Annotated in this window: 53 protein-coding genes and 1 pseudogene; 25 read left to right on the top strand and 29 right to left on the bottom strand. The window is 60.2% G+C overall.

Annotation, left to right across the window (positions count from 1 at the left end; all coding sequences use genetic code 11):
* Positions 1–230 precede the first annotated feature (230 nt).
* A complete protein-coding gene (gene tynA / locus ABLV54_RS06425) occupies positions 231–2498 on the top strand; it encodes a primary-amine oxidase (RefSeq protein WP_050534147.1) in 2268 nt (755 codons plus the stop codon).
* A 2-nt stretch (positions 2499–2500) separates the two neighbouring features.
* Here tynA and ABLV54_RS06420 read toward each other — a convergent pair whose 3' ends face one another.
* The 7 genes from ABLV54_RS06420 to ABLV54_RS06390 form a co-directional block, all read right to left on the bottom strand.
* Complete coding sequence (locus ABLV54_RS06420; protein WP_072096688.1) at positions 2501–3484, bottom strand: zinc-dependent alcohol dehydrogenase family protein; 984 nt, start codon at positions 3482–3484, stop codon at positions 2501–2503.
* Between the two features lie 22 nt (positions 3485–3506).
* Complete coding sequence (locus ABLV54_RS06415; RefSeq protein WP_023289446.1) at positions 3507–4325, bottom strand: phytanoyl-CoA dioxygenase family protein; 819 nt, start codon at positions 4323–4325, stop codon at positions 3507–3509.
* A 24-nt stretch (positions 4326–4349) separates the two neighbouring features.
* On the bottom strand, positions 4350–5519 hold the full coding sequence (gene argE / locus ABLV54_RS06410; protein ID WP_050534145.1) for an acetylornithine deacetylase: 1170 nt from the start codon (positions 5517–5519) through the stop codon (positions 4350–4352).
* Positions 5512–6186 carry a DUF1028 domain-containing protein gene (locus ABLV54_RS06405; RefSeq protein WP_050534144.1) on the bottom strand — a complete coding sequence of 225 codons (675 nt, stop codon included), beginning with the start codon at positions 6184–6186 and terminating at the stop codon, positions 5512–5514. The genes argE and ABLV54_RS06405 overlap by 8 nt, the downstream gene beginning before the upstream one ends.
* Positions 6183–6617, bottom strand: a complete 435-nt coding sequence (locus ABLV54_RS06400) for a RidA family protein (RefSeq protein WP_004190423.1) — start codon at positions 6615–6617, stop codon at positions 6183–6185. The genes ABLV54_RS06405 and ABLV54_RS06400 overlap by 4 nt, the downstream gene beginning before the upstream one ends.
* A 26-nt stretch (positions 6618–6643) precedes the next feature.
* Positions 6644–7900 carry an NAD(P)/FAD-dependent oxidoreductase gene (locus ABLV54_RS06395; RefSeq protein WP_050534143.1) on the bottom strand — a complete coding sequence of 419 codons (1257 nt, stop codon included), beginning with the start codon at positions 7898–7900 and terminating at the stop codon, positions 6644–6646.
* 170 nt (positions 7901–8070) lie between these two features.
* On the bottom strand, positions 8071–8985 hold the full coding sequence (locus tag ABLV54_RS06390; RefSeq protein WP_004204026.1) for a LysR substrate-binding domain-containing protein: 915 nt from the start codon (positions 8983–8985) through the stop codon (positions 8071–8073).
* Positions 8986–9473: 488 nt separating this feature from the next.
* Here ABLV54_RS06390 and ABLV54_RS06385 point away from each other — a divergent pair, with 488 nt between their 5' ends.
* Genes ABLV54_RS06385 through ABLV54_RS06370 form a run of 4 tightly spaced genes read left to right on the top strand, consistent with a single transcriptional unit; the run spans position 9474 to position 13484 of the window.
* A complete protein-coding gene (locus ABLV54_RS06385; protein ID WP_050534142.1) occupies positions 9474–10994 on the top strand; it encodes an amino acid ABC transporter permease/ATP-binding protein in 1521 nt (506 codons plus the stop codon).
* Between the two features lie 26 nt (positions 10995–11020).
* Positions 11021–11893 (top strand): phytanoyl-CoA dioxygenase family protein, encoded by an 873-nt coding sequence (locus ABLV54_RS06380; RefSeq protein WP_050534141.1) that lies wholly within the window; start codon positions 11021–11023, stop codon positions 11891–11893.
* Positions 11894–11916: 23 nt separating this feature from the next.
* Entirely contained in the window at positions 11917–12747 is an 831-nt protein-coding gene (locus ABLV54_RS06375) for an ABC transporter substrate-binding protein (RefSeq protein WP_032452632.1), read from the top strand.
* Positions 12748–12752: 5 nt separating this feature from the next.
* Entirely contained in the window at positions 12753–13484 is a 732-nt protein-coding gene (locus ABLV54_RS06370) for a class II aldolase and adducin N-terminal domain-containing protein (protein ID WP_032452631.1), read from the top strand.
* 17 nt (positions 13485–13501) lie between these two features.
* Here the strand turns inward: ABLV54_RS06370 and ABLV54_RS06365 are convergent, their stop codons facing one another.
* Entirely contained in the window at positions 13502–14392 is an 891-nt protein-coding gene (locus ABLV54_RS06365) for an oxidoreductase (protein WP_023289437.1), read from the bottom strand.
* Between the two features lie 124 nt (positions 14393–14516).
* On the bottom strand, positions 14517–16016 hold the full coding sequence (locus ABLV54_RS06360) for an aldehyde dehydrogenase family protein (protein ID WP_023289436.1): 1500 nt from the start codon (positions 16014–16016) through the stop codon (positions 14517–14519).
* A gap of 235 nt (positions 16017–16251) precedes the next feature.
* Between ABLV54_RS06360 and feaR the strand changes: the two genes are divergently transcribed.
* Positions 16252–17154, top strand: a complete 903-nt coding sequence (gene feaR / locus ABLV54_RS06355; protein ID WP_048297386.1) for a transcriptional regulator FeaR — start codon at positions 16252–16254, stop codon at positions 17152–17154.
* Here the strand turns inward: feaR and ABLV54_RS06350 are convergent, their stop codons facing one another.
* The 3 genes from ABLV54_RS06350 to ABLV54_RS06340 are packed head-to-tail and all read right to left on the bottom strand — an operon-like array spanning position 17155 to position 20307.
* Entirely contained in the window at positions 17155–17478 is a 324-nt protein-coding gene (locus tag ABLV54_RS06350; RefSeq protein ID WP_023289434.1) for a YdbL family protein, read from the bottom strand.
* Between the two features lie 7 nt (positions 17479–17485).
* Positions 17486–17671 (bottom strand): YnbE family lipoprotein, encoded by a 186-nt coding sequence (locus tag ABLV54_RS06345; protein WP_004204017.1) that lies wholly within the window; start codon positions 17669–17671, stop codon positions 17486–17488.
* On the bottom strand, positions 17668–20307 hold the full coding sequence (locus ABLV54_RS06340; RefSeq protein ID WP_050534140.1) for a YdbH family protein: 2640 nt from the start codon (positions 20305–20307) through the stop codon (positions 17668–17670). Before ABLV54_RS06340 ends, ABLV54_RS06345 begins: the two co-directional genes overlap by 4 nt.
* A gap of 206 nt (positions 20308–20513) precedes the next feature.
* Here ABLV54_RS06340 and ABLV54_RS06335 point away from each other — a divergent pair, with 206 nt between their 5' ends.
* From ABLV54_RS06335 to hslJ, 3 genes are all read left to right on the top strand, one after another.
* The gene (locus ABLV54_RS06335) at positions 20514–21014 is read left to right on the top strand and encodes a DedA family protein (RefSeq protein ID WP_023289432.1); all 501 of its coding nucleotides are present in this window, start codon (positions 20514–20516) and stop codon (positions 21012–21014) included.
* A gap of 147 nt (positions 21015–21161) precedes the next feature.
* Positions 21162–22151: a 2-hydroxyacid dehydrogenase gene (locus tag ABLV54_RS06330; protein ID WP_050534139.1), complete on the top strand. Its 990-nt coding sequence runs from the start codon at positions 21162–21164 to the stop codon at positions 22149–22151.
* Positions 22152–22274: 123 nt separating this feature from the next.
* Positions 22275–22715: a heat shock protein HslJ gene (hslJ, locus tag ABLV54_RS06325; protein WP_050534138.1), complete on the top strand. Its 441-nt coding sequence runs from the start codon at positions 22275–22277 to the stop codon at positions 22713–22715.
* A 31-nt stretch (positions 22716–22746) separates the two neighbouring features.
* On the opposite strand, the gene ABLV54_RS06320 is transcribed toward hslJ, so the two are convergent.
* Positions 22747–23010 carry a DUF333 domain-containing protein gene (locus ABLV54_RS06320; protein WP_008805145.1) on the bottom strand — a complete coding sequence of 88 codons (264 nt, stop codon included), beginning with the start codon at positions 23008–23010 and terminating at the stop codon, positions 22747–22749.
* Positions 23011–23371: 361 nt separating this feature from the next.
* On the opposite strand from ABLV54_RS06320, the gene nifJ reads away from it, so the two are divergent.
* The 5 genes from nifJ to ttcA all read left to right on the top strand — a co-directional run bounded on the left by nifJ (position 23372) and on the right by ttcA (position 30413).
* Positions 23372–26899: a pyruvate:ferredoxin (flavodoxin) oxidoreductase gene (gene nifJ, locus ABLV54_RS06315; protein ID WP_050534137.1), complete on the top strand. Its 3528-nt coding sequence runs from the start codon at positions 23372–23374 to the stop codon at positions 26897–26899.
* A 358-nt stretch (positions 26900–27257) separates the two neighbouring features.
* Positions 27258–28382 carry a porin OmpK37 gene (gene ompK37 / locus ABLV54_RS06310; protein ID WP_044522574.1) on the top strand — a complete coding sequence of 375 codons (1125 nt, stop codon included), beginning with the start codon at positions 27258–27260 and terminating at the stop codon, positions 28380–28382.
* A gap of 144 nt (positions 28383–28526) precedes the next feature.
* Positions 28527–28739, top strand: coding sequence for a KTSC domain-containing protein (locus ABLV54_RS06305; protein WP_023289427.1), 213 nt, complete (start codon positions 28527–28529; stop codon positions 28737–28739).
* Positions 28740–28820: 81 nt separating this feature from the next.
* Positions 28821–29255 (top strand): universal stress protein UspF, encoded by a 435-nt coding sequence (gene uspF / locus ABLV54_RS06300; protein WP_023289426.1) that lies wholly within the window; start codon positions 28821–28823, stop codon positions 29253–29255.
* A 222-nt stretch (positions 29256–29477) separates the two neighbouring features.
* Entirely contained in the window at positions 29478–30413 is a 936-nt protein-coding gene (ttcA, locus tag ABLV54_RS06295) for a tRNA 2-thiocytidine(32) synthetase TtcA (RefSeq protein WP_048297383.1), read from the top strand.
* A 45-nt stretch (positions 30414–30458) separates the two neighbouring features.
* Here the strand turns inward: ttcA and dbpA are convergent, their stop codons facing one another.
* From dbpA to zntB, 3 genes are all read right to left on the bottom strand, one after another.
* The gene (dbpA, locus tag ABLV54_RS06290) at positions 30459–31832 is read right to left on the bottom strand and encodes an ATP-dependent RNA helicase DbpA (RefSeq protein ID WP_044522571.1); all 1374 of its coding nucleotides are present in this window, start codon (positions 31830–31832) and stop codon (positions 30459–30461) included.
* 14 nt (positions 31833–31846) lie between these two features.
* On the bottom strand, positions 31847–32041 hold the full coding sequence (locus ABLV54_RS06285) for a hypothetical protein (protein ID WP_072096687.1): 195 nt from the start codon (positions 32039–32041) through the stop codon (positions 31847–31849).
* A gap of 316 nt (positions 32042–32357) precedes the next feature.
* Positions 32358–33341 (bottom strand): zinc transporter ZntB, encoded by a 984-nt coding sequence (zntB, locus tag ABLV54_RS06280; RefSeq protein WP_032436262.1) that lies wholly within the window; start codon positions 33339–33341, stop codon positions 32358–32360.
* A gap of 278 nt (positions 33342–33619) precedes the next feature.
* Between zntB and ABLV54_RS06275 the strand changes: the two genes are divergently transcribed.
* The 3 genes from ABLV54_RS06275 to ABLV54_RS06265 all read left to right on the top strand — a co-directional run bounded on the left by ABLV54_RS06275 (position 33620) and on the right by ABLV54_RS06265 (position 35875).
* Positions 33620–34363, top strand: coding sequence for a DeoR/GlpR family DNA-binding transcription regulator (locus ABLV54_RS06275; RefSeq protein ID WP_032452613.1), 744 nt, complete (start codon positions 33620–33622; stop codon positions 34361–34363).
* Positions 34326–35444 carry an oxidoreductase gene (locus tag ABLV54_RS06270; protein ID WP_050534136.1) on the top strand — a complete coding sequence of 373 codons (1119 nt, stop codon included), beginning with the start codon at positions 34326–34328 and terminating at the stop codon, positions 35442–35444. Before ABLV54_RS06275 ends, ABLV54_RS06270 begins: the two co-directional genes overlap by 38 nt.
* A gap of 236 nt (positions 35445–35680) precedes the next feature.
* A complete protein-coding gene (locus ABLV54_RS06265; RefSeq protein ID WP_004203980.1) occupies positions 35681–35875 on the top strand; it encodes a hypothetical protein in 195 nt (64 codons plus the stop codon).
* A gap of 272 nt (positions 35876–36147) precedes the next feature.
* Here ABLV54_RS06265 and ABLV54_RS06260 read toward each other — a convergent pair whose 3' ends face one another.
* Positions 36148–37527 carry an amino acid permease gene (locus ABLV54_RS06260; protein WP_043522066.1) on the bottom strand — a complete coding sequence of 460 codons (1380 nt, stop codon included), beginning with the start codon at positions 37525–37527 and terminating at the stop codon, positions 36148–36150.
* 334 nt (positions 37528–37861) lie between these two features.
* On the opposite strand from ABLV54_RS06260, the gene ABLV54_RS06255 reads away from it, so the two are divergent.
* The 3 genes from ABLV54_RS06255 (at position 37862) to ABLV54_RS06245 (ending at position 40445) form a co-directional block, all read left to right on the top strand.
* The gene (locus ABLV54_RS06255) at positions 37862–38341 is read left to right on the top strand and encodes an Lrp/AsnC family transcriptional regulator (RefSeq protein WP_023289419.1); all 480 of its coding nucleotides are present in this window, start codon (positions 37862–37864) and stop codon (positions 38339–38341) included.
* 251 nt (positions 38342–38592) lie between these two features.
* Positions 38593–39207: a YitT family protein gene (locus ABLV54_RS06250; RefSeq protein ID WP_004176405.1), complete on the top strand. Its 615-nt coding sequence runs from the start codon at positions 38593–38595 to the stop codon at positions 39205–39207.
* A gap of 38 nt (positions 39208–39245) precedes the next feature.
* Positions 39246–40445, top strand: coding sequence for an amino acid aminotransferase (locus tag ABLV54_RS06245; protein WP_023289418.1), 1200 nt, complete (start codon positions 39246–39248; stop codon positions 40443–40445).
* Positions 40446–40489: 44 nt separating this feature from the next.
* Here the strand turns inward: ABLV54_RS06245 and ABLV54_RS06240 are convergent, their stop codons facing one another.
* The 3 genes from ABLV54_RS06240 to ABLV54_RS06230 are packed head-to-tail and all read right to left on the bottom strand — an operon-like array spanning position 40490 to position 42976.
* Complete coding sequence (locus ABLV54_RS06240) at positions 40490–41158, bottom strand: methionine ABC transporter permease (protein ID WP_050534135.1); 669 nt, start codon at positions 41156–41158, stop codon at positions 40490–40492.
* Positions 41151–42164 (bottom strand): ATP-binding cassette domain-containing protein, encoded by a 1014-nt coding sequence (locus ABLV54_RS06235; RefSeq protein WP_044523169.1) that lies wholly within the window; start codon positions 42162–42164, stop codon positions 41151–41153. Before ABLV54_RS06235 ends, ABLV54_RS06240 begins: the two co-directional genes overlap by 8 nt.
* An 8-nt stretch (positions 42165–42172) precedes the next feature.
* Entirely contained in the window at positions 42173–42976 is an 804-nt protein-coding gene (locus tag ABLV54_RS06230; protein WP_048334944.1) for a MetQ/NlpA family ABC transporter substrate-binding protein, read from the bottom strand.
* 220 nt (positions 42977–43196) lie between these two features.
* Here ABLV54_RS06230 and ABLV54_RS06225 point away from each other — a divergent pair, with 220 nt between their 5' ends.
* Positions 43197–44372 (top strand): aminotransferase class I/II-fold pyridoxal phosphate-dependent enzyme, encoded by a 1176-nt coding sequence (locus ABLV54_RS06225; protein ID WP_192242376.1) that lies wholly within the window; start codon positions 43197–43199, stop codon positions 44370–44372.
* Between the two features lie 19 nt (positions 44373–44391).
* On the opposite strand, the gene ABLV54_RS06220 is transcribed toward ABLV54_RS06225, so the two are convergent.
* From ABLV54_RS06220 to ABLV54_RS06210, 3 genes are all read right to left on the bottom strand, one after another.
* Positions 44392–44751: an NAD-glutamate dehydrogenase gene (locus ABLV54_RS06220; RefSeq protein WP_165470900.1), complete on the bottom strand. Its 360-nt coding sequence runs from the start codon at positions 44749–44751 to the stop codon at positions 44392–44394.
* 206 nt (positions 44752–44957) lie between these two features.
* Entirely contained in the window at positions 44958–45869 is a 912-nt protein-coding gene (locus ABLV54_RS06215) for an NmrA/HSCARG family protein (RefSeq protein WP_192242378.1), read from the bottom strand.
* Complete coding sequence (locus tag ABLV54_RS06210; protein ID WP_192242380.1) at positions 45869–46732, bottom strand: MBL fold metallo-hydrolase; 864 nt, start codon at positions 46730–46732, stop codon at positions 45869–45871. Before ABLV54_RS06210 ends, ABLV54_RS06215 begins: the two co-directional genes overlap by 1 nt.
* A gap of 87 nt (positions 46733–46819) precedes the next feature.
* Between ABLV54_RS06210 and ABLV54_RS06205 the strand changes: the two genes are divergently transcribed.
* Positions 46820–47743 carry a LysR family transcriptional regulator gene (locus tag ABLV54_RS06205; RefSeq protein ID WP_225608512.1) on the top strand — a complete coding sequence of 308 codons (924 nt, stop codon included), beginning with the start codon at positions 46820–46822 and terminating at the stop codon, positions 47741–47743.
* Between the two features lie 19 nt (positions 47744–47762).
* Here ABLV54_RS06205 and ABLV54_RS06200 read toward each other — a convergent pair whose 3' ends face one another.
* A complete protein-coding gene (locus ABLV54_RS06200; protein ID WP_023289409.1) occupies positions 47763–48668 on the bottom strand; it encodes a LysR family transcriptional regulator in 906 nt (301 codons plus the stop codon).
* Between the two features lie 138 nt (positions 48669–48806).
* Between ABLV54_RS06200 and ABLV54_RS06195 the strand changes: the two genes are divergently transcribed.
* Together ABLV54_RS06195 and ABLV54_RS06190 are read left to right on the top strand one after the other, a co-directional pair.
* Positions 48807–49736 (top strand): aromatic alcohol reductase, encoded by a 930-nt coding sequence (locus ABLV54_RS06195; RefSeq protein ID WP_023289408.1) that lies wholly within the window; start codon positions 48807–48809, stop codon positions 49734–49736.
* 25 nt (positions 49737–49761) lie between these two features.
* Positions 49762–49968, top strand: a complete 207-nt coding sequence (locus ABLV54_RS06190) for a DUF1471 domain-containing protein (RefSeq protein WP_032452602.1) — start codon at positions 49762–49764, stop codon at positions 49966–49968.
* Positions 49969–50018: 50 nt separating this feature from the next.
* Here ABLV54_RS06190 and ABLV54_RS06185 read toward each other — a convergent pair whose 3' ends face one another.
* Positions 50019–50897 (bottom strand): AraC family transcriptional regulator, encoded by an 879-nt coding sequence (locus ABLV54_RS06185; protein ID WP_192242382.1) that lies wholly within the window; start codon positions 50895–50897, stop codon positions 50019–50021.
* 158 nt (positions 50898–51055) lie between these two features.
* On the opposite strand from ABLV54_RS06185, the gene ABLV54_RS06180 reads away from it, so the two are divergent.
* On the top strand, positions 51056–51811 hold the full coding sequence (locus tag ABLV54_RS06180) for an SDR family oxidoreductase (protein WP_192242384.1): 756 nt from the start codon (positions 51056–51058) through the stop codon (positions 51809–51811).
* A 10-nt stretch (positions 51812–51821) separates the two neighbouring features.
* Here ABLV54_RS06180 and ABLV54_RS06175 read toward each other — a convergent pair.
* The 4 genes and pseudogenes from ABLV54_RS06175 to ABLV54_RS06160 form a co-directional block, all read right to left on the bottom strand.
* Positions 51822–53210, bottom strand: a pseudogene (locus ABLV54_RS06175) (type VI secretion protein VasK); the annotation flags it as partial.
* Positions 53197–54333 carry a hypothetical protein gene (locus ABLV54_RS06170; protein WP_065882158.1) on the bottom strand — a complete coding sequence of 379 codons (1137 nt, stop codon included), beginning with the start codon at positions 54331–54333 and terminating at the stop codon, positions 53197–53199. The pseudogene ABLV54_RS06175 and the gene ABLV54_RS06170, both read right to left, overlap by 14 nt.
* A complete protein-coding gene (locus ABLV54_RS06165; RefSeq protein ID WP_008805181.1) occupies positions 54330–54587 on the bottom strand; it encodes a PAAR domain-containing protein in 258 nt (85 codons plus the stop codon). The genes ABLV54_RS06170 and ABLV54_RS06165 overlap by 4 nt, the downstream gene beginning before the upstream one ends.
* Before the next feature lie 42 nt (positions 54588–54629).
* Positions 54630–55694 carry a hypothetical protein gene (locus tag ABLV54_RS06160; protein ID WP_348813798.1) on the bottom strand — a complete coding sequence of 355 codons (1065 nt, stop codon included), beginning with the start codon at positions 55692–55694 and terminating at the stop codon, positions 54630–54632.
* Positions 55695–55732 lie beyond the last annotated feature (38 nt).

The raw sequence follows: 55732 nt of genomic DNA, 5'->3' as shown, positions 1-55732 counted from the left end.
CAGTCAGACCCGGACAGGTAGGCCGGGTAAGGCGCAGCCGCCACCCGGCACAAAATCGGCGCACGTGCTCCATGCCTCTGCGGAGGCATTTTTTACGTCCGTCTGGCAAACCTGACAAATAACCTGGCAGGAGCAAACAAACGCCCCGGCGCCGCGGGCTGGTAGCTTAAGGGTGACAAAGCCGACATTCGCAGCGGCAAAAGACAACACAACAATAAGATGAGGTCATCATGGCAAACGGCTTGAAATTTTCCCCTCGTAAAACCGCGCTGGCGCTGGCCGTGGCGGTGGTTTGCGCCTGGCAATCCCCGGTCTTCGCTCACGGCAGCGAAGCGCACATGGTGCCACTGGATAAAACGCTGGAGGCGTTTGGCGCTGACGTGCAGTGGGACGACTATGCGCAAATGTTTACCCTGATAAAAGACGGCGCTTACGTCAAAGTGAAGCCCGGCGCTAAAACCGCGATCGTCAACGGCAAAACCCTTAATCTGCCGGTGCCGGTGGTGATGAAGGACGGTAAAGCCTGGGTCTCCGATACCTTTATCAACGACGTGTTCCAGTCCGGTCTCGACCAGACCTTCCAGGTGGAAAAGCGCCCTCACCCGCTAAACTCGCTCTCGGCGGCGGAAATCAGCGACGCGGTGACCATTGTCAAAGCCGCGCCGGAATTCCAGCCTAATACCCGGTTTAGCGAAATTTCCCTGCATGAGCCGGATAAAGCGGCGGTATGGGCCTTCGCCCTGCAGGGTACGCCAGTGGATGCGCCGCGCACTGCCGATGTGGTGATGCTGGATGGCAAACAGGTGATGGAGGCCGTGGTCGATCTGCAACACAAAAAAATCCTCTCATGGACGCCGATCAAAGGCGCCCACGGCATGGTGCTGCTCGATGATTTCGCCAGCGTGCAAAACATCATCAACGCCAGCAGTGAATTCGCGGCGGTGCTGAAAAAGCACGGGATTACCGATCCTGGAAAAGTGGTCACCACCCCGCTCACCGTTGGCTACTTCGATGGCAAAGATGGTCTGCAGCAGGATGCGCGCCTGCTGAAGGTGGTCAGCTATCTCGATACCGGCGACGGCAACTACTGGGCGCACCCGATTGAAAACCTGGTGGCGGTGGTCGACCTGGAAGCGAAGAAAATCATCAAAATCGAGGAAGGCCCGGTGATCCCGGTGCCGATGGAACCGCGGCCGTATGATGGCCGGGACCGCAACGCCCCGGCGGTGAAACCGCTGGATATTACTGAACCGGAAGGCAAAAACTACACCATTACCGGGGATACCATTCACTGGCGGAACTGGGATTTCCACCTGCGTCTTAACTCGCGCGTCGGGCCCATCCTCTCGACGGTGACCTACAACGATAACGGCAAAAAACGCCAGGTGATGTATGAAGGTTCCCTCGGCGGGATGATCGTCCCCTACGGCGACCCCGACGTCGGCTGGTATTTCAAAGCCTATCTGGACTCCGGCGATTACGGCATGGGCACCCTGACCTCGCCGATTGTACGCGGCAAAGACGCGCCGTCGAATGCGGTGCTGCTGGATGAAACCATCGCCGACTACACCGGCGCGCCGACCACCATCCCGCACGCTGTCGCCATCTTCGAGCGCTACGCCGGGCCGGAATATAAGCACCTGGAGATGGGCAAGCCCAACGTCAGTACCGAGCGCCGGGAGCTGGTGGTGCGCTGGATCAGCACCGTCGGCAACTACGACTATATCTTTGACTGGGTATTCCACGACAACGGCACCATCGGTATCGACGCCGGCGCCACCGGGATTGAGGCGGTGAAAGGCGTGCTGGCGAAGACCATGCACGACCCCAGCGCCAAAGAGGATACCCGCTACGGAACGCTGATCGACCATAATATTGTCGGCACCACCCACCAGCATATCTATAACTTCCGCCTCGACCTCGACGTGGACGGCGAAAACAACACCCTGGTGGCGATGGACCCGGAGGTGAAGCCCAACACCGCCGGCGGCCCGCGCACCAGCACCATGCAGGTGAATCAGTACACGATCGACAGCGAACAGAAAGCGGCGCAGAAATTCGACCCGGGCACGATTCGCCTGCTGAGCAACACCAGCAAAGAGAACCGCATGGGCAACCCGGTCTCTTACCAGATCATCCCTTACGCCGGCGGCACCCATCCGGCGGCGACCGGCGCCAAATTCGCCCCGGACGAGTGGATCTACCATCGTCTGAGCTTTATGGATAAACAGCTGTGGGTGACGCGCTACCACCCGAGCGAACGCTATCCGGAAGGCAAATACCCCAACCGCTCCGCTCACGATACCGGGTTAGGCCAGTATGCGAAGGACGATGAGTCGCTGACGCACCAGGATGACGTGGTGTGGATCACCACCGGCACCACCCACGTGGCGCGCGCTGAAGAGTGGCCGATCATGCCAACCGAATGGGCGCACGCCCTGCTGAAGCCATGGAACTTCTTTGACGAAACGCCGACCCTCGGCGAGAAGAAACAGTAATCTTAACCCACGGTGAAATCGAGCAGGATTTTACCGCCTCTTCCCGGCTGGCCGGGGGCGGCAATCGCCTCCCGCCAGTCGTTCAACGCCACCCGCCGGGCCGGCGGTTGCGTGGTCGTCGGCAGCCGCTGCCAGATCTCGTCGAACGCCGCCCGCCATGCCGCCACGCTAAGGCCAGGCAGCGCCTCCCGCAGATGAAACTTGCGCACCGCCGCGCTGGCGCGCGTCTGGATCAGCGGCCGTCCGGATAATAAGCCATAGGAGATCAGGATCGACGATGCGGGCAGCACCGACAACAGCGTGTTCCCCAGCTCCCCGCCCACCGCGTCAAACACCAGATCGCTGTGCTGGCTGACCTTCTCCACCAGCGCCCGGTCGGCCTCGAGGATCGGATAGATCCCGGCCTGCTCCAGACGCGCCCGATGCTGCGGCGAGCGAATAATCCCGCTTACCGAACGGGCGCCCATGGCCAACGCCCACTGCCCCAGCAGGCTGGCGCAAGAGGAGGCGGCGGCGGTCAGCACGATCTGTTTCCCGGCAACCGGCCAGCGTCTGAGCATCAGCATCGCGGTCAGCGGATTGATATACCCGCGGGCGGCCAGCAGATCGTCCACCACCGCGGGAACCGGCACCAGCCAGGTCTCATCCAGATCGATAAACCGCTGCCAGGTGCCGCCCCCGCGCAGGGGCAGCACCCGCTGGCCCGCGGTCAGTCGGCTGCCGAACGGCGCGGCGACCACCTCGCCAAGGCCTTCGTAGCCGGGCACGGCCGGCAGTCGGGTACGGTGGCGATAGGCGCCGGTAATGGGGATCAGATCTGAGGGATTCACCGGGGCATAGCGCATCCTGACCCGCACCCGTCCGCCGGCCAGCGGCGCCAGCGGGGTGCGTTTCAGCGATAGCACCGCGGCCGGCGGCCCGTAGCGGTCATAAACAATGGCGTCATTGAACATCGACAGGCTCCAGACAACGAAAGGCGGGATCATAGCAGATCCCGTCCGCAGCCGCTTACGCCGGTGGCCAGACCTGGGGGAACAGTGGCGAATCCAGCGGGTCGCCGTCCCGCAGAGTCAGTTCGGGGAACGGCGGCGAGGTCACACCGCCGCGGTCGGCAAACGCGGCGTCATCCCCCACCCAGCGGGCGGAGAAGACCCGTCGCGCCCGCGCCCCGGGGTTGCCGCGGGCGCCATGGACGGTGCGAAAATGGAAGGCCACCGCGTCCCCCGGCTCCAGCGCCCAGCTGACGATATCGTACTCATCCTCATGGGCGTCGATATCCGGCAGCGCGCTGAACCGGGTGTGTTCGTAGAGTTTTGTGCCATTGAAGCGGGTGGGACTGTACTCCGCCTCCCAGCGATGCGACCCGCGAATGCAGCGCAGCGAGGTGACCTCCGCTACCGGGTCCAGCGGGATCCAGAAGCTGACGTTCTGCCGGCCGGAGACGCAATAGTACGGCTGATCATGATGCCAGGGGGTAACCGTGCTGCCTCCGGCGGGTTTGACCAGCGTATGCTCATGGAAAAATTTCGCCGTCTGCGACTGCATCAGCGCCGCGGCGATCTCCGCGGCCGCCGACTGGAAGACAAACTCGCTAAACGCCGGGATCCGCGACCAGTTACAGTAATCCTGAAAGAAAGGCGGCGAGCCATCTTTGGGGATCACCGTGCGCGCATGACCATATTCGCTGGGGCTGGCCATCAGCGCCGTGACCCCCTCGGCGAGGCGCTCAACCCAGGGGGTAAAAACGCCCTTCAGTAATACCACGCCATCCGCCTGCCAGCGGTCGACAGTCGCTTGATCGATATGGGGAGAGTGTTGATTGTGCATCGCTTGGGTTCCTGTGTGGGTGGATCAGGTAAGCGGTTCTGCGGGCTCGGCGCGCATCCAGGCGCACAGCTGGCCCAGCATCGTCATACAGCGTTCGGTCTGGTCGATGCTGATGTACTCATCGGCCTTATGGCCCTGGGCCATGCTGCCCGGCCCGCAGACCAGGGTCGCGACGCCCATCTCATCGAACAGCCCCCCTTCGGTGCCGAACGCCACGGTGGAAAACCGATCGCTGCCGCACCACTGCGCCAGCCAGCGGGCGAAGTCGGACTGCGGATCGCTGAGCAGCGGCGGGTAGTGGCTCAATAGCTGAAACTGGATGTCGCTCTCACCGCCGACCCGGCGCATCTCCGGCAGCAGCCGGCGGCGGGCGTAGGCCGCCAGCGCCTCGGTGACCGCTTCGGGACGCATCCCCGGCAGGTAGCGGATCTCAAAATCAAAGCGGCAGGACTGCGGGACGATGTTCAGCGCGGCGCCGCCCTGAATGGTGCCCACCTGCAGGGTGCTAAAGGGCGGCGAGAAGCGGCTGTCCTGCTGCCGGGCCAGACGCGCGCTCAGCCGATCCAGGCGGTTAATCAGCCTGGCCGCGTAGCGGATGGCGTTCACGCCCTGTGGGGCATAGGCCGAATGGCAGGCCTGGCCCTCGATACAGCAGCGCATGGCTAGTTTGCCTTTATGACCGAACACCGGCTGCATCTCCGTCGGCTCGCCTATGAGGCACAGCGCCGGTTTCTCCGGCGAGGCCTGCAGAAACGCCACCAGGCTACGCACGCCGAGACAGCCGACCTCTTCATCATAGGAGAAGGCCAGATGCAATGGCATGCGCAGCGGCGCCGCCAGAAAGTCATCCACTGCCGCCAGCACGCAGGCGAGAAAGCCCTTCATATCGGCGCTGCCGCGGCCGTAGTAGCGGCCATCGCGCTCGGTCAGGCTAAACGGCGGCACGCTCCAGTCCTGCCCGTCCACCGGGACCACGTCGGTGTGGCCCGAGAGCATCACCCCGCCGCCGCCGGACGGCCCCAGGCGGGCGTAGAGATTGGCCTTACCGCCCGACGGGTCATAAAAGCGGCGGGACGCCACGCCGCGGGCGGCGAGAAAATCGGCGATCCAGTCGATCATCGCCAGGTTCGAATGGCGGCTGGTGGTATCAAAGGCCAGCAGCGCGGCAAGGATCGCTCCCGGCGTGTTATTCATCGCCAGGCACGCCATAGGCCGGCGCCTCGCGCGGGTCGAGCGCCCGGGTAATATAGGCCTCCATTTGCGGCTCCCACGCCAGCCACAGCTGCTCAAGGGCCGCCAGCGGATCCGCCTCCGCCCAGTCAATGCGCAGGTCGACCACCGGCCATGGGTAATCATCCACCACCTTCACCGCCGCCGAGTGGACCGGGCCGGCCTCGCCCCCGGCGACGATCCCGGCGCGCAGCCCGGCCAGCAGCCGGCTGGCCAGCTCACCGGTGGCGGCCTCAAAGGCGCCCACCATCGCGGCGATCACGCCCTGACTGGCCAGCATATTGCCCGCCGCCACGCAGTTATTCCCCGCCAGGGCGCCGCCGATCCCGAGGGTGAACTCCCCGCTGAACACCGCTGTGTCGCCGTTGGCGTCAATCGCCGCCACCTGGCGATACTCGCGGAAGCGATCCTCCGCCAGAGCCTGCTTCATGGCCTGCTCAACGCTGGCCCCCGCCTCGATCGCGCTGAGGATCTGCGGCCCCAGCGACGGCAGGGTAATATTCTGGCTGGAAACCGCCCCCACGCCAGGCAGCAGCCACGGACAGCGCGACCCGACGGCCATGCTCGATGAACTAATGGCGATGCCCAACTGACCCGTTTCCGGGCAGCGGGCGGTAAGGGAGAGGGTCATTCTGCCGCCTCCCCCTGCCAGTCGTCGGGGATCACCGCCGTGACGTCAATCTCCATCAGCCACTGCGGCTGCGCCAGGGCCGACACCACCACCCCGGTGGAGATGGGGAAGACCCCTTTCAACCATTTGCCCACCTCCTGATAGACCGGCTCGCGATAGCGGGGGTCGATCAGATAAGTGGTGGTCTTGACGATATGCGAGAGGTCGCTGCCGGCCTCTTTCAGTAGCTGTTCGACATTCTTCATCGCCTGCTCCGCCTGGGCCCGCGGGTCACCGAGGCCGATCAGGTTGCCGGCGAAATCGGTGCCGACCTGGCCGCGAACGTAGACGGTATTCCCCGCCCGCACCGCCTGGCACAGATCGTTATTCAGCGCCTGGTTCGGGTAGGTCTCTTTGGTGTTAAACATGCGAATACGGGTATGGGTTGGCATCAAAGCACTCCTTCAGGAATCGGTTATCAGGACGGCTGGTAGCGCTGATACTGGCGCTGAATGGCGATCTGGTCGGCAATATATTGGGCATCGTGCCAGACGCCCCAGATAAAGGTGGACCCGCGCCGCGACAGCCACGGCAGGCCGAGGAAATAGACCCCCGGCTCCGTCGACACGCCGCGGTGATGCTGCGGCCGCTGCGCGTCATCGAAGGCGTTGACCTTCAGCCAGCGATAATCGTTGGTATACCCGGTCGCCCAGATGATGGCGCCGATCCCGGCCTCGGCCAGGTCGAGGCTAAGCAGCGGGTCGCTGACGCAGGCCGGGTCGGGCAGAAAGTCACGGGCGGAGGGCTCTTCGGGCAGATCCAAACCGTTGCGCGCGACCCAGTCGTCGGCGGCGTCGAGCAGCGCAAGATAGGAGGCATCGCCGCGGCGGATATTCTCGGCCAGGTCGGGGTGGAACAGCGCCCTGGCGCCGTCAAAGCCGCGAGTCTGCCCCACCAGGGTGACCCCCTGATGCGCCAGCTGGCGAAAATCGACGGTATGGCCGCCGCGCGCGCCGCTCACCGCGATAGTGACATGCTCTTTCCCCGGTGCATTGGCCGCGGCGTCCCACATCCCCAGCACGCCGAGCCACCAGCAAAAATCGCGCTGGCGATAGCGACGCGGCGGCCGGTCGTGCGCCCCCACCGACAGCCACACCGCGCGTCCGGCACGCTGTAGCTCATCGGCAATCTGCACGCCGGAGGATCCGGCCCCCACCACCAGCACGCCGCCCTCCGGCAGCTGCTGCGGATTAAAATAGTGCGCCGAATGGAGCTGCTGAATAGCCTCACTCTGCGGGGCGATGGCCGGGATCGTCGGGCGCTGAAAGGGTCCGGTAGCCGCCACGATCCGCTGCGCCTCAATTACCCCCTCGGAGGTGTCGACACGAAAGCCCGGCCGCCCGGCGAGGCGTTCGGCGCTGTACACTTCCACCCCGGTGCGGATCGGCGCATTGAAGCTGCGGGCATAGGCGGCAAAATAGTCCGCAACCTGCTCTTTGCCGACAAAGCTGTCCGGCGGGCAGTCAGGGAACATCATCCCCGGAAACCGATCGTGCCAGGCCGGGCCGTTGGCCACCAGCGAATCCCAGCGCCCGCTGCGCCAGGCCTGGGCAATACCCTGTTTCTCCAGCACCAGATGGGGGATATCCAGCCGGGTCAGATGCTCGCTCATGGCGACGCCCGCCTGCCCCGCGCCGACCACCAGGGTATCGATCTCGGTTATCTGTTCAGTCATTTCTCTATCCTTCAAGCACAGTTGCCGACGAGGTCGCCGGAATTGACGGCTTTCAGGTTATTTAACTGTGACGAATTGGTAAAATATTATAAAACGATCGACTGAATAGAATTTTACGAGGCTGAGTGGCGACAGAAAAAATAACGCCTGCCGGATCGACAGGCATTATTTCAGCCGTGAGAGGGGGTTAATTCGATACTGCGACAATAATCCATAAACAGTTGCGTCGGCCGCGTCGGTTCATTATTAGCGAGGTGCGCCATAATTAAGGTTGAGGCGGGCATGTCGTCGGCAATATCCCGCTGCACCACCCTTTCGCCATCGTAGGTCATATCGCAGCAGGGCCGGGTGACCAGCACCGAAAAACCGAGCCCCTGGCCGACCATACAGCGCACCATTTCGATAGAGGGGGAGCTGTAAGCCACTTCCGGGTGATAGCCCTTTTCCTTAAAGATGGAGATGAAATAATTTTTACTTGGGACCGCATCGAGGAGGATCATCGGCTCGCGACTCAGCTCCTGCAGCGTCACCTGCGCCTTTTGCGCCAGCGGATGCGCGGCGGGCAGCAGCGCGTAGGGTTTATGCGGAGCATTAAGCCGCTCTTTATTGATCGAGTGGCCGAGCTCCAGATCGTAGACCAGCGCCAGGTCGAAGCGGCCGCGGTGCAGGCCATGCATCAGCTCATGCTGTTCGCCGTCATACAGATGCAGCGTAATTTCCGGATAGCATTTCTTAAACCCGGCCACCAGCTTCGGCATATACAGCGGGGCCACCGACTCAAAGCAACCAATGGAGATCATGCCAGAAACCAGCTCCTTATCCGCTCGCGAATTCTGCTCAAATTCCCACGACAGGCGCAGCAGCTCCTTCGCTTTATCGTAGATCCGCCGACCGCTGGAGGTGAGCGAGACGCCCTGCGCGTGGTGGCGAATAAACAGCTGCTGGTCGAAGGTGCTCTCCAGATTCTTAATGGCAATGGAAATCGACGGCTGCGCAATGTGCAGCTGGCGGGAGGCCTCGGCGATACTCTCCGTCTCCACCACGGTGACGAAATATTTGAGCTGCTTCAGGGTAAATCGGTTCATAGCATCACCATTGATAAAATATGGTCCGGCGCACGCGGGGAATAGTTTTCCTCTAAGTCCCAAGCAATCCGCGTGCCACCCGCGAAGAATGGCGGCGCATTGCCCGCCAGGGGGCGATATTATTTTTTCTCCTCCCGCGCCGGCGCGGTTTATTTCTCCGTTTGCACCATCATGCATCACGCTGCACATTGAGCAGGCAGCGGTCGCCCCAGTTTCGCGCAAAATAACCTGTCTGCATAAAATGGCGTTATTGAATTACAGCTATTGTTTTTAAATTGTTTACGTAAAGTATCCTGATAATCACTTTAAATTCCATATCGTTAATAACGCTGTATAGTTTTTTTAAACTTAAAGACCAAAAATTTACTAATTGCCTCTGAAAGCATCCTGCCAGCATAGTGTATTCGCACGATGAACACCGGCGGCTCCCCATTAATGCACAGCCGAGCCGCTTTCATTTAGGTTAATTATGACGAGTGAAATAGCCCATGACGTTTAACTGGAACTACATGTTAAGCCTGCTCAGCGATGCCGATTTTTGGTGGGCCACCTGGACCGTCATTAAATTAAGTCTGCTGACCTGGGGCTGCAGTATTGTGCTCGGATTTGTTCTGGCGCTGGCTAAACAGTCGCCGCGCGGCTGGTTATCCACCCCTGCCCGGCTGTATATCTGGTTATTTCGCAGTATGCCGCTGCTGGTCCTGCTGATTTTTGTCTACAACATGCCGCAGGCGCTGCCCTCCTTCGCGCCGGTGCTGAACGACCCCTTCTGGGCCGGCCTGCTGGCGATGGTCCTCAGCGAAGCGGCCTATATCGCCGAGATCCATCGCGGCGGGCTGCTCTCCATCCCCCGCGGGCAGAGTGAAGCCGCTCGGGCCCTGGGTTTGCGCTACGCCGGGATCCAGTGGCGGGTGATCATTCCCCAGGCGCTGCGCGTCGCCCTGCCGGCGCTGGCCAATGAGTATATCGCCATCGTGAAGCTCAGTTCGCTGGTGTCGGTGATCTCCCTGACCGAAATATTGATGGTCGGCCAGCAGCTTTACTCGCAGAACTTTCTGGTCATGGAGACCATGACCGCCGTGGCGTTTTATTACATCTTTATCGTCACGGTGTTCGATTTTCTGCTGAAACGGCTGGAGAACTACCTCGATGTCACCCGACGCGACACCGCCCGGCCGGTGGATGCCGAGATGCAGCAGTTGGCGACCGCCCGCCGCCCGGCGATGGCGCGCAGCGTCTCCCAGGGCCATGAGCCGGCGCTGCAGGCCTCTAAGCTGCATAAGGCCTACAACAACGTCGAAGTGCTGGGGGCGGTGAGCCTGCAGATCCAGCCCGGCGAAGTGGTGTCGGTCATCGGCCCGTCGGGCTCGGGAAAAACCACCCTCATTCGCCTGCTGAACGGTCTTGAGCAGATCGACAACGGCGAAATTCAGATTAACGGCCAGCCCTTTATACATCTCGACCGCCAGGGGCAGCAGAAGCCGCGCTTTATGGAGAATGCCGAACACCGTCTGAATATCGGCATGGTGTTCCAGAGCTTCAACCTGTTCCCGCATCTGACCGTGTTCGGCAATCTGCTGCTGGCCCCGCGCTATCACCATCTGGCAAGCGACGCGGAGCTGCGCCAGCACGCCTGCGAGCTGCTGCACAAGGTGGGCATGCTGGAACACGCCTGGAAGTATCCGCACCAGCTCTCCGGCGGTCAGCAGCAGCGGGTGGCAATCGCCCGCGCCCTGATGATGCGCCCGCAGATCATGCTGTTCGATGAGCCCACCTCGGCGCTGGATCCGGAAAAAGTGAATGAGGTGCTTCAGGTTATCGAATCCCTGGCCCATGAAGGCATCACCATGGTCATCGTCACCCACGAGATGAACTTCGCCTTCAAAGTGTCTGACCGGATCGTGTTTATGGAGAAAGGCCGGGTGGTGTGCGATGACACGCCGCAGGCGATGCGCAGCGGGCAACACCCGCGGGTCGAGGCCTTTCTGAAAGATGTTTCTCTGGCTTAACTATCGGGACGTGAAGAGGAAAAACTATGATTGCGCAGTGGCAAATTGAGCAGTTTCATCAGCAGGGTTATCTGGTGGTCGAAGGGGTGCTTTCCGCCGCCGACATCGCCACTCTGCAGAGCGATTTTGACGGCTGGGTCGAGGAGAGCCGCCGCCACGCGTCGGCGTGGGGGGAAACCCTCGACGGGCGGCCGCGTTTCGATATCGAGCGCGACCATGCTCCCGACCATCCGTCGCTGCGCCGGGTCGCCTCCCCGACGGAGATCTCCGAGGCGTATCGCCATACTGCGCTCAACTCGCGGATGACGACCATCGCCGCGCAGCTGATCGGCGGCAGCGGCACCCGCTTTCACCACAGCAAAATTAACTCCAAGCTGCCGCACACTGCCACCGAGGTGAAATGGCATCAGGATTTCCTCTTCACCCCGCACAGCAATGACGACATCATCACCGCCCTGCTGATGGTCAGCGAGGTGACGCCGGAGAATGGCCCGCTCAACGTGGTGCCGGGCAGCCATCAGGGGCCGCTGTGGTCCCACTGGCAGGAGGGGCGCTTCACCGGAGCGGTGGATGACGAGGTGGTGACGACTCACTGCCAGCAGCCGCAGGCCTGTTTTGGCCCGGCGGGCTCAGTCTGCTTTATGCATACCCGCCTGCTGCACGCCTCCAGCCCCAACGAAACCACCCTGCCGCGCACCCTGTTCATCAGCGTCTACGCCGCCGAGGATGCGCTGCCCTTCGGCGAAAACCCGCTGCCGAGCCGCCATGCCGGCCAGCTGGTGGCCGGGGAAGAGAGCGGTCTGGTGCGCAGCACCGATAACCAGCTTCGTCTGCCGCAGAAGCCGCGCGGCGCTTCGTTTTTTGTTCAGCAGGCCGGTGCCGATCGCGCCAGCATGTAATTCGCCCACACTCCGGAGGTTTTATGACACGCTTTTTCGCACCACGCCCGCTGGCTCTGCTGCTCTGCGCAGCGGGGGCTCTGACATCCCTGAACGCGCTGGCCTTCCAGCAAAGCGGCAAAATCACCGCCGGTTCGGACATGACCTTTTTCCCTTACGAGTATATGGAGAACAATAAGCCGGCGGGGTTTGATATTGAACTGCTCGACGGCCTGGCGAAGAGCATGGGCCGCGAGGCGGTGAATATCGATACCCGCTTCCCCAACCTGATCCCCGGGCTGCAGGGCGGGCGCTTCGATATCACCAACTCGTCGATGTACATTACCGCCGAGCGCCTGAAGGTGATCGACATGGTGCCGTACCTGAAAAGCGGGGAAGCGATCCTCGCCCGTAAAGGGAGCGACTATCAGCCAAAGACCCCGGAAGACTTCTGCGGGCATAAAATCGGCTCGATGGGCGCCACCTCGTGGCTGGCGCAGTTGCAGAAGCTTTCCGCCGACTACTGCGTGAAGAAGGGGCTGAAGCCGATTGCGCTGAGCGTCTATACCACCGACCCGCAGACCACCCAGGCGCTGCTGTCGCGCGCAGTGGATGCGCAGATCACCGACGCCGCCGTGGCGCGCGGGGTGGTGGAAAAGCTGGGCGACCGGGTGGTGATCGCCTCTGACACCCTGATCTATCCGGTGCTGAACGGCTTTGGCGTTAAAAAAGGCAACACTGAGGTGAAAACCGCCCTTGAAGAGGCGCTGAAAAAATACAGCGCCACGCCGGAATACGCCGCTCTGCTGAAGAAATATCACTTCCAGGCGCCGACGGCAGAGGATCTGCAGACCCTGATGCCAAAAGCGGAGTAATGCCCATGCGCGATACCGATGAAGAGCAGATCCGCATCGACCTGGCGGCCACCTTTCGCATCATTGCCCATCTTGGCATGCATGAGGCGGTGGCCAACCATTTCAGCGCCGCGCTCTCCGCCGACGGGAAGACGTTTTTACTGAACCCGAAGTGGAAACACTTTTCGCGCATCCGCGCCAGCGATCTGCTGGTGCTGAACGCCGATGATGAAAGCTGCGCCGCGCGCCCTGACGTCGATGCCACCGCGTGGGCTATTCACGGGCAGATCCATCAGCGGCTGCCGGACGTGCGGGTGGTGCTGCATCTGCACCCGGTGTACACCACCAGCCTCGCCTGTCTGGCGACGCCGCAGATCCTGCCCATCGACCAGAACACGGCCCGCTATTTTAACCGGGTCGCCGTCGATACGCTGTACGGCGGGATGGCGGACACCGCGGCAGAAGGGGCCCGGCTGGCGGGGCTGCTGGCGGATAAACGCCGTCTGCTGATGGGCAACCACGGGGTGCTGGTGACCGCCCCGACCATCGGCGAAGCGTTCGACGATATCTGGACCCTGGAGCGCGCCTGTCAGATCCTGATCACCGCCTGGTCAACCGGCCAGCCGCTGAAGGTGCTGTCAGACGCGGTGGCGGAAAAAACCGCCCAGGACTGGGAGAAGATTGCCGATTTCTCCCGGCAGCACTTTGCCGAGATGAAGCAATTGATGATCGACCTCGATCCCTCCCTGGTGGACTAACCCCGCGCCAGCCCGGGTCAGCCCGGGCCGTCGCTGGCCGCCGCCAGCAGCGGCACGATAATATCGCTGAGCGGCGTCGGTATGCCGTGCTGACGCCCGCGACGCTGCACCACCCCGTTACGAATATCCCACTCCAGCGGTCGGCCATGCAGGCGATCGATCAGAATAGAGGTGCTCAGGTCGGCAGGCGCCCGATGAAAACCGGCGATGATCTCCTCCGGCACGCTGTCGCTCAGGACGGCCCCTTCCGCCCGCGCCACCTGCAGGCATTCGCGCAAATAGGCCAGTCCGAGAGCGGTGATCTCCTCCCGGGCGAACATCCCGGCGCGTCGTCCGGTCAGCACCATCAGTCCGGCGACGGCGTTCTGCAGCAGTTTACGCCAGGCCACGGTGGTAAAATCGGCCGCCAGCTCCACCGCGCAGCGGGTTCCCGCCAGCGCCTGCTGCACCCGCTCCGCCCCCGGCAGGTCCGGCAGCGTCAGTCGCGGCGCGGCGCGCAGCCAGACGGAAGCATCGGCGTCGCGCTGCGCCGGAAACCAGACCACCGACGGCAGCACCGTCGCGCCGCCGGTCAAAGGGGCAAACTGCTGGCGCTGCTCGACGCCGTTTTGCAGCACGCATACCACGGTGTCCGGCGAGCACAGGGCCGTCAGCCAGGGGGCGATAGCCTCCGTCTGGGTGGCCTTCACCGCGACAAACACCAGGTCGAAGGGGGCGGCTATCGCCGTCGGGTCGGTAAGCACCGGGCCGGGCACCACGATCTCACCCTCATCAGTGCGCAGCACCAGCGACGAATGGGCAGTGCGCCCGCAAACCACCGGCGCCCTTCCCACCGCAAACAGGGCGGCGGCGATAGTCGTGCCGATGGCGCCGGGACCAATTAGTGCAACCTCAGGAAATGCTGTCATGCCGAAGACCTCCTCATCATTCACCGCCCTGCGCGGGCAAAAATTGCCCTCCACAGTAGCGAGAAAGCGCGGAGGTCGGCAAGCGGGATGTCGGGAAAAGCGATACGCCTTCCCCGACGGAGGGCTAGTAACGCACGCAGACCGATTTGGTTTCGCACCAGCCGTCGAGCCAGTCCGGGCCGAAATCGCGACCGGTACCGGACTGCTTCATGCCGCCGAACGGCAGGTTGGCGTCAATCAGGGTATGGCTGTTGACCCATACCGTCCCGGCCTGCAGGCGGTCGGTATAGTTGAGAGCCTGGGTCAGGTCGCGGGTCCAGACGCTGGCGGTCAGGCCGAAATCGCTGTCGTTGGCCAGGCGCAGCGCCTCCTCGCCGTCAGCCACCCGCACCAGGTTCACCACCGGGCCAAACACCTCCTCGCGGGTAAGGCGCAGCCCGGCGTCCGGGTTGACCACCAGCGTCGGCGGAATATAGTACCCCCCGGCATCCGGCCCGGCGCTGCCGCTGATAAGCTCCGCCTTCTGCTGGCGGGCCTCTTCGAGGTAGGCCGCCACCTTGTCGCAGTGGGCCCGGGAGACCACCGGGTTGATCTGCGCCGTCTCCTGCATCCCCGGTCCCACCTGCAGCGATTTCACCGCCTGCTCGAAACCGCTGACCAGGGTGTCAAACAGCGGCGCTTCAATGTAGATCCGCGAACTGGCGGCGCAGACCTGTCCCTGGTTGAGGAAGCTGCCGGTCATCAGCCCCTCAATGACCCACTGGGGATCGGCGTCTTTGAGCACAATCGCCGGGTTCTTGCCGCCCAGCTCCAGCGTCACGCGGGTCAGTCGGTCGGCGGCCACCCGCGCAATCTGTTTCCCGGTGGCCGTCGAGCCGGTAAAGCTCACCTTCGCCACTTGCGGATGCGAGGTCAGCGCCGCGCCGCAGCCGGCGCCGCTGCCGGTGACCACGTTGAACACCCCGTCAGGAATGCCCGCCTGGGTCGCCAGCTCCGCCACCCGCAGCAGGGTCAGCGGGGTGGTTTCCGAGGGTTTGATGACGATCGAGCAGCCCGCCGCCAGCGCCGGCATCACCTTCCACATACCGATCATCAGCGGGAAATTCCACGGAACGATGCCCGCCACGACCCCCACCGGCTCTTTTTTGGTCCACGCCTGGTAACGGGCCCCTTGCGGGAACGGGATCGAGACGTCCAGCGTCCGGCCGCTGATTTTGGTGGTCAGCCCCGCGGTGTAGCGCATCCAGTTCAGGGTGCAGCCGACCTCGAAGGCGCGGGAGATGGCGATGGATTTACCCTGCTCAAGGGTCTCCAGCTGCGCCAGCTCCTCGCCGTGCGCCTCCACCAGATCGGCAAAGCGCAGCAGGATGCGCTCACGGTCGGCCGGGGTGCGACCGGCCCAGCGGCGATCGACGAAGGCGCGCCAGGCGGACATCACCGCCCGGTCGACATCCGCCGGGCTGGCGTCGGCGGTGGTGGCGATCGCTTGCCCGGTGGCCGGATCCCAGACGGTTAACCGGTTTTCGCTCTGCGCGGCGCAGGGAGCGCCGTCGATATACAGGCCATGCTGACGGTCTAAAAACTGCTGGACGCTGGCAAGCAGCGCTATCTGAGAGGTGGACATACCCTTTCCTTATTCTTCGCGGATAGTGCTTTCAGTCTATGTCCGGTTGGCGGCTGGCGCTTTTTTCTCTGTGACATTCGTTTGCGCCGCTGTGACAGTCGCCGCAATTCCGTCGCCTGCCCTGACAGAAATGTGCCGCAGGTAATAGTTCTTTCATATACCCGCCATCGCGCCCTTGCCTGAGGCGGCATAAATGCAACAATGCAGAAACATTATTATTACAGGAGAACGGCGAATGATGACCACGGCTGAGGGGGGGCTGGCCTACCAGCGCTGGCTGGCGACGATCAATCAGGTCTGCGGCCATTTCGCCGCCCGGCCGCTGGAGGGACGCTTTCACGGCGAGATTGACGCCCGCTACGCCGGCAGTCTCAAAGTCAGCACGGTCACCGCCGCCGGCGTCAATCTCTACCGCACGCGCAATGAGATCAAACGCGATAACGACGCCTGGTTCTATACTGTGTTTCAGCTCGCCGGCGAAGCGGTGATCGAACAGGACGATCGCCAGGTGACCCTGGCGGCGGGGGATATCACGCTGATCGACGCCGCCCGCCCGTGCTCTATCGTCTGGCAGCAGACTTCGCGTCAGGCTTCGCTGCTGCTGCCGCGCCAGCGGGTGGCGCCGACGGGCGAGATCGCCACCGCCTGCCGGCTGGACAAGTCTCTGCCGATGGTGCAGCTCAGTCAGCGCCTGCTGCTGGAGAGTATGGGCGGCACGACGCTCTCCGCCAGCGAGAGTGAGGCGGCGCTGGACGCGATCGCCTGCCTGTTGCGCCCGGTGCTGCGCCAGCGCGAGCCGACCCCGTCCCGGCGGGACCAGCAGTTTCAGAAGATCATTGCGTTAATCGACGCGTCCATTCAGTCGGAACACCTGCGGCCGGAGTGGCTGGCCAGCGAGACGGGAATGTCGGTGCGCAGCCTCTACCGGCTGTTTGCCGACAAAGGGCTGGTAGTGGCGCAGTATATTAAGAACCGGCGGCTGGATCTGTGCGCCCGGGCGTTACAGAACGTCCATGACGACGAAAAGCTGGCGGGGATCGGCTACCGCTGGGGCTTCAGCGACCACAGCCATTTCTCCACCGCCTTTAAGCAGCGCTTCGGCGTCTCGCCGGGCGAATACCGTAAGCGCTGCCGCTAACTATTTGCGCAGCCACTGGCCGTTCAGCCCCTGAACGTACTCCCCGGGCTGAGCGCGGGCCACCAGCTTCTGTCCGGCCATTTTCGCTACCTCATCCACCGGCAGATTGTTGTCATCCGCCAGCTGCTGGTAGCTTTCACTGCGCGCGGCGTTAATCTGTTTCACCAGCGCCAGCGTCTCTTTATCCTGACGCAGCGGCGCCAGATAGCCGTTCAGCGTCTCCCCCACCCGCCCCTGCTGGCGCGCTTCGTTCAGGGTCAACGCCAGCGCGGGCGCGCTGAGCAGAGTCAGCGCCAGCGCTGCGGTTAACAGTCGTTTTCTCATCGTCGCCTCAGAACAAATCGCTGCGGGATTTCAGCAGGTTTTCCACATCCTTATCGACCTTGATATGGATCTCATGCTCAATTTTGACATTCATATTGATGGTGATGGGCTCTTTCGACGCCGCAATTTCGATACGCGGCGTACAGCCGGCGAGCAGCATCGACGCCACGATGGCCAGTAACAGCTTCTTCATTTAGGTTCCTTACATGTCTTACCGTCCGTACAGCGCTGCACGGGCAGCGTGGCATTTTGCTCAAGCCACGCCTGTAAATTGTCGCCGAAGCGTAAACTGCGCCACAGATCGAAAATATTCTCCTCATGAGCGTAGTTTAAATGCACGGTACTGCTTTTCCCGTCCACCCGGCTGGTGCCGTTGATGGCGGCCTTAAGCGTCAGCACGCCCAGATTGTTGAGGTTAATCTGCGTCGATGAACGGGAGATCTCCATATAGCGCAGCCAGTTGATCGCCGCCCCGGCGGAGACGTTGTCCGCCACCAGCGCATCGGCGGTGTCTTTATCGAGCCGCAGCGTCATCGGTCCGTCATTGCGCAACCAGCCGTCGTGGATAATCCATTGATTATTCTCCAGCCACAGCGGCAGCGCGCCGCTCACCGCCCCGGACATGGCGAACTGCTTCACCTTGACCGCGCTGGTCAGTTCGCTGCTGGAGATGTGCTGCAGACGGATCAGCGCCGGGTCGCGCTGCGGCATGCGCAGCTGCAGCAGGGTCAGCTTGCCGCCTAACAGGTCGACGCTGACGTCGCTAAGCTGCAGCGGATTGGCCTCGCTCCATGGCCAGGTGCCCTGCAGGTCCGCCGTCAGGTTGCGCGCGGTGACCTGGTTGACGATTTCGCCAATGCGCAGGGAGACCGGACGGCGGGTGCCTAGCTGCCAGTGGCCATCGCTGAAGCGGAACGGCAGAACGAAGTCGACGCCATTGATCTGGTTATCCGGCATCCAGGCGCTGCCGCCCTTCAGGACGCCATGACCGCCCGCCTCAAATCCCTGCCCGGCTGCCGCCGAGAAGGCCACCTGCGCATAGAGACTGCCTTCGCGCAGGTTCATCTTCCAGTCCGGCGGCACCAGCGGCTGGAATACCGTCAGCGACTGTTTAGGCCACCAGGCCTGGCCGCGCAGCCGTTCGCCATCCCAGCGCCCGGTCAACCGCACCGGGCCAATGGTATCGGCGTGCAGCGCGCCGGTGAACTGGAACCACGTCGGGTCCCGGCCGTCGACAGCGAATTTCAGCGTCGACGCCGGGAGATAGCTGCCGCCGGAGAAGGTGGTTTTTGCCGCATCCAGCGACAGCGCGCCGGTCAGCCGCGGATGCTCAGCGTCGCGCAGCCAGCGAATCGGCTGCTCGAGGGTCAGACGCGGCGTGCTGACCCGCATCGTGCCGTACTCGAGCTTATCGAAGCCAGTGGAGAGGCTGCTCAGCGTAATGGCATTGTCCCGCCACTCACCGCTGCCCTTCACATCCCAGCGCGCCTGCATTGGCGTGAAATGCCCCTCGCCCCAGTAGCGCCACTGCCAGCGGCCGCTGTCGGGCAGAAAATCGTTCGCCAGGCCGTCCAGGTGCAACGTAAAGTCGCCCATCTGCTGCTCATGGGCGCGGAGGATCGCCTGCAGGCGGCCATCGACGCCCTGCTGGGTGACCTTCACCCCGGCCAGCGGCCAGCGGATTTCGTCAATGTTCAGCGCGTCGATCACCCGCCCGCGCGAACGCAGTAGCGCCCCGGGGTGAAACGCCAGCTGCGGGCTGACCAGCGACCCGCTGAGCTGGGCCGGCAGCGCGGCGTAAAAGATCATCTCCCCCAGCTTGGCCTCGCCGGTGAGCCGCAGCGGCAGGTCGCTGTTATCCATACTTAACTTGCCCGGGCCGATATTCAGCACCGCGTTGCCTTTGCCGGCATGCCCCTCGGTGAGCACATTTAAGCGGCCGCTGACGATCATCTGTTCCGTGCCCTGCTGCCAGTTACCGACCGACAGCGCCACGCGGCCGCTCAGCGGATACGCCTCGTAGCGGATGCGCCAGCGTCCGTCGCTGATGGTGATCCGTTCCGGGGTGATCTCCCACGGCAGGTCGAGAATAGGCTCCACCTCGCCGCGCGGGGTGACCAGCAGCTGGCCGCGATTATGCTGCCACGCCAGCTCGGCATCGATCCATTCTGCGGTCTGCGGGAATTCGAAGGTGCCCTGCATCTGGCCATCCACCGGCAGGCCATCCGGCACCAGCGGCAGATGGAAGGTCCCCACCAGCTTCACCGGCGGCTGATCGTCAGTCAGCCGGGCGCTGAACTGGCTGACAGTGAGCGCCTGGCCGCGCAGGCGCGCCTGCAGGCTCAAATCGTTTCCGGCGAAGCCAATATCCTGCTGCGCAGGCGTCAAGGACATCACCAGCCGCCCCTGCCATTTTTCCCACGGCGACAGCCGCAGGTTCTCAATGGTTAACCAGCTGTAGGGCAGCATTGATTGCCATTCGGCGAGGGTGCGCGGCGACCCCGGCGCGGGATCGCTGGCCGGCAGTTTGCTCAGGCAGGCGCTGTTGATCTCCAGCTGGCCAATATGCAACCGCCAGCGGCTGGGGCGCGAGAGACGGGCATCGGTCACCCGGGCGAGTTCACAGTCGCCCACCAGATAGCGTAGATCGGGGATCAGCAGGGCGGAGCGCGTAAGACACGGGCTCTCCTGCAAAGCGATATGAGTACCCACGGGCAGCCAGATGCCCGCCAGCGTCGGCACCCAGTGGGTCAGCGTCAACAGCAGGGTTAGCGGCAGTAACACCAGCGCTAACACCAGCGCGATGGCGGCTTTATATTTACCCTTCATGGGCAGTTAATATCCTGATTCAACATAAGTAAAAGCCGAAAGGCGCCCATTGTGACACGTTCGACCAGTGAGTGAAAGTTTGCGACCTGTTAAAGCATAGTTGCCAGCCGGTATCGCGGCGCGGCGATCGCTCGTCACTATTTAGCTTTTGTTTAAGCGCTACCTGCCACACTCCAGCCAGTTCGGTTTTGCTTGCGGGAGAGACAGTGTCGTTAATTATCTCGCTCATTGAGAGCGCACAGGGCCACTATCCATTGGTATTACTGATGGTTTTCCTGCTCACTTTCACTAAATCCTGCGCGCTGGTGTCGCTGGCGATCCCGGGCACCTCCGGCCTGCTGCTGCTGGGGACATTCGCGTCCGCCAGCCTCGGTCATTTCCTCTTAATGTGGTCCAGCGCCAGCCTCGGCGCCATCGGCGGATTCTGGCTCTCGTGGTGGTTAGGCGTTCGCTATCGTCACCGCCTCACGCAGTTGCGCTGGCTGACCGCCGAGCGGCTGGCCCGTAGTCGACTCTTTTTTCAGCGCCGCGGGCTGTGGGCGGTCTTTTTCAGTCGTTTCCTCTCTCCCCTGCGCGCCACCCTGCCCCTGGTCAGCGGCGCCAGCGGCCTGCCGCTGTGGTCGTTTCAGCTGGCTAACGTCACCTCCGGTCTGCTGTGGCCGTTTCTGCTACTCTCCCCCGGCGCTTTAAGCCTGAGTTTATGGTGAAAAAACTTTGTCTTTCAAAGAGATTCCGCAAATCCGCGATATGCTCTAGAATTAGGATAAGCACCTGCTATTTAAACTATTTTTTAATAATTGTACGCTTATTTTAAATATGCTACCGTGACGTTATAATCACTGGAGAAAAGTCTTATGAAAATCGCGGTTTACAGTACGAAGCAGTACGATAAAAAGTACCTGCAGCACGTTAATGATACCTACGGCTTTGAACTGGAATTCTTCGACTTCCTGCTGACAGAGAAAACCGCCAAAACCGCCCACGGTTGCGAAGCGGTATGCATCTTCGTCAATGACGACGGCAGCCGTCCGGTGCTGGAGGAGCTGAAGGCTCACGGCGTGAAGTATATCGCCCTGCGCTGCGCCGGGTTTAACAACGTCGACCTCGAGGCGGCGAAAGCGCTTGGCCTGCGCGTCGTGCGCGTCCCGGCCTACTCGCCGGAAGCGGTCGCTGAACATGCGATCGGCATGATGATGTCGCTTAACCGCCGCATCCACCGCGCCTACCAGCGTACCCGTGATGCCAATTTCTCCCTCGAAGGCCTCACCGGTTTCACCATGTACGGCAAAACCGCCGGGGTGATCGGCACCGGGAAAATTGGCGTGGCGATGCTACGGATCCTTAAAGGCTTCGGCATGCGTCTGCTGGCTTTTGATCCGTACCCAAGCGCCGCCACGCTGGAGCTGGGGGTGGAATATGTTGACCTGGCCACGCTGTACAAGGAGTCGGACGTGATCTCCCTGCACTGCCCGCTCACCGACGAAAACTACCATCTGCTCAATCGCGAGGCCTTCGATCAAATGAAGGACGGGGTGATGGTGATTAACACCAGCCGCGGCGCGCTGATCGATTCCCAGGCGGCCATCGATGCCCTGAAGCACCAGAAAATCGGCGCGCTGGGGCTGGACGTTTATGAGAACGAACGCGATCTGTTCTTCGAAGACAAATCCAACGACGTGATCCAGGACGACGTCTTCCGTCGCCTCTCCGCCTGCCACAACGTGCTGTTCACCGGCCATCAGGCGTTCCTCACCGCCGAGGCGCTGATCAGCATTTCGGAGACCACCCTAGGCAATCTGCAGCAGGTCGCCAACGGTGAAACCTGCCCGAACGCTATCGTCTGATTCCTTTCCCTTTTGTGCTCCTCTCCCCGGGGGGAGCACATTCAGATAATCCCCACAGATCCCCGCTGCGATACCGTTACACTGGCTTTGTTTTATTAGTAATGTGAATGTTTTGGAGTAAAAATGAACAAATTTGCGGCATTACTGGCGGCAGGGTTGCTGCTGTCCGGCTGTGTCTATAACAGTAAGGTGTCCACCGGTGCGGAACAGCTACAGCATCATCGTTTCGTGTTGACCAGCATCAACGGCCAGGCGGTGAACGCGGGCGACCGGCCGCTGGAGTTGAGCTTCGGCGAGAAGATGGCTATTACGGGCAATATGTATGTTTCGGGCAATATGTGCAACGGCTTCAGCGGGGAAGGTAAGGTGTCGGACGGCGAGCTGAAGGTTAAATCGCTGGCGATGACCCGGATGCTGTGCCACGATGCCCAGCTCAATACCCTTGACGCGACCATTGGTAAGATGCTGCGCGAGGGCGCGCAGGTCGATCTGACGGAAAACCAGTTGACGCTGGCGACCGCCGACCAGACGCTGGTCTATAAACTCGCCGACCTGATGCACTAGCCGGCGTGGTGAACCCGCTGCGGGGCTGCCATTAATAGCCGCAGCTTCCGCCCGCCAGCGCCTGCTCGCTGCAGCGTTTACCGTTCGGCAACGCGCACATGCCGATCGCCGAACCATCGAGCTGACGAGCCACCGATAACGAGCCGCCTATCATGGCGCAGTTGGCCTGGCCGGCGTCGCTCATCGCCGCCCGCATTCCTGGCGTGACGTGCGCCGCCGTGGCCTGCTGAACGGGTTCACTACTGCACGCCGACAGCAACAGCGCCGCACATCCCACTAATATCGCAGCTCGCATTTTCTCTCCCCTCGGAAACGTCTTAAAAAGCAAACCCAAGAATAATAGGCAGCGTGGCGCGCGGCGTCGAGAGGGGAAGTACGTATTTATGCGTCTCATTAACATTTTCTAGCAAATTTCTGCCTAAAGGTTGATCTCCCCCGGGTTCGCCACCGGACAATCGCTAGCCTTCACGCCCTGGAAAGCCACTTTCTCCGCGAACCGCGCAAAATATTGATCTGGTCACGGGTGGCCGCCGCATTGAGGACACAAATGCAAAAATGGCGGCATCAACGGTTTGCTAAACTACCTCTTATATAATTACAGGGCGCGTCGCGGTTTTACGCGTCCATTCTTTTGCGCAATGTAAGGGTGTCTTCCTATGATTACTATTGATGGTAATGGCGCGGTCGCTTCCGTCGCGTTTCGCACCAGTGAAGTTATCGCCATCTACCCGATCACGCCCAGTTCAACGATGGCGGAACAGGCCGACGCCTGGGCCGGCAACGGGCTGAAAAACGTCTGGGGCGATGTGCCCCGCGTGGTCGAAATGCAGTCGGAGGCAGGCGCCATTGGCGCCGTACATGGCGCGCTGCAGACCGGCGCCCTCTCCACCTCCTTTACCTCATCGCAGGGCCTGCTGTTGATGATCCCCACGCTGTACAAACTGGCCGGCCAGCTGATGCCGTTTGTCCTGCACGTCGCCGCCCGCACCGTCGCCACCCACGCGCTGTCGATTTTCGGCGACCATTCCGATGTGATGGCGGTCCGCCAGACCGGGTGCGCCATGCTGTGCGCCAGCAGCGTTCAGGAAGCGCAGGATTTCGCGCTGATCTCGCATATCGCCACTCTGCAAAGCCGGGTGCCGTTTATTCATTTCTTTGATGGTTTCCGCACCTCGCACGAAATCAACAAAATCGCCCCGCTGGCGGATGACACGATTCGCGCCCTACTGCCGCAGGAAAAAATCGCTGAGCATCGCCAGCGCGCGCTCAATCCGGAACACCCGGTGATCCGCGGGACCTCGGCCAACCCTGACACCTACTTCCAGTCGCGGGAGGCCACCAACCCTTGGTACGACGCGGTTTATGATCATGTCGAGAAAGCGATGGATGACTTCGCCGCCACCACCGGCCGCCAGTACAAACCGTTTGAGTTTTACGGCCATCCGCAGGCGGAGCGCGTCATCGTCATTATGGGCTCGGCCATCGGCACCTGCGAAGAGGTGGTCGATGAGCTGCTGAGCCGCGGCGAGAAAGTCGGCGTACTGAAGGTCCGCCTCTATCGTCCGTTCTCCGCCGCCCACCTGCTGGCAGCGCTGCCGGAGAGCGCCCGGGCGGTGGCGGTGCTGGATCGCACCAAAGAACCTGGCGCGCACGCGGAGCCGCTGTATCTCGACGTGATGACCGCCCTGGCGGAAGCCTTTAACCGCGGCGAGCGCGAGACGCTGCCGCGGACCATCGGCGGCCGCTACGGTCTCTCTTCCAAGGAGTTCGGTCCGGAATGCGTGCTGGCGATATTCCATGAGCTGCAGGCCGCCCAGCCGAAGCCGCGCTTTACCGTCGGCATCTATGACGACGTGACCAACCTGTCGCTACCGCTGGGCGAAAATACCCTGCCGGCAGAGGCCAAGCTCGAAGCGCTGTTCTACGGCCTCGGCAGCGACGGCAGCGTGTCGGCCACCAAAAACAATATCAAAATCATCGGCAACTCCACCCCGTGGTTCTCCCAGGGGTACTTTGTCTATGACTCGAAGAAGGCGGGCGGCCTGACCGTCTCCCATCTGCGGGTCAGCGAAAAGCCGATTCGTTCTTCATATCTGATTTCGCAGGCCGATTTCGTTGGCTGCCACCAGCTGCAGTTTATCGATAAATACCAGATGGCCGAGCGGCTGAAGCCCGGCGGCATTTTCCTGCTCAACACGCCGTACAGCGCCGATGAAGTCTGGTCCCGCCTGCCGCAGGAAGTGCAGGCCACCCTGAATCAGAAAAAAGCGCGTTTTTACGTGGTCAACGCGGCGAAGATCGCCCGCGAATGTAGCCTCGGGGCGCGCATTAATACCGTGATGCAGATGGCCTTCTTCCATCTGACTCACATCCTGCCTGGCGACAGCGCGCTGGCGGAACTGCAGGCGGCCATCGCCAAAAGCTACAGCAGCAAAGGTCAGGAGCTGGTGGAACGTAACTGGCAGGCGCTGGCCCTGGCCCGCGAGTCCCTGGCGGAAGTGCCGCTGCAGCCGGTGAATGCCAGCAGTCCGAACCGCCCGCCGGTGGTCTCCGACGCCGCGCCGGATTTCGTCAAAACGGTCACTGCCGCCATGTTGGCCGGCCTCGGCGATGCGCTGCCGGTCTCCGCCCTGCCGCCGGACGGCACCTGGCCCATGGGCACCACCCGCTGGGAGAAACGCAACATCGCCGAAGAGATCCCGATCTGGAAGGAAGCGCTCTGCACCCAGTGTAACCACTGCGTTGCCGCCTGCCCGCACTCGGCAATCCGCGCCAAAGTGGTCGCGCCGGAGGACATGGAGAACGCCCCTGCCAGTCTGCACTCGCTGGACGTTAAATCCCGCGATATGCGCGGGCAGAAATACGTTCTGCAGGTCGCCCCGGAAGACTGCACCGGCTGCAACCTGTGCGTGGAAGTGTGCCCGGCAAAAGATCGCCAGAACCCGGAGATCAAGGCCATCAATATGATGTCGCGCCTGGAGCATGTTGAAGAGGAGAAAGTGAATTACGATTACTTCCTCAACCTGCCGGAAATCGACCGCAGCAAACTGGAGCGGATTGATATCCGCACTTCGCAGCTGATCAGCCCGCTGTTTGAATACTCCGGCGCCTGCTCCGGCTGTGGCGAAACGCCGTATATCAAACTGCTGACCCAGCTGTATGGCGACCGGATGCTGATTGCCAATGCCACCGGCTGCTCATCCATTTATGGCGGCAACCTGCCCTCGACCCCGTACACGACCGACGCCAACGGCCGCGGCCCGGCGTGGGCCAACTCGCTGTTTGAGGATAACGCTGAATTCGGGCTCGGCTTCCGCTTAACCGTCGACCAGCATCGCCAGCGCGTGATGCGCCTGCTGAGCGAATTCGCCGACCAGCTGCCGACAGAGCTGAACGCGGCGCTGCATGCCGAGGCGACGCCGGAAGCGCGCCGCGAACAGGTGGCAGCCCTGCGTCAGGCGCTGGCCGGCGTGCAAGGCGCTGAAGAGCTGCTGACCGATGCCGACGCGCTGGTGGAGAAATCCGTCTGGCTGATCGGCGGCGACGGCTGGGCCTACGATATCGGCTTCGGCGGTCTGGACCATGTGCTGAGCCTGACGGAAAATGTCAACATTCTGGTGCTCGATACCCAGTGTTACTCCAACACCGGCGGCCAGGCGTCAAAAGCCACCCCGCTGGGGGCGGTCACTAAGTTTGGCGAGCACGGTAAACGCAAGGCGCGCAAAGATCTTGGCGTCAGCATGATGATGTACGGTCATGTCTATGTGGCGCAGATTTCGCTGGGCGCGCAGCTGAACCAGACGGTGAAAGCGATTCAGGAAGCGGAAGCCTATCCGGGGCCGTCGCTGATCATCGCCTACAGTCCTTGCGAAGAGCATGGCTACGATCTGGCGCTCAGCCACGATCAGATGCGTCAGCTGACCGCTACCGGCTTCTGGCCGCTCTACCGCTTCGACCCGCGTCGGGCGGAAGAAGGCAAGATCCCGCTGGCGCTGGACTCCCGCCCACCGTCAGACGCCCTGGCTGAGACGCTGCTCAATGAGCAACGCTTCCGTCGCCTGAATGCGCAGCAGCCGGAAGTGGCGGAGCAACTGTGGAAAGACGCGGCCGCCGACCTGCAGAAGCGCTACGACTTCCTCGCCCAGCTGGCGGGCAAAGCGGAGAAATCACCGAGCGAGAGCTAAGGTTATTTTTCCTCCCGCAGCCATAAAAAAAGCCCGAACATAAAGTTCGGGCTTGTCGTTTTACCGATAAACAAAATCATTCCGCAGAATGAGACGGCAAATAAAAATGCTTGGCATGACAATAAAGGCATATAACGCCCGAATAATACGCGATCAAACTAAATATGTATAATTTTTATTTTGTATATTATTTGTAGATATATTCACCATAATTATCACCATTACTTCAGACGTATTTTATTTAGATTTTACTTATATCGTAACAATTGAGTCTTACCATATCTCAGACCGCTCCTTTAGCATGAGTTCACTTCCTTCCCGGAAGCTAGAACATAAAAACAGTTAAAGGAATTTCTTCATGAAAAGAAAAGTACTGGCCCTCGTTATTCCGGCTTTATTAGCCGCTGGCGCTGCGCACGCGGCGGAAATTTATAATAAAGACGGAAATAAATTAGATGTCTATGGCAAGGTAGACGGTCTGCACTATTTCTCCAGCGACTCGAAAAAAGACGGCGACCAAACTTACGTTCGCTTTGGCTTTAAAGGCGAAACCCAGATCAACGATATGCTCACCGGTTATGGCCAGTGGGAATACAACGTTCAAGCCAACAACACCGAAAGCGCCGGCGATCAGGCGTGGACCCGTCTGGCCTTCGCCGGTATCAAAGTGGGCGATTACGGTTCTTTCGACTATGGTCGTAACTACGGCGTGCTGTACGACGTCGAAGGCTGGACCGATATGCTGCCGGAGTTCGGCGGCGACTCTTACACCTATGCGGATAACTTTATGGCAGGCCGCGCCAACGGCGTCGCGACCTACCGCAACAGCGATTTCTTCGGTCTGGTGGATGGTCTGAACTTCGCCCTGCAGTATCAGGGTAAAAACGAAGGCCAGAACGCCCAGGATATCAACGTCGGCACCAACAACCGCAGCAGCGACAGCGATGTTCGCTTTGACAACGGCGACGGTTTCGGTCTCTCCACCTCCTATAACTTCGGCATGGGCATCAGCGCGGCTGCGGCCTATACCTCTTCTGATCGTACCAACGACCAGATGACCCAGACCAACGCCCGCGGCGATAAAGCCGAAGCCTGGACTGCCGGTCTGAAGTACGACGCCAACGATATCTACCTGGCGACCATGTACTCTGAAACCCGCAACATGACCCCGTACGGCAATGACGGCGTGGCCAACAAGACGCAAAACTTCGAAGTCACTGCTCAGTATCAGTTCGACTTCGGTCTGCGTCCGGCTATCTCCTACCTCCAGTCCAAAGGCAAAGATCTCTATAATACCGGCAGCTACGCCGATAAAGATCTGGTCAAATATATGGACGTCGGCGCCACCTATTACTTCAACCGTAATATGTCCACCTACGTTGATTACAAAATCAACCTGCTGGATGACAACGACAGCTTCTATAAAGACAACGGTATTTCTACCGACAACATCGTCGCGCTGGGCCTGGTTTACCAGTTCTGATGCGCCAGCCCGCCGGTTCCGGCGGGCTTTCTCTCTCTCTGCATCGCAGCAGCTAAAACAAAACAATATATCCCACAGCTTAAAATAGCCGTCCGTTTAGTGATATAGTCGTGCTCAGTCAGTGCCTGCCCGAGGACGTCCATCATGCATCATCACCCGGTAAAATCTTCCCGAATTATCTCTGTCGCCTATGATGACGCCTCCGCCACGCTGGAAATCTGTTTTTATCACCAGCCGCCGTTGCAATATACCGGGGTTCCACCGCGTATTTTTCGTGACTTTTTACAGGTGGTGTCAAAAGGCCGATTTTATGACGGCGTGATAAAGGGAAAATTCCCCGAACGCAAGCCACGTTAATGTCAAAGTGTGACTGCGGTCATGATACAAAACGTGCCATAATGCCGTACAATATGAGGGGATACTTAAACAGGAGGTTTTATGAGCAGAATGATTCTTGTCCCCATCGATATCTCTGATAAAGAATTTACTGAACGCATTATCAGTCACGTTGAATCGGAAGCGCGGATTGACGACGCTGAGGTCCATTTCCTCTCCGTTATCCCTTCCCTGCCTTATTATGCCTCACTGGGAATGGCCTATACCGCCGAACTGCCTGGTATGGATGAGCTGCGCGAAGGGACGGAAACACAGCTTAAAGAGCTCGCGAAGCAGTTCTCTATCCCGGAAGATCGGAAACATTTTCACGTTGCCGAAGGATCGCCAAAGGATAAGATCCTGGCCCTCGCCAGGTCGCTACCCGCCGACCTGGTGATCATCGCTTCGCACCGGCCGGATATTACCACCTATCTGCTGGGCTCCAACGCCGCCGCGGTGGTCCGCCACGCCGAGTGCTCGGTGCTGGTCGTTCGCTAACGCCTCAGCCCGCCGCCCGGCGGGCTTTTTATTTTTACTTCTGCCCCTGCCCGCAGCGGAAAGTGCCGGAAAGATGCTGACATTCCGCCCCTGAATCCGTACCATACACGCCACGGTTGTCTGTCAGACCTCATTAATTGCTACGCGCCAGCGCCACGTTGTCCAGCGGCTGGCAGAACGCGTGCTCTTCTGATGCCACACTATGAATTGAGCCACTATTACATGCTGCAAAATCAAGAAATCAGTAAAAAAGAAAAATACAACATCGATAAGCTGCAGAAACGTCTGCGCCGCAACGTCGGTGAGGCGATCGCCGACTTCAATATGATTGAAGAAGGCGACCGCATTATGGTTTGTCTGTCAGGCGGCAAGGACAGCTATACCATGCTGGAGATCCTGCGTAACCTGCAGAAAAGCGCGCCCATCTCCTTCTCGCTGGTGGCGGTGAACCTCGACCAGAAACAGCCCGGGTTCCCGGAGCATATTCTGCCGGCGTATCTTGAGCAGCTGGGCGTTGAATACAAGATTGTCGAAGAGAATACCTACGGCATCGTCAAAGAGAAGATCCCGGAAGGTAAAACCACCTGCTCGCTCTGCTCTCGCCTGCGCCGCGGCATTCTCTACCGTACCGCCAGCGAACTCGGCGCCACCAAGATTGCCCTCGGCCATCATCGCGACGACATCCTGCAGACGCTGTTCCTGAATATGTTCTACGGCGGCAAAATGAAAGGAATGCCGCCGAAGCTGATGAGCGATGACGGCAAACACATCGTCATCCGCCCGCTGGCCTACTGCCGCGAAAAAGACATCGAGCGTTTCTCCCAGGCCAAGGGCTTCCCGATCATTCCATGCAACCTGTGCGGGTCGCAGCCTAACCTGCAGCGCCAGGTGATCGCCGATATGCTTCGCGACTGGGATAAGCGTTATCCGGGACGCATTGAAACCATGTTTAGCGCGATGCAGAACGTGGTGCCTTCGCACCTGAGCGACGTTAATCTGTTTGATTTTAAAGGCATCACCCACGGTTCTGAGGTGGTGGACGGCGGCGATCTGGCGTTTGATCGGGAAGAGATTCCCCTGCAGCCTGCCGGCTGGCAGCCGGAGGAAGAGGACGCCCGGTTAGATGAGCTGCGTCTGAACGTAGTGGAAGTGAAGTAACCCGAAAGCGTCTCAGGCCGCCGCCTGAGACGCGCTATTCTGCCCTTACTTCAGCAGTCGTACGCGGCAGGCTTTGCCTTTGATCTTACCGTTTTGTAACTGCTTATACGCTTTCTGCGCCATATTCTGGCGGATCGCCACATAGACGTGGGCCGGATGGACGGTAATTTTGCCGATATCGGCGCCATCAAACCCCATATCTCCGGTCAACGCCCCCAGCACATCCCCCGGGCGCATTTTCGCCTTTTTTCCGCCGTCGATGCACAGCGTCGCCATCTCCGCCGTCAGCGGCGTGATAGCGTTGCCCGTCGGCGCCGGCAGCCAGTTAAGGGATAATTGCAGCATGTCGGCCAGAATGGTGGCGCGCTGCGCCTCTTCCGGCGCGCAGAAGCTGATAGCCAGGCCTTGTTCGCCGGCGCGGGCGGTACGGCCGATGCGGTGAACATGCACCTCCGGATCCCAGGCCAGCTCGAAGTTCACCACCAGCGCGAGAGATTTGATGTCCAGGCCGCGGGCGGCGACGTCGGTCGCCACCAGAACCCGGACGCTGCCGTTCGCGAAGCGCACCAGCGTTTGATCGCGGTCGCGCTGCTCGAGGTCACCGTGCAGCGATAATGCGCTCTGCCCGGCGGCGTTGAGCGCATCGCAGACCGCCTGGCAATCGCGCTTGGTATTGCAGAACACCACGCAGGACGCCGGCTGATGCTGGCTGAGCAGACGCTGGAGCAGCGCAATCTTGCCGTGACGGGAAACTTCAAAGAACTGCTGTTCGATAGCCGGTAACGCATCGACGCTGTCAATCTCAATCGTTTCCGGATGACGCTGCACCCGACCGCTGATCGCCGCGATCGCCGCAGGCCAGGTGGCGGAAAACAGCAGCGTCTGCCGGTCAGCCGGCGCGAAGCGGATCACCTCGTCGATGGCGTCGCTGAAGCCCATATCGAGCATGCGGTCCGCTTCATCCATCACCAGGGTCTGCAGCGCGTCGAGAGAGACCGTCCCCTTCTGCAGATGATCGAGCAGACGGCCCGGGGTGGCGACGATAATATGCGGGGCGTGCTGCAGTGAATCGCGCTGAGCGCCAAACGGCTGCCCGCCGCAGAGCATCAAAATCTTGATGTTCGGCAGGCAGCGCGCCAGACGGCGCAGCTCGCCGGCAACCTGATCGGCCAGTTCGCGGGTCGGACACAGCACCAGCGACTGGGTCTCAAAGCGCGACGGATCGATATGCTGCAGCAGGCCCAGCCCGAAGGCGGCCGTTTTTCCGCTGCCGGTTTTTGCCTGCACGCGCACATCTTTCCCCGCGAGGATCGCCGGCAGGGCGGCGGCCTGAACCGGCGTCATCGACAGATAACCCAGCTCGTTAAGGTTGGCTAATTGGGCGGCAGGTAAAACAGTCAGGGTAGAAAAAGCGGTCACAATGTATTCTCGTATTAAAGGACAGACGATCTGCAGGCGCGTATCCTCGCAGATCTCCGCGCCTGATGCGACAATTTAATCGGCTCTTCATCAGGCGGCGGATCGGGCTGCGGCTGCGGGCGCGGTCGCGGATCGGGTAAAGGAACCGGATCGTTCGGCTCGGGCGAGATGGGGATGGACTGGGCTGTCAGCCCTGAAGCGTAACGCATAGTGGCCTCCCGGAAAGTGATACGGGCGTACCCGCAGGCGTAAACGGCCTGAAGACCGTCGGGTGTCTTAGTAAGCGTAGAAGCTGGTCAGGAGAGCGCAAAAAAAAGCCGACTCAACAAAGTCGGCGTCGTACGAATCAATTGTGCTATGCAGTAATTCAAAAAAGGAAGTAAGACAATATGGAGCGCAACGCCCATCGCTTGACGTTGCATTCACCTGCGAGAGAGATATTGCCCTGAATGGGTAGAGGGTTTATTGATTTCGCTCAAACATTGCCGGGTTTTCCCGGCATCGTCGCCGCCAAAAGGCGATTCTTTACAACCATTTACTGCGATGTAACCACCACGCAACACCACCGATGACAACGACTAACATCAGGCAGAAGAGGCTAAAGCCCAGATGCCAGCTGTTACCTGGGATCCCCCCGAGGTTGACGCCGAACAGGCCGGTTAAAAAGGTGCTGGGCAGAAACACCATCGCCATCAACGACATCGTATAGGTCCGCCGCGCCAGCGACTCCTGCATAATCTGGGCGATCTCATCGCTCATGATCGCCGTCCGGGCAATGCAGCTGTCGATCTCGTCCAGCCCGCGCCCCAGCCGCTCGGCGATATCCTGCATCCGCCGCCGCTGATCGTCGCTCATCCACGGCAGGCGTTCGCTGGCCAGCCGGGCGTAAACATCGCGCTGCGGCGCCATATACCGGCGCATCACAATCAGCTGCTTACGCAGTAGCGCGAGAAAACCGCGCGGCGGCACCTGCTGATCGAGCAGGTCGTCTTCGAGGTCGATAATTCGGTCATGCAGTTGTTCAATAAACTCACTGGCATGATCGGTCAGCGCGTCGCAGACTTCCACCAGCCAGCTGCCGCCATCCGTTGGCCCATTGCCCTCCTTCAGGTCGCCCAGCACATCGTCCAGCGCCAGCACTTTGCGCTGACGAGTGGAGACGATCAGCCGCTCATCCATATACAGACGCATCGCCACCAGCTGGTCTGGCCGTTCATCGGTACTGCCGTTGATGCAGCGCAGGGTAATCAACGCCCCGTCGCCGATCCGCGTCACCCGCGGTCGGGTGCTCTCGCCCGCCAGGGCATCGCGCACGTTATTGGGCAGCAACGGGGTGGCCGCCAGCCAGTCGGCGCTGTCGCTATGGGTATAGTTGAGATGCAGCCAGCAGGGCTTCTCTTTGTCGATAATATCGTCATCGGCGAGCGGCTTCACGCCCCCCTGCCCGTCGAGCACCCACGCGAAGATCGCGTCCGGTATCTGCAACTCCGAGCCTTTAATCGCGTCCACTCAACCTCCGTTAATCCATGCCTGTCGCATTGCGCGCGCTCTGTATAAGGTACGCGAAAGCGCGCTTTTTCGCTGTTTATTGCCCGGTGAAAGAGGCTAATCGCTTCATTAAAAAGCGCTTTCCCCCGGGCCGCGCCCGCTTCCCTCATTTAACGTTAAAGTGTAGTGAAATCAAGTTCTTCAGGTTTTCCACGGTTCAGTGCGACCTTTTGCGGTTTATTTTGCGTCTTTTTGCTGTATTATGCCGTTTATTGCGTCAATTTGCGGAGTCCCTCGCCATGCATAAGCTCGCGCGACAAAAACACATCCTTGACCGGCTGAGTGAAACCGGTCAGTTGAGCATCAGCGAACTGGTTGATGCGCTGCAGGTGTCGGCCGATACCATACGCCGGGATCTCAGTGAGCTGGAAAACCAGGGGGTACTGCAGAAAAGCCACGGCGGCGCCATCGCGCTTAACGTCCCGGCGATGACGCGCCAGGGAAGAAACGCCCTGCTCCCCGGAACGAAACAGCGTCTGGGCCAGCAGGTCGCCGCGCGCATCCCCTCCGGCTCGACGCTGTTTCTCGACGCCGGCAGCACACTGCTGGCCGTCGCTACCCAGCTGAAAGGCCCCATGACCGTGATCACCGCGTCGCTGGATATCGCTCAGCTGTTCAGCGACCGCGCCGATATCCAGCTTATCCTGCTTGGCGGCCAGTGGGACAGTGAACAGCGGCTGTTCGCCGGCAGCGCCACGCTGTCGCTGGTGGCGCGCTACCGCGCCGATATCGCGATTCTCGGCGCCTGCGCGTTGCATGCCGAACTGGGCCTGAGCGCCAGCCAGGAGGCCGATGCGGACGTAAAACGCGCCATGCTCGCCGCCAGCGCGGAACACTGGCTGGTGGCGGACCATACCAAAGTCAACCATTGCGAACCCTGGCTGGTGGCCGGTCTCAGCGACATTCACCATCTTTTCCTCGATCGTCCCTGGCCTGAGCTGGGGGATGACCCTGCCCTCTCTGTACATATTGCTGACGCTTAACAACGTGGAGAACCTGATGAGTAACAACACGATAAATATCGCCCTGATTGGCTATGGCTTCGTCGGTAAGACTTTCCACGCGCCGCTTATCCGTTCGGTGCCGGGCCTGAACCTGGCCTTCGTCGCCTCGCGCGATGAAGAGAAAGTCAAACGCGACCTGCCGGACGTCACGGTGATCGCTTCCCCGGAAGCGGCGGTCCAGCACCCGGATGTCGATCTGGTGGTTATCGCCTCCCCTAACGCCACGCACGCGCCGCTGGCCCGCCTGGCGCTGAACGCCGGCAAGCATGTGGTGGTGGACAAACCCTTTACCCTTGATATGCAGGAGGCCCGGCAGCTGATCGCCCTGGCGCAGGTGAAACAGCGGCTGCTTTCCGTCTTCCATAACCGCCGTTGGGACAGCGACTATCTCGGTATCCGTCAGGTTATTGAGCAGGGCGCCATCGGCACGGTGAAACATTTTGAGTCCCATTTCGACCGGTTCCGCCCGGAAGTCCGCGTCCGCTGGCGCGAGCAGAACGTCCCCGGCAGCGGCTTATGGTTCGATCTGGGGCCGCACCTGATCGATCAGGCGCTGCAGCTGTTTGGTCTGCCGCAGTCGGTACAGGGCAACATCGCCACCCTGCGCGACGGCGCGGAGATCAACGACTGGGCGCATGTGGTCTTAAACTACCCGGCGCATAAAGCGATCCTCCACTGCAGCATGCTGGTCGCGGGGGGCTCCTCGCGCTTCACGGTGCATGGCGATAAAGGAAGCGTTGTCAAAGCGCGTGCCGACCAGCAGGAGAGCCAGCTGCTGGCGGGTGTGGTGCCGGGAAGCGCCGGCTGGGGCGAGGATGAGGATGGGCTGGTGGTCTATGACGCCTCGCTGCAGACCCAAACCCAGCCTACCCCGCCGGGCGATCAGCGCCAGTACTATTTGCAGATCCGCGACGCGTTGAAGGGCCTGATCGCCAATCCGGTGCCGCCGGTGCAGGCGCTGGCGGTGATGGCCGTCCTGGAAGCGGCGGCGCGCTCTGCAGAAAGCGGCGTGGCGCAGACCCTCGACCTGACCGACGACGAGCGCAACGCGCTGCGCTAAGCCTGTCGTTACTCCGGTTATCTGCGCAGCCTGCAGGTAACCGGATCGCCACCCCGACTGCAGAAATAATCACTGCCTGTCAGTAGATTATCCTTTCTTTATCCTGCCTTTTTGCCTAAAGCACCGCTGGAAATTTCAGCCAATTGGGAGGAGGATAGAGAACAGGTCGATCGTGATGAGAACAAGGTTGCTGACGCTGTGGACGCGGTGACCGCAATACCGGACAGGAGAAGCTCATGTACTACACGTTAGGAGATACCACTCTCCATTTTTATCGCTATCAGTGCAAATTCTACGTCGCCCACTGGGAAGGAGGGAACGTGATGGACGAAAAATTTAAACCGTTTATCGAGCAGATCACTGAGAAGACCGGGCTGGACGCGAAGCGCGTCGAGACCGCCGCGCGCGATTATTTTACTAACGTGGATTAACAGGCAGCCTGTTGCGGTATACCGAAGGCCTGGCCGACGCGACTGCCGTTGATCTCCCCCCTTCCGCCGCCACGGCCCTCGTTCCCGCTGGCGGCTCTCCTTCCCCACGGCGATAAACAGGATAACGACCAGCCAGAACCCCAGGCTGTCTGCCCCACCCTTTTGTCAATTTTCAGACCGATAACGTGAGATGTCATTTATCGTAATTATCTATTTCCCCGTGATTTTTAGTCGAAACAATATCGCCCTGCCGCCAGGCAGGGCGTCGGCGACTACCGCTCCTCCAGCGCCGCCACCGGCTCCGGCGCGCTTTTCCTGCGCAGCAGATAGCCTGCGGCAAGGATCAGCAGCCATACCGGGATCAGGCAGACGGAGATGCGGATGTCCGGGGTCAGATACATCACCCCGAGGATCCCGGCGAGAAACAGCAGACACAGCCAGTTTGTCAGGGGATAGGCGAAACTCTGGAAAGCCGTTACCTTCCCGGCCCGCTGCATGGCGCGGCGGAACTTAAGATGAGTGATGCAGATCATCGCCCAGTTGATGACCAGGGCGGCCACCACCAGGGCCATCAGCAGGGCAAAGGCTTTCCCGGGCATCACATAGTTAATCACCACGCAAAGCGCCGTGGCGACGGCGGACACCGCCAGGGCGGTCAACGGGATCCCGCGGTGGTTCACCCGCAGCAGCGCGCGCGGGGCGTTGCCCTGCTGAGCCAGGCCGAACAGCATCCGGCTGTTGCAGTAGACGCAGCTGTTGTAAACCGACAGCGCGGCGGTGAGCACCACCAGATTGAGGGCGTTGGCCACAATATTGCTGTCAATGGCGTGAAAGATCAGCACAAAGGGGCTTCCCCCTTCCACGACGTTCCGCCACGGGTAGAGTGACAGCAAGACCGCCAGCGACCCCACATAAAAAAGCAGAATACGGTAGATCACCTGGTTGGTGGCTTTGGGAATGGTTTTATGCGGTTCGTCGGCTTCCGCCGCGGTGATCCCCACCAGCTCAAGCCCGCCGAAGGAGAACATGATCACCGCCATGGCCATCACTAAGCCCGTGATACCGTTAGGGAAAAATCCCCCGTCCTGCCACAGGTTGGCCACCGTCGCCGCCGGCCCGCCGTGACCGCTAAATAACAGATAGCAGCCAAAGGCGATCATGCTGATGATGGCGGCCACTTTGACAATCGAGAACCAGAACTCCAGCTCGCCATACACTTTGACGTGCGTCAGGTTGATGGCGTTGATCGCCACGAAGAAGATTGCCGCCGACAGCCAGGTGGGTACCTCCGGCCACCAGTACTGAATATAGATGCCCACCGCCGTCAGCTCCGCCATGCTTACCAGCACGTACAACACCCAGTAATTCCAGCCGGACATAAACCCGGCGAAGGGCCCCCAGTAGCGGTTGGCGAAATGGCTGAACGACCCCGCCACCGGCTCCTCTACCACCATTTCGCCAAGCTGACGCATGATAAAGAAGGCGATAACCCCGGCGATGGCGTACCCCAGCAGGACCGAGGGGCCTGCCATACGGATCGTTTGCGCGATACCTAAAAACAGTCCGGTGCCGACCGCCCCCCCGAGGGCGATTAACTGGATATGGCGGTTTTTTAACCCGCGCTTTAACTGATGCTCTTGCTGCGTTGTCATCTCTGACCTGCCCCTGTCTGTAAAAAGTCACTTTCGCCGGTAGCAACTTTCAGGCCAGCGGATCGTCGCGGAGCGTCAGGCCAAAACTAATCCATTGAATGATATTGAAATATTATTTTCCAGTTCGTTCTGAAAGCTGGTCATCGCGCCGCTGACCTGGCGCATAACGCGCGAAAATTGGCCAGTTTACGCACAGATCATGAGAAAACAAGTGTCTTAATGCATGAAGCTGACCCGTTTTGGTGCATCCGGTTTGCCGCCGTCGGGTCAGGCTTCACGCCAGGCAAAAAACTGTTAGGCTGGTAGCCACTTTTACGTTCCGCTAGTGGCCACTATGTACAACATCGACGACTATGATCTGAAAATTCTTACCCTGCTGCAGGCCAATGGCCGTTTGACCAATCAGGAGCTTAGCGAGCTTATCGGCCTGTCCGCTTCCCAATGTTCGCGCCGCCGTATCGCCCTTGAACAGGCGCAGCTTATCCTCGGCTACCATGCGCGTCTGGCGCCGGATGCCGCCGGGCAGGAGATGCTTGGCCTGATTGAGGTGCGCCTGCTGAATCACACCCCGCAATGCGTGGAGAGCTTTCATCAGATGCTCAGTGAGGTGGACGCCATTCTGGACGCCTGGAAAACCACCGGCGACGCCGATTATCTGCTGCGGGTAACGGTCCCGGACCTGCCCGGACTGAGCCATTTGATCAGCCATATTCTGGCGCAAAACAAAGGGGTGGCTCATCTGAAAACCGCCGTCGTGCTCAACCGCCTGAAGGAGAACGGCCAGCTGATGCCGGGCACGCCCTCGCTGCGCTGAACCGGAGCACAGTGCCCTGCGCTGGTGCAGATGCGGGGCCAGTCAATGCGTGATAAGCAGTAAATTCGCACAATTTACGCATTTCATAACCATTATGCGCACGACCCGTGCGATTTTCTCTTTCCGACAGAACAACAGGTTAGGCTAAACCACGGCTATTTTTTCCGCAACCAATCGACCGGGCACGCTCCTCTGGTGCGATTTTTGCAAACAAGAGCTTATCCTTGTTAACGAAAAGATAGTGCTTATTTATGGATAACGTCCTTTCCCCTGAAAAACTGACCCACACCTGGCTGGAGGATGCCCTGGCGCTGCTGTTCGGCACGCTGATGATCTCCTTTGGCATTATCCTGTTTCGCCAGGCCGGCGCCCTGACCGGCGGGACGGCAGGCATGGCCTTTCTGATCCACTACGCCACCCACCTGCCGTTCGGCGTGGTTTTCTTCGCCATTAACCTGCCCTTCTACTGGCTCTCCGTCCGGCGGATGGGCGCCGCCTTCACGCTGAAAACCTTCTGCGCGGTCGGACTGGTGTCGCTGTTCTCCGACCTGCACGGCTACTTTATCCATGTCGATCGCCTGAACCCCTATTACGCCACCCTCTTCGGCAACATCATGGTCGGTATCGGCTTTGTGGTGCTGTTCCGCCATAAAGCGAGCCTCGGGGGCGTCAATATTCTGGCCCTCTATCTGCAGGATAAAAGCGGCATCCGCGCCGGTAAATTCCAGATGGTGGTGGACGCCTGCATCGTCACCGCCTCGCTGTGGGTGGTTAGCCTGCCGATGCTGCTGGTCTCTGTCCTCGGCGCCGTGATTTTGAATTCGATTATCGCCATGAACCACCGCCCGGGACGCTACGCGGTGTAATGGCTTCACCTTTAACGGTCATTTCAGGAGTAACCACTGTGTTCCAGAACGTTGACGCCTACGCGGGCGATCCTATCCTGTCGCTGATGGAAGCCTTTCAACAGGATCCCCGGGCAGACAAAGTTAACCTTAGCATCGGGCTGTACTATAACGAGCAGGCCATCATTCCTCAGCTGGAGGCGGTCCGTCAGGCCGCTGACCGGCTGCAGAGCCAGTTGCACAAGGCCAGCCTCTATCTGCCGATGGAGGGACTGGCTCCCTATCGCCGCGCGGTCCAGACGCTGCTGTTTGGCGAACACCATCCGGCGTTGCGTGCCGGACGCATCGCCACCATCCAGACGCTGGGCGGCTCCGGCGCGCTGAAGGTGGGTGCTGATTTCCTCAAGCGCTACTTCCCCGACTCCGCGGTCTGGGTCAGCGATCCAACCTGGGAGAACCATGTGGCCATCTTTGCCGGGGCGGGTTTCGAGGTGCATACCTATCCCTGGTTCGACAGCGCCACCCGTGGGGTCAATTTCCCCGCGATGCTTGCCGCCCTCCAGCAGCTCCCGCCGCGCAGCATCGTGCTGCTCCATCCTTGCTGTCATAATCCGACGGGGGCCGATCTCGCCCCCGAGCAGTGGGATCGGGTGATTGAGGTGTTGATCGCCCGGGAGCTGATCCCGTTCCTCGATATTGCCTACCAGGGTTTTGGCCGCGGGCTGGATGAAGATGCCTATGCCATACGCGCCATCGCCAGCGCCGGGCTGACGGCGCTGGTCAGCAACTCGTTCTCGAAGATTTTTTCACTGTACGGCGAGCGTGTTGGCGGCCTGTCGGTGGTCTGTGACAACGCCGATGCCGCCGGGCGCGTGCTGGGCCAGTTGAAAGCTACCGTACGCCGCAACTACTCCAGCCCGCCGGGGTTTGGCGCCCAGGTGGTGTCGCAGGTGCTCAACGATCCCGAGCTGAATGCCCTGTGGCAGGGGGAAGTGGAGGCCATGCGCACCCGCATCAGCGCCATGCGCGTCGCGCTGGTGAAGGCCCTGCAGGCAGCCCTGCCGGCGGCGGATTTTTCCTATCTGCTGACCCAGCGCGGCATGTTCAGTTACACCGGCTTTAGCGCCGATCAGGTAGACGTTCTGCGTGAAGAGCATGGCATCTATCTGATTGCCAGCGGTCGCGTCTGCGTGGCCGGGCTCAACCACGGCAATATTGCGCGGGTAGCCAGCGCCTTCGCCGCGGTCTGCGCACGCTGATCCGCTTTCCCGCTGGCCGGGGCAACCCCGGCGCGGTATAGCAGTTATTCGCGACGCAGTCGGCGAGCCAGGCGGGTGCCCAGCGTCTGAATAAGCTGGACAATAACAATCAGCACCAGGGCGGTGGTGAGGGTGGCAAAGGCGTCGAAACGCTGATAGCCGTAGGTGATCGCCAGGTCGCCGATCCCGCCGCCGCCCACCGTTCCCGCCATGGCGGTCGCGCCAAGCAGACCGATGGTCGCGGTGGTAAGGGCCAGAATCAACGACGCCGCCGCCTCCGGCAGCATGAAATGCCAGACGGTCTGCAGAGGGGTCGCGCCCATGGCGTCTGCGGCCTCAAGGATCCCCTCATCCACCTCCAGCAGCGAGCTCTCCACCAGCCGGGCAATATAGGGGGCGACAAAAACGATCAGCGGCACGATGGCCCCCGCGGTGCCGATAGTCGTGCCCACCAGCAGCCTGGTGAAGGGCAGGATCACAATCAGCAAAATGATAAACGGCAGCGAGCGCAGCAAGTTGATCAGCGGATTCAGCGCCTGATGCACCACCGGGTTGGCCACGATGCCGCCAGGACGGCAAACCACCAGCACAATTCCCAGCGGGACGCCGAGCAGCGCGCCAAAGCCCAGTGAGATGGCGACCATAATCAGGGTATCATGCAGCGCCAGCAGAAACTGCTCGCCGGTAATGGCGGTATCAATAAGATCAAACATGGATGATTTTCACTCCTGCGTCGGCCAGATGGGTGATGGCGCGTTCGGTTTCGTCAGGCTCGCCGAGGAGTTGCACAATCATAAATCCCAGTATCCGGCCCTGAACTTCGGACATGCTGGCAAACAGGATATTCACCTCGACAGCATACTCGCGGATCAGGCGGTTAATGATCGGCTGCCGGGCCGTCGCGCCGATAAATTCGAGGCGTAAAGCCCGGGCGCCGTTGTCGCGCTGCAGGAGCGATGCCACCCGCTGCGGCAGGCGATCGTGCACCACCGACTGCACGAAACTGGCGGTGACCGGATGCTGCGGCTGGGCAAAGAGATCGAAAACCGTCCCCTGCTCAACAATGCGCCCGGCCTGCATCACCGCCACCTTGTGACAGATTGTCTGGATCACTGACATTTCATGCGTAATCAGCACAATGGTGATGCCATAGCGGCGATTAATCTCCTGCAGCAGCAATAAGATCTGTACCGTAGTATGGGGGTCGAGCGCCGAGGTGGCTTCATCGCACAGCAGCACCGACGGGTTGGTGGCCAGCGCCCGGGCGATACCGACCCGCTGCTTTTGCCCTCCCGACAGCTCATTCGGGTAACTGTGCATTTTGTCGCTCAGGTCGACAAACGCCAGCAGCTCCGCAACCCGCGCCTGGATAAAGGCCTTGTCGCGTCCCTGCAAAATAAGCGGGATAGCGATGTTATGAAATACCGTTTTCGAATTCAGCAGATTAAAATTCTGAAAGATCATGCCGATATCTTTTTTGATCGCCTGCAGGCGCTGGCCGCTGCAGTCCTGGAGCGACTCACCGTTCAACACCACCTCGCCCTCACCCGGCATTTCCAGACGATTGATCAGCCGCAATAAGGTGCTTTTTCCTGCGCCGCTATAGCCAATAATGCCGAAAATATCGCCCCGGTCGATACTGAGATTAATATCCTGCAGGGCCAGAACCGGATGCCCTTTTCTGTTAAAGGTTTTACTGACATGGCGAAATTCTATCATCGCGTTATTCATTTTAAATAATCAGGCAGCAGGTAACCATCATACTGCGGATGGCTGAGAATATATTTTTTGAAATCGGCAGAGTGATAGCCGTCGATGATATCTTTGGCAAACTGCGCCTTCTGATTTTTACCGGCAACGGTCACAACGTTAATAAAATGGCTGGTAGCGGCCTCCAGCTTTAATGCCGAGGTAAGCGCCATGCCGCTGGAGACGGCGAAATTGCCCTGAATCAGGCCATAGTCGACGTCCGGCAGCGCGCGAACCTGCTGGGCATTGTCCATCTCCTTAAGCACGATGTTATAGGGGTTGGCAACGATGTTACGCTGCGAAAAGGTGGCGGGATCGCTGTCCGGTTTAATCTTCACCCAGCCGAGGCTTTCCAGCACCAGTACCGCGCGATATTCGTTCGACGGCTGGTTTGGCACCGACACCACCGTGCCGGCTGCCGGGGTGCCCAGGGTCGTCAGTTTGCCGCCGTACAGACCCATCGGCGGCGTGGGTACCTGCACAATGCCGACGTTATCGATCCCCAGTCGCTCATTGATCGCTTTCAGGTATACCGGATGCTGCATAATATTCGCTTCGATATCGCCGCGAGCTACCGCGTCATTGACCTGAATACCGTCGCTGAAATCTTTATATTCGATTTTATATCCTTTACTCAATAAATAGGGGGCGACCCCTTTTTCAAATTGCTCTTTATACGGCCCGGGGTTAAAGCCGATACGAATAATTTGATCGGCGGTGGCGTAAAAGGAGGTGGCGGATAACAGGGCGAGCGTCATTCCGAGCGCAACTGACTTGTTCATAAGGTATTTTCCTGAAAGGTTGGCGATATCGAGCGATTAAATCACAGCCGAAAGCGGGTTGTAAGCCAGAACGCCGGATTTCCTTTTGCTTATTCCTCATAAACTTTTGCCATCCCGACATATCCTAAAAACAATAATCCTTTGCATATATTGTTATTTAGCCAGACGCAATAAATCCCTTAAAGATGGCAGATTATTGATAACGTAAACCGGGAAAATTATGCCTGATTTCGCTGCTTCACCGCTGGTGGACGCCCTGGAAGAGAATCTGTTCAGCCTGCTGGAAAAACTGGCCGCGGAGGTCAACACCGACGCGCTGCCGTTGATCGACCTCTCCAGCGGCAGTCCGGATCAGCCCACGCCGCCGGAAGTGATTGACTCGCTGCAGAGCGCCATTCATCGTCGTGAAAACCATGGCTACCCGTCGTTCTGGGGCAAGCCGCAGGTCCGCGAAGCGATCGCCCATTTTTATCGCCGCCAGTATGATGTGGAACTCGATCCGCACAGCGAAGTCGCGGTATTTCAGGGCTCGCATATCGGTATTGGCGGCATCCCGCGGGCGCTGCTCCGTCCCGGACAATACCTCATCTCCACCGATCCCTGCTATCCCATTTACCGCTCGGCGGCACTGCAGTCTCAGGCGGCGTTTTATGGCCTGCCGCTCAGGGCTGAGAACCACTTCCTGCCGGATTTTAACGACCTCCCCCGGGAGGTGGCTGACCAGGCCGGGCTGGTGGTGCTTAACTATCCGCATAACCCCACCGGCGCCCTCGCCACGCGGGCGCTGTTCGCCAGCGCCCTGCAGTTTGCCCGCCGTCACCAGGTGCCGATCCTGCACGATTTTGCCTATGCGGCCATCGGCAGCGCGGCCAGCGATGCGCCGCTGAGCCTTTTCTCCCAGCCCGACGCGAAAGCGTGGGGAGTGGAGACCTACACCTTCTCCAAGACCTTTAATATGGCCGGCTGGCGCTTCGGCTTCGCGGTCGGCAACGCCTCGATTATCCGGGCGTTTAAAAAACTGCACACCCACAGCTACAGCACGGTGTTTGGCGCCATTCAGGATGCGGCGATCGCCGCGCTCAGCCTGCCGGCAGAACGGATTGCGCAGCTGACGGCGGTGTATCATCAGCGCCGGGAGTGGGTTCTGCGTCGACTGGCCGCACTGCGCTGGCCGGTTCGTGCCGCACAAGGCACTTTCTTCCTCTGGCTGAGCGTGCCGCCCGGGTACCGTTCACAGGAGTTTGCCCGCCTGCTGCTGCAGGAGGCGCATATTCTGGTGGCGCCAGGCACTGGTTTTGGCGATGGGGGTGAAGGGTTTATTCGCATCAGTCTGACGGCTGGGGATGACGCGCTGAGCAAGGCGCTGGACCGTTTCGCCCGGCTGGCGCTGTTTTAGCGCCCGCCTCGCGGAGTCGTTACACCTTCAGGTAGCCCGCCATGCGTTGAATACGCGCGGCGGAATAGTCATAGCAGGCGCTGGCGGGTTTACCCAGTACGCGATATTTGGCGCCATTGTAAAAGGCGGTCTTATTCTCCTCTTCCAGAAAGCGCCGGGAGACGGTGTCGCTGAAAATACGGTCGCTATCCGACTGCGGCTGATAGCGGCTGGATTTGACGCTCTCCCACGCCACGCCGATCGGCTTATGGTCATAGCCGGTCATACAGAACAGCCGGTTGGAGGCCAGCAGATCGGCCTCGATGGTTTTAAATTCCGCCGCCGTAGCGGCGCAGGTTATGCTTAACAGGCAGGCCGAAGCCCATCGGTAAATTGTCATTATTCAGGCGATCCCAGAGAGTTTCCTCCATTCTAAGCGGCTGAAAATTCTGGACGTTCACTTTCACCTATCGTTGCCAGCAAAATCCGCAAAATAATTTACACTCAGACTCCTCGTGCGTTGTCTTAACGACCTGCAGGCCTTCCCTGCGCAGCTCATCCGCCGGGCCAGACAACGAGACGCCGGCGGGAAGGATATAGTCGTCTTTAACGATTAAACGCCCAGCGGGTCCCGCTGGTCAGCGCCCGCTCGAAGGCGGGACGGCCGGGGCCCGCCAGCCAGCCGGCGAAGGTGTGCAGCTGCGGATGCAGCTGGCGCAGGGCGTCGAGGTCGGCGTGCCCCGCCAGCCGCCCGTCGTCCACCAGCCCGGTCAGCTTGTGCAGAAAAGGGCTGGCGGCCAGCACCTCGTCGGAAAATCGCGAATAGGGGATCGGCCGTCCCGCCGCCGCGGAGAATAACGCCTCCAGCTGACGACCGGTCACGCTGTCGCTGGCGATCTCGAACGTCTTGCCGGCAAACCGCGCCGGCGCGGCAAAAATCGCTGCGACAAGCTGGCCGATATCCTCCACCGCCAGCACCTGCATCCTCCCCTCCGGCAGCATAAAAAAGTGAAAATGACCTTCATCAAGGCCAAAACCGGGCATCACCAGCAGCTCCATAAAGGTGGCGGGCCGCACGATGGTCGCCGCCAGCGGCAGGCGGCGGATATGCCGCTCAATCGCCGCTTTGGTGTCATAATGCGCTACGCCAGTCGGCGTCTCCCCCGCCGCGCTGCCGGAGCTGTACACCAGATGCTTCACCCCGCACTCGACGGCAAGGTCGGCGATGGTTATCCCGTAGCGCACCTCCTGCTCATCGGTTACCGTCCCGCCCGGCGAGCTGGACTGCACGCTGAAGACGCCGTCGACCCCGGCCATCGCCGCCCGCATTGCCGCCCGGTCTTCAAAGGTGCCCACGACCAGCTCGGCTCCCCGCGCCGCCAGCGCGACAGCCCCGGCGGAGAAAGGATCCCTGACCAGCGCCCGCACTCGCCAGCCGCGGTGCAGCAGCGCCCGCGCCACCGAGCCGCCCTGCTGGCCGGTGGCGCCAAAAACTAATACGATCTGGGCATTATTCATCACCGTTCCCCCTCGTCAGCAGATCGTTGTCCGGCGTCTCGCCAGCGATACTCCCCTGGCCTGTCCTCCTCCAGCCAACCGCAGGAGGGTCCGGCGAAATGCCCGGTGAACCATTGGGCATGATGGCTTGCGCACCACGCCATCATCTCGCGTCGCGAGCGTTCCGCCTGCCGGGGATCGCCGCAGAACGCCGAGCTCCAGTGCGGATGGGTAAACTGGCGCGGGGAATGAAGAAGATCGCCTGAGAAACAGGCGTTATCATCGCCTGAGGAGAGGATCAGCGCGGCATGGTCCGGACTGTGGCCGGGGGTAGGGATAAAGGCGATCCGTCCGCCGACCAGCGGCCTGGCCGCGACATCCACGGTCTCCAGCTGGCCAGCCTCGATCACCGGCAGCAGGCTGTCGAGCCACAGCGCCCGGTAGCGTTCGCTGTTCTTCACCCGCGCGAGCTCTTTTGCCGAACACAGGTAGCGCGCGTTGGGAAACAGCGGCGCCCAGCGATCGTCCCGCCAGACGGTATTCCATCCGACATGGTCGGTATGCAGGTGGGTCAGTAGCACCAGGGTCACCTCCTCCGGGTTCACTCCCGCGGCGCGGAGATTCTCCAGATAGGGCGTATTAAGTTGATGATAGAGCGGATTGCCGCCGCGCTCCCGACCATTGCCGGTGGCGGTATCGATAACGATCAGATCGTGGGGAGTCTGTACCACCCAGCTATGGATTGACAGCGCGATTGGCTGATTATCGGCGTCCGCCTCCGTCACAGGGAACGCCGCGGGATAGAGCGCCGCCGGCTGCAGGCTAATCTCGCGCTCCGGCACTTTGAATATCAGGCTGTCGCCTGTCTGGTAAGTTTGCATCACTCCCTCCGCGCGCATTGCGCTGGTTGATTTACCGGGATGATATTCACTATGCTGCCGGGATAACCCACATTCAAATTGATTATCATAATGAAGAAAATCATTGAAAATGATTTTAGTCGTATCGATCTGAATTTGTTGACGGTCTTGATGGTGCTGTACCGCGAAGCCAGCGTTACCCGCACCGCAGAGGCGCTGCATCTTGGCCAACCGGCCATCAGCGGGGCGCTGAAACGGCTGCGCGAGATGTTTGACGATCCGCTGTTCGTGCGCAGCGCCAGAGGCATGCTGCCGACCCCGCGGGCGCAAGCGCTGGTGACCGAGCTGCAGCCGCTGATGGAACACCTGCATTCGGCAATGTTTGGCGCCGGGGAGTTTTCCCCCGCCAGCGCGCAGCAGCTTTTCCGCGTCGGCCTCAGCGACTGGAGCGAACACTGGCTGATGCCCCAGCTGTTACCCGGACTGATGCAGGAGGCGCCCGGGGTGTCGCTCCAGACACTCGCCGCCGACCCCTTCCAGGTATGCCAGCTGCTGGAGGCGGATCGCATTGATGTCGCGGTGTCCCTCAACAAGCAGAGCCGCGGGGAGATCGTCAGCGAACCGGTGATGAGCATGGGGGTGACCACCCTCTGGTCGCCGCAGCAGATCCCCTGCCGCGGGCCGTTGTCGGTGGGCGATTTCGTCGCCTGGGAACATGTGATGGTGGCCTATCGCGAAACCGGCCACGGGGAAATAGATCGCCAGCTCGCCAGTCAGGGACTCGCGCGGCGCGTGCGCTTCGCCACGCAGAATTTCTCCACCTTTCCCCTCCTGCTGACCACCCTGCCGCTCTTCGCCACCGTCCCCCAGGGGCTGGCGCAACGCTGGCAGGCGCAGTATGCGCTGCGCGCGGACGCCCCGCCGGTGGCCTACCCGGAATTTACCCTGTGTATACTGCGCCACAAACGCCGGGCGCAGGATCCGGCGCTGAACTGGCTGATAGCGAGGATAAAACAGGCCATGCGCGGCCAATAACCGGGCCGATGCCCCGTCATCAGGCCTCGCTGAGCGGGGGTTGCAGAACGCGCCTGCTCCAGTCGTAAAACGCGCGCACCGCCGGCGGCAGATAGCGGTTTTGCGGATAGACCAGCGACAGGGGAAGATCAGACGCGGCCTGCTCCAGACAGGCGACCAGCGCGCCGCTCTGCAGCCAGGGTTGCGCCAGATAGCTGGCGACGCGGATCAGGCCCAGCCCCTGAACGCCGGCCTGGATATAGGCATCGGTATCGTCGACCACCAGCGTCTCCTGCATGCGGATCGCGCAGTCGCCGTCATCGAGGGAGAAAAGCCAGTCGATGGTCCGCCCGGTACGGTGGTTCAGGTATCCCACCGCCCGGTGCTGGTGCAGATCGTCGATGCTTTGCGGCCGGCCGTGGGCCGCTATCCAGGCCGGCGAGGCGAGGACCATCCAGCGGTAGCGGGCCAGAGGGCGCGCCACCAGGGTGGTGGAATCTTCGATTTGCCCGGTACGGATCACGCAGTCGAATCCCTCCTGGATGATATCTTCCACGTTGTCGCTTGAGCAGAGGATCAGCTCCAGGTCGGGATACTGCTGCAGAAACTCGCCGATCCTCGGCAAAACGCAGTGCCGGGCGAGAGATTGCGGCATCCCCACCTTGAACCGCCCGGCGGGCTGCGCCGAGCGGCCGGGAAAGGAGGCTTCCATCGCCGTCATTTCGGCCAGCAGCCGTTTACACTCCTCGTAATACCGACGCCCCTCCGCCGTCACGCTGAGCTTGCGGGTGGTGCGCTGAAGAAGCTGCGCCCCAAGCCAGGCTTCCAGCTCCTTCACTACCCGAGACACCGTTGAGCGCGGCTGCCCCAGCGCCTCCGCCGCCCGGGCGAAGCTGTGGGCATCCACAACCGCAACATACAACTGCATGGCATCCAGTCTGTCCATTTGGTGCTCCCCCGCCGGTTATTATCCCATTATGACGAACAGTCTAACCCGAAATCCTGTTCTTATCGAATGATGCCCTCCCCCCTACACTGAGCCTGTAGCCAGTGAATACAAGGCTTAACTGAGCAAGGAGTTAAAATGAAAACTGATGATATTAATCTTGAGGAAAAAGTATTAGTTCTGGGAGCGGGACAACTGGGGGCCGCCGTACTGGATGCGCTGGTGCCAGCGGTGATCCAGCGCCAGGGCGCGGTCTCGGTGATCGTCTCGCCGGCGGCCTGGGATGAAACCGGCCAGCTGCGTTCGGCAAGCCACCGGGCGCTGGCCGACGCCGGGGCCGCCTTTCTCGCCGTCGACATCGCCGGTAGTTCACTGGAGACCCTGACCGGGGCGTTTCGCGGGTACAGCACCGTGATTAACTGCATGGGCTTTGTCGCCGGTCCGGGGACGCAGCTGAAAATTACCCGCGCGGTGCTGGCCGCCGGAGTGCCTCGCTATTTTCCCTGGCAGTTTGGCGTCAATTACGATGTGGTCGGCAAAGGCAGCGGCCAGCCGGTCTGGGACGAGCAGTATGATGTCCGGACCCTGCTGCGCGCGCAGCAGGCCACGGAGTGGGTCATTATCTCCACCGGCATGTTTACCAGCTTTCTCTTCGAGCCAGACTTCGATGTGGTGAATTTATCCGCCCGAACCCTTCACGCCCTTGGCAGCTGGGACACCCAGGTGACCGTCACCTCGCCGGCGGATATTGGCCGCCTGACCACCGCGATTTATCTGCATCAGCCGCGGATCGTCAACGAGGTGACGTTTGTTGCCGGCGAAACGACCTCTTACCGGCAGCTGGCGGACACCGTGGAGCGCGTGACGCAGCAGACGTTCAGCAAAGCCGTTCACACCCTGCCCGCCCTGCTGGACCAGCTGCGGACAGACCCGGATAACGCCATGCTGCGCTATCGCGCCGCCTTCGCCCGGGGGGATGGCGTGTGGTGGCCGATGGGCGACACCTGGAATACCCGCCACCATCTGCCGACCCAGGACATTGCCGGCTGGCTGCAGGCCGCGCGCTGATTTTCTCTCACAGGACAGAATGACGATGAACAAGCTGATTCCACTGATCGTATTGAGTTGCCTGCTGCCGCTGGCGGTCAACGCCAGGACCCTCACCGCCACCGGCGATACCCTGGACCACGCGGAAAGTAAAATTCGCCAGCAGGCCGCCCGCGAGGGCGCAACCGCCTATCGGATCATTGAGGCGCGAATGGGTAACAAAGTGCACATCACGGCGACACTCGATAACTGAACCACCGCTATCCGGCTCAGGGAGGAGCCGCCGCCAGCCCGCGCGCCAGATCAGGCGCTCATTCTTTCCCGTCGACGGTCGCGGCCCGGCGGCGCGCCGTACAGGCGAGCGTATTCCCGGGTGAACTGCGACACGCTGATATAGCCCACTTCGCCGGCCGCCTGCGCAATGCTCATCCCTTCCGCCAGCATCAGGCGGCGGGCGTGGATCAGGCGCAACTGCTTCTGAAACTGCAGCGGCGACAAGGTGGTCATGGCGCGGAAATGACGGTGAAAGACCGAAACGCTCATCCCGGCGGCGTCGGCCAGCGCGTCGACGCTGACTGGCTGCATAAAATCCCGGCGCAGCACCGCCACCGCCCGGCGGATCCGCGCCGAATGGCTGTCTGCGATGCCCAGCGCCCGGATGGCCGCCCCGTGAACACTCTGCAACAGCCAGTAATGCAGCTCCCGCCGCAGCCCTTCGCCTAACACCGCCAGCGCCCCCGGTTGATCAAACAGTCTTGCCAGCCGGTAAGCGGCGTCCGTCACGTCGGCATTCATCGGTTCGATACCGACGCGGGGCGCCTCATCCGCCCCTGACGGTCCCACCTCCTGCAGCTCGCGCAGGATAGCCAGATCCAGCTCCAGCACCAGCGCGTAATAGGGAAAACGCTGACTGGCCTCGGTGATCTGGCTGGTGGTGGGGACATCCGCGGCGATCACCATCGCCTCCCCCGGACCATAGTCGAAACTTGCCAGGCCGGTGGTCACGCTTTTGCGCCCCTGCAGCAGCATGGCCACCAGCGGCCTGGCGATGGCCGCCTGCAGATCGCCGGGGTGCAGGGCCCGCACCAGAGTGATGCCGGGAACCGGGGTAACCGCCACCCCGCTGCTATCGACATGAGCATCGGCATACCGGCGGCAGAGAGCGAAGAGTTCGTCGCGCATAAGATCCTTTCAGGCAAGTTTTAAAGCCTCAGTATGCGCTATTTCCCACCAGAAGAGAGGGTATTGAGAGGAATGGGCAAAAAATAACAAGGATTGGGCAACCCGGTCTGGTAGGCACCCCCTATTGTAAGGACTCCACACACCAGAGAGGATCGAACATGACTAAGATTGCACTTATCACCGGCGCTAACCGCGGCCTTGGCCGTCAGACCGCACTGGATATCGCCCGCCAGGGTGGGGACGTCATCGTCACCTGCCGCGGCAATATTGAACAGGCGGAAGCGGTGGTGGCCGACATTCACGCCCTCGGCCGCAAGGCCATCGCCCTGCCGCTGGATATGGCGCTGACCGCCAGCTTTCCGGCCTTCGCCGATAGCCTGCGCGCTGCGCTGGGCAGCGTCTGGGGACGGGACACCTTCGACCATCTGATCAATAACGCGGGACACGGCGAATTTGCCCCGCTGGCCGAAACGCGCGAGGCGCAGTTCGACGGGCTGTTTAACGTCCACGTTAAGGGGGTGTTTTTCCTCGTTCAAACCCTGCTGCCGCTGCTGGCTGACGGCGGACGGATCGTTAACTTCTCCTCCGGACTGACCCGCGTCTCTTATCCTGGCTTCTCCGCCTACGCCGCGGCCAAAGCGGCTGTGGAGATGCTGAGCGTATACATGGCCCGCGAGCTGGGCGGGCGCGGCATCACCGTCAATACCGTCGCCCCCGGCGCTATCGCCACCGACTTTGGCGGCGGACTGGTGCGGGACGACGCGGGGGTTAACGCGCAGTTTGCCGCGATGACGGCGCTGGGACGGGTGGGCGTTCCCGAGGATATTGGGCCGATGATCGCCAGCCTGCTGCGCGACGATAACCGCTGGGTGACCGCCCAGCGGATCGAGGTATCGGGCGGACAGACCATCTGACCAGTCAGGCCAGGACGGCGTCTAATAGTTGCTGATGATGGTCCAGACCAAAGCGCCGATACCAGGGCGCTCCCTTCTGCCCATCGTGCACGAGACGGCCGGCCTCATTGCGCAGGGCATGGAGGGCCGTCAGTTGATAGTCAGAAACAGAGGGGTGGGTCACCAGGTCACGGGCTTTTCCCGCTACCGAAACAATCTGGCTGTAATTAAGGGTAAAGGAGAGCAGCAGTCCCGCCGCCCACAGGCCGAGGATGGCCATCAGACCGCACGCCAGGCCCCGCTCCCACGCCATTCCCACGTGATGCCCGCGTAAACGGCGGCAGTCATCGACGATTCCCTGCCAGGTGGCGGGCAGCGTCAGGAGATGAGGCTGGCCCGCAGGCGAGGTATCAGCCTCCTGATAAGGATCTACGGTACGAGGCGCCGGCAGGCTAAACATTAGGCCTCGCAGCGCAAACCGCTGCCGCGAGGCGGTCAGCCATGGCGCCAGCTGCCAGCGCCATTGCGCGATCCCCCCGTCGAGAAGCTGCTGCCCCAGACGCAGCAGGAAGTCGTGGCGGGTCTCCTCCGCGATCTGGCGCATCCCCTGCTCCCGCAGCGTGGGCAGCATCTGCGCAAGCTGACGGGCGACATCGTCCTCGGTAGCGCGTAACGGGAAGCTAACCCCTACCGCCTGCACCGCGCGGTCAGCCTGCGACCACTCACTGCCGCACAGTTTCCACAGCCAGACCGGGGCGGCATAGCCCAGCAGTTCGCTAATTTTTTCCAGCCCGCGCAGGTCGTTTTCGCTTATCTGCGGCGTCAGGGTGAGAGACGATGGCATCACCCGCACAATCCCGTCCAGAGGACGGCCGCGGCGCAGCTTGCGCAGCGCGATGTATTTTTCTCGGTCAGGCTCCGATACAAGGCTGCCGCCGTAAATCAGTACGGTGCGGTTGCCTTCAAGCCAGTGCTGCCGTTGTAGGCCGGGAACCAGTTGTTCTATTGCCTCATCGTCGCCGGTGACTAAAAGCAGGCGGACTTTGCGGCGCCAGAAGAGGTGGTAGCATTTGCGCAGCACGGTGCCAATGTCTCTGGCGAGCGTCAGGCGCCTTTCCCTGGCCTTCTTTTTGGCTTCATTTTTCTGTGATATTGAGGTCGTTCGTTTGACCCGACTGATGATCCAAAAATGAACGGCAAGGAAAGCCAGGGCGATCACACAGGCAAGTGTGACCCAGAGGAGGCTGCACACAAGCAGAACTGGAGAAATCACTGACCATTCCGTCGAACGCTCTCCGGCAATCAACCAGTATGCAAATCCCCCCAGCATGATCACCAGCGTTACTGCTACAGCAATAAGCAGTACAGTGATCCCGGCAGAAATTTCCTGAGTCTGGTTTTTGTTCTTATCTGTTTCCATGTGGTTTTACGATCCCAAGTGCTAAGGTATGAAGGGGGTCTGACGCTATCCAGCCGCAGGGCTTTGCTTCACTCTTAGCGGTAATTGCAGCGAGCGATATCACAACCAGCGCATCAAGATTTCCAGGATCGCCCCAGTAGTCATCCTGGATATTGTGGGTCACATTCCAGCCACAATCGGCGAGTTCAGGTTGCTCCGGGTGTGAGAAGAGAATGCACCGTTCGGGCGACTCATTAAGTTCACTCTGTTTTTCGGCTCGCAAGGCGACGTGCCGCAGGGACTCACTATCAGAAGGCTCAAAAAATTCACCACGGGATAATGTGACTTCCCCCTGGTTTCCAGCCAGCCACAGTACTGCGCATTCACCAGCAGGACGAGTAGAGTCAGAAGAAGGAGATAAAGACTGGCACCCGGCAATCAAAAAATTAGCCTGCTGTTTATTGTTCGCAAGAACATTAGCCAGTAAGGATAATGTTTTCTCCCCTTGCCATAACTCCGGTAATTCAGGAGGTTTAATTCCCGGAAAACTCTCAATGAGCTGTGCCACAAAGGCTTGCCAGGCTTCAGGGCTCCCCTGCCAGAAATATTTCGCCGGAGAAACGAATAATTCCTTACCTCGCTGCCTTTTCCATTGCAATACCAGCATTTGAGCCAGTTGTTTTTCTCGTTCAATAAGAGCAGAAGAGAAACTTCTGGCAATACGTAACGATTTCCCCAAGGATTCCTGCCTGACTAATGGAGCCTGATGCTCTCGCTTAATCATACGCAGCCAGTCAGAAAGCTCAGCGCCTGCCGGACCAATCAGGACAATATCTTTCAGGGCAAACTGACGCCGATGGATTTCCCACCAATGCCTGCGCTCATTTTCTGTTTCGCGCTCCCAGGTATGTGAATGATGAACTGAAAGGCGAAAAAAGATCGTGCGTACAAACCAGACAACACCGCCGAGTAATACCATTCCAACCATGCAGATAAGAATGATACTGGTATTGGCACCGGATTTTCTTGCCATTGCCGCGATGATACCAGAGAGCAAAACCAGAGCGGCACCTCCCCCAAACCAGCGCTTTGCAATCGGCGGTTTCGCAAGACGATAGCGAGGAAATGTAGGAATAGCTCTCACTGCGCAACCCTGCAATCGGGGTTGGAACTCACCAGCGTGCAACCACATGCGCAGCGATGACCATGTAATGCTACTGGTTGACCGTCAACTTTTGTCAGAGAGCTACCTTCGACAATCGTTGTCATCCCATGCTTATTACATTTCACCGCATCACCTTTCACAGCAATACCTTTACCAAAATAAAGATAGTGACCGCCAATAACTGAACCACCATACTCTTTTAGCGAATCACCCTGCCTGATAATATGTTTCATTAACTTTCCTTAATTAAATTAAACAGAAGGAATAACGAACCATCACCATATTTTAAGAATATCAGCTTTGGTTTCGGCGAGTTTCGCAGCATCCAGGGTTTTACGTGTCTGGCTACCCAATGGCGCAATTCCATTTGTCATTGCAGGTTGAATAATAGATTCTGCATTAATAATTTCAGGCGCACTTGCCGAAGCAGGGGTGATAGAAATCACTTGTTTAATACCAGATGTAATTTCATTCGGAATATTACTGTTGATAGTCGTATTGTCAAAAGTGAGACTGGCTCCTTTTATCGCTGATTTAAGTTGACCTTCAACAAACCGGCCATATTTAGCGATCAATGAGACATTTTTACTCATCAGCTCACCAAAAAAAATCATCCGATAAAGGAAGTAACTTCCCCAGGGTTCTCTGTCACCAAAGGTTGCGTGCATAAACCAGGCGCGTGAGTCATGAACCTGATCGTCAAATAATGATCTGACCAGACGACTTTCTGGCGATTGAGCGGTTTCTCCAGCAGATTGCTTCGGAAACAGTTTGTTAAATAAACTGTCACCTGAACTTTTGATGCGTTCATACTCAACAGAGAAATCATTCTCACTGAAGGAGTATATCACATTAGATAATTGCTGAGACACCGTATATTTCCAGTTTCCCGTAACAGGGCGTGGCTTAGACTGATAATCGGCATTGAATTCTTCTGCCGCCTGTCTTAGCTGAACCTGAGCGATAGCTGGATCAAAATTTTTTGGCCCTGGAGGCAATGGTATGAATTTTTTATTTTTGAACCTATTATCCACGATTGCTCTCAGGCGCGCATCATCCACCTCTTTTTGTTTCCGTTCTTGCTCAGCCTTAGATGCAGCCAGAGTGGCCGGGTCAGAGTCTTTATTTTGCCACTCGGCACCTGAAGATTTGTAAAATCCTTGAGATTTATAAGCACCGTTTACATATCGCCCGATACGCCATGCCGTTATCCAGCCGAGTTGATTTTCTAGAGCTGTAATGACATTTGAACTTGCACGAATGGGGTTATATTGGAACGCATCAGTAGAAGCTTCAGCATTATCTGAAGATAAATTAAGAGTAAGGGAAGGTGCGAACAAGTTCCTGATATGAGATCATCATATTCATCCGGAGCGCA

The organism is Klebsiella sp. JB_Kp042, assembly GCF_040065275.1.
In the GTDB taxonomy this organism is placed as follows: Bacteria; Pseudomonadota; Gammaproteobacteria; order Enterobacterales; family Enterobacteriaceae; genus Klebsiella; species Klebsiella quasipneumoniae.
This window is presented reverse-complemented; position numbering and strand designations above follow the sequence as displayed.

What these genes read in the sequence shown, in the direction of transcription:
- ABLV54_RS06230 (WP_048334944.1), bottom strand. Translation starts at nt 42,976, where the DNA reads ATGAACAAGTCAGTTGCGCTCGGAATGACGCTCGCCCTGTTATCCGCC.
- ABLV54_RS06385 (WP_050534142.1), top strand. Translation starts at nt 9,474, where the DNA reads ATGACGTTTAACTGGAACTACATGTTAAGCCTGCTCAGCGATGCCGAT.
- ABLV54_RS06380 (WP_050534141.1), top strand. Translation starts at nt 11,021, where the DNA reads ATGATTGCGCAGTGGCAAATTGAGCAGTTTCATCAGCAGGGTTATCTG.
- ABLV54_RS06390 (WP_004204026.1), bottom strand. Translation starts at nt 8,985, where the DNA reads ATGAACCGATTTACCCTGAAGCAGCTCAAATATTTCGTCACCGTGGTG.
- ABLV54_RS06265 (WP_004203980.1), top strand. Translation starts at nt 35,681, where the DNA reads ATGTACTACACGTTAGGAGATACCACTCTCCATTTTTATCGCTATCAG.
- ABLV54_RS06270 (WP_050534136.1), top strand. Translation starts at nt 34,326, where the DNA reads ATGACCCTGCCCTCTCTGTACATATTGCTGACGCTTAACAACGTGGAG.
- ABLV54_RS06405 (WP_050534144.1), bottom strand. Translation starts at nt 6,186, where the DNA reads ATGACCCTCTCCCTTACCGCCCGCTGCCCGGAAACGGGTCAGTTGGGC.
- ABLV54_RS06305 (WP_023289427.1), top strand. Translation starts at nt 28,527, where the DNA reads ATGCATCATCACCCGGTAAAATCTTCCCGAATTATCTCTGTCGCCTAT.
- ABLV54_RS06260 (WP_043522066.1), bottom strand. Translation starts at nt 37,527, where the DNA reads ATGACAACGCAGCAAGAGCATCAGTTAAAGCGCGGGTTAAAAAACCGC.
- ABLV54_RS06235 (WP_044523169.1), bottom strand. Translation starts at nt 42,164, where the DNA reads ATGATAGAATTTCGCCATGTCAGTAAAACCTTTAACAGAAAAGGGCAT.
- hslJ (WP_050534138.1), top strand. Translation starts at nt 22,275, where the DNA reads ATGAACAAATTTGCGGCATTACTGGCGGCAGGGTTGCTGCTGTCCGGC.
- ABLV54_RS06200 (WP_023289409.1), bottom strand. Translation starts at nt 48,668, where the DNA reads ATGGACAGACTGGATGCCATGCAGTTGTATGTTGCGGTTGTGGATGCC.
- nifJ (WP_050534137.1), top strand. Translation starts at nt 23,372, where the DNA reads ATGATTACTATTGATGGTAATGGCGCGGTCGCTTCCGTCGCGTTTCGC.
- ABLV54_RS06275 (WP_032452613.1), top strand. Translation starts at nt 33,620, where the DNA reads ATGCATAAGCTCGCGCGACAAAAACACATCCTTGACCGGCTGAGTGAA.
- ABLV54_RS06220 (WP_165470900.1), bottom strand. Translation starts at nt 44,751, where the DNA reads ATGACAATTTACCGATGGGCTTCGGCCTGCCTGTTAAGCATAACCTGC.
- ABLV54_RS06250 (WP_004176405.1), top strand. Translation starts at nt 38,593, where the DNA reads ATGGATAACGTCCTTTCCCCTGAAAAACTGACCCACACCTGGCTGGAG.
- ABLV54_RS06185 (WP_192242382.1), bottom strand. Translation starts at nt 50,897, where the DNA reads ATGCGCGACGAACTCTTCGCTCTCTGCCGCCGGTATGCCGATGCTCAT.
- ABLV54_RS06340 (WP_050534140.1), bottom strand. Translation starts at nt 20,307, where the DNA reads ATGAAGGGTAAATATAAAGCCGCCATCGCGCTGGTGTTAGCGCTGGTG.
- ABLV54_RS06375 (WP_032452632.1), top strand. Translation starts at nt 11,917, where the DNA reads ATGACACGCTTTTTCGCACCACGCCCGCTGGCTCTGCTGCTCTGCGCA.
- ABLV54_RS06350 (WP_023289434.1), bottom strand. Translation starts at nt 17,478, where the DNA reads ATGAGAAAACGACTGTTAACCGCAGCGCTGGCGCTGACTCTGCTCAGC.
- ABLV54_RS06190 (WP_032452602.1), top strand. Translation starts at nt 49,762, where the DNA reads ATGAACAAGCTGATTCCACTGATCGTATTGAGTTGCCTGCTGCCGCTG.
- ompK37 (WP_044522574.1), top strand. Translation starts at nt 27,258, where the DNA reads ATGAAAAGAAAAGTACTGGCCCTCGTTATTCCGGCTTTATTAGCCGCT.
- tynA (WP_050534147.1), top strand. Translation starts at nt 231, where the DNA reads ATGGCAAACGGCTTGAAATTTTCCCCTCGTAAAACCGCGCTGGCGCTG.
- ABLV54_RS06415 (WP_023289446.1), bottom strand. Translation starts at nt 4,325, where the DNA reads ATGCACAATCAACACTCTCCCCATATCGATCAAGCGACTGTCGACCGC.
- ABLV54_RS06180 (WP_192242384.1), top strand. Translation starts at nt 51,056, where the DNA reads ATGACTAAGATTGCACTTATCACCGGCGCTAACCGCGGCCTTGGCCGT.
- ABLV54_RS06225 (WP_192242376.1), top strand. Translation starts at nt 43,197, where the DNA reads ATGCCTGATTTCGCTGCTTCACCGCTGGTGGACGCCCTGGAAGAGAAT.
- uspF (WP_023289426.1), top strand. Translation starts at nt 28,821, where the DNA reads ATGAGCAGAATGATTCTTGTCCCCATCGATATCTCTGATAAAGAATTT.
- ABLV54_RS06320 (WP_008805145.1), bottom strand. Translation starts at nt 23,010, where the DNA reads ATGCGAGCTGCGATATTAGTGGGATGTGCGGCGCTGTTGCTGTCGGCG.
- ABLV54_RS06240 (WP_050534135.1), bottom strand. Translation starts at nt 41,158, where the DNA reads ATGTTTGATCTTATTGATACCGCCATTACCGGCGAGCAGTTTCTGCTG.
- ABLV54_RS06285 (WP_072096687.1), bottom strand. Translation starts at nt 32,041, where the DNA reads ATGCGTTACGCTTCAGGGCTGACAGCCCAGTCCATCCCCATCTCGCCC.
- ABLV54_RS06255 (WP_023289419.1), top strand. Translation starts at nt 37,862, where the DNA reads ATGTACAACATCGACGACTATGATCTGAAAATTCTTACCCTGCTGCAG.
- ABLV54_RS06400 (WP_004190423.1), bottom strand. Translation starts at nt 6,617, where the DNA reads ATGCCAACCCATACCCGTATTCGCATGTTTAACACCAAAGAGACCTAC.
- ABLV54_RS06165 (WP_008805181.1), bottom strand. Translation starts at nt 54,587, where the DNA reads ATGAAACATATTATCAGGCAGGGTGATTCGCTAAAAGAGTATGGTGGT.
- ABLV54_RS06215 (WP_192242378.1), bottom strand. Translation starts at nt 45,869, where the DNA reads ATGAATAATGCCCAGATCGTATTAGTTTTTGGCGCCACCGGCCAGCAG.
- feaR (WP_048297386.1), top strand. Translation starts at nt 16,252, where the DNA reads ATGATGACCACGGCTGAGGGGGGGCTGGCCTACCAGCGCTGGCTGGCG.
- ABLV54_RS06345 (WP_004204017.1), bottom strand. Translation starts at nt 17,671, where the DNA reads ATGAAGAAGCTGTTACTGGCCATCGTGGCGTCGATGCTGCTCGCCGGC.
- ttcA (WP_048297383.1), top strand. Translation starts at nt 29,478, where the DNA reads ATGCTGCAAAATCAAGAAATCAGTAAAAAAGAAAAATACAACATCGAT.
- ABLV54_RS06205 (WP_225608512.1), top strand. Translation starts at nt 46,820, where the DNA reads ATGAAGAAAATCATTGAAAATGATTTTAGTCGTATCGATCTGAATTTG.
- ABLV54_RS06330 (WP_050534139.1), top strand. Translation starts at nt 21,162, where the DNA reads ATGAAAATCGCGGTTTACAGTACGAAGCAGTACGATAAAAAGTACCTG.
- ABLV54_RS06195 (WP_023289408.1), top strand. Translation starts at nt 48,807, where the DNA reads ATGAAAACTGATGATATTAATCTTGAGGAAAAAGTATTAGTTCTGGGA.
- ABLV54_RS06420 (WP_072096688.1), bottom strand. Translation starts at nt 3,484, where the DNA reads ATGATCCCGCCTTTCGTTGTCTGGAGCCTGTCGATGTTCAATGACGCC.
- ABLV54_RS06365 (WP_023289437.1), bottom strand. Translation starts at nt 14,392, where the DNA reads ATGACAGCATTTCCTGAGGTTGCACTAATTGGTCCCGGCGCCATCGGC.
- ABLV54_RS06395 (WP_050534143.1), bottom strand. Translation starts at nt 7,900, where the DNA reads ATGACTGAACAGATAACCGAGATCGATACCCTGGTGGTCGGCGCGGGG.
- argE (WP_050534145.1), bottom strand. Translation starts at nt 5,519, where the DNA reads ATGAATAACACGCCGGGAGCGATCCTTGCCGCGCTGCTGGCCTTTGAT.
- ABLV54_RS06370 (WP_032452631.1), top strand. Translation starts at nt 12,753, where the DNA reads ATGCGCGATACCGATGAAGAGCAGATCCGCATCGACCTGGCGGCCACC.
- ABLV54_RS06360 (WP_023289436.1), bottom strand. Translation starts at nt 16,016, where the DNA reads ATGTCCACCTCTCAGATAGCGCTGCTTGCCAGCGTCCAGCAGTTTTTA.